48 protein-coding genes and 7 pseudogenes (1 of these 55 running past the window's edge) are annotated in these 57,671 nt (G+C 56.6%); 30 read left to right on the top strand and 25 right to left on the bottom strand.

Annotated features, from left to right (window positions below):
- The 4 genes in view from AC1DIH_RS25590 to AC1DIH_RS25575 are tightly spaced (at most 40 nt apart) and all read left to right on the top strand, a layout consistent with a single transcriptional unit that may run on beyond the window.
- Positions 1–786, top strand: the 3' portion of a protein-coding gene (locus AC1DIH_RS25590; RefSeq protein ID WP_477773744.1) for an extracellular solute-binding protein. It extends 342 nt beyond the left edge of the window; the window shows 786 of its 1,128 coding nt (coding positions 343–1,128); the start codon falls outside the window, past its left edge; it ends in the stop codon at positions 784–786.
- A 23-nt stretch (positions 787–809) separates the two neighbouring features.
- Complete coding sequence (locus AC1DIH_RS25585; RefSeq protein ID WP_477773743.1) at positions 810–1,739, top strand: ABC transporter permease; 930 nt, start codon at positions 810–812, stop codon at positions 1,737–1,739.
- Entirely contained in the window at positions 1,736–2,533 is a 798-nt protein-coding gene (locus AC1DIH_RS25580) for an ABC transporter permease (protein WP_477773742.1), read from the top strand. The genes AC1DIH_RS25585 and AC1DIH_RS25580 overlap by 4 nt, the downstream gene beginning before the upstream one ends.
- Before the next feature lie 40 nt (positions 2,534–2,573).
- Complete coding sequence (locus AC1DIH_RS25575) at positions 2,574–3,662, top strand: ABC transporter ATP-binding protein (protein ID WP_019690420.1); 1,089 nt, start codon at positions 2,574–2,576, stop codon at positions 3,660–3,662.
- Between the two features lie 152 nt (positions 3,663–3,814).
- Here AC1DIH_RS25575 and AC1DIH_RS25570 read toward each other — a convergent pair whose 3' ends face one another.
- Positions 3,815–5,233 carry a sodium:solute symporter family protein gene (locus AC1DIH_RS25570; RefSeq protein WP_477773741.1) on the bottom strand — a complete coding sequence of 473 codons (1,419 nt, stop codon included), beginning with the start codon at positions 5,231–5,233 and terminating at the stop codon, positions 3,815–3,817.
- Positions 5,234–5,482: 249 nt separating this feature from the next.
- On the opposite strand from AC1DIH_RS25570, the pseudogene AC1DIH_RS25565 reads away from it, so the two are divergent.
- The 7 genes and pseudogenes from AC1DIH_RS25565 to AC1DIH_RS25535 all read left to right on the top strand — a co-directional run.
- Positions 5,483–5,632 (top strand): annotated as a pseudogene (locus AC1DIH_RS25565) (LysR family transcriptional regulator); the annotation flags it as partial.
- 782 nt (positions 5,633–6,414) lie between these two features.
- Positions 6,415–7,068, top strand: coding sequence for a hypothetical protein (locus AC1DIH_RS25560; RefSeq protein ID WP_477773740.1), 654 nt, complete (start codon positions 6,415–6,417; stop codon positions 7,066–7,068).
- The gene (locus AC1DIH_RS25555) at positions 6,995–7,744 is read left to right on the top strand and encodes a LysR substrate-binding domain-containing protein (RefSeq protein WP_477773739.1); all 750 of its coding nucleotides are present in this window, start codon (positions 6,995–6,997) and stop codon (positions 7,742–7,744) included. Before AC1DIH_RS25560 ends, AC1DIH_RS25555 begins: the two co-directional genes overlap by 74 nt.
- A gap of 231 nt (positions 7,745–7,975) precedes the next feature.
- Positions 7,976–9,031: an ABC transporter substrate-binding protein gene (locus AC1DIH_RS25550; protein WP_477773738.1), complete on the top strand. Its 1,056-nt coding sequence runs from the start codon at positions 7,976–7,978 to the stop codon at positions 9,029–9,031.
- A 114-nt stretch (positions 9,032–9,145) separates the two neighbouring features.
- A pseudogene (locus tag AC1DIH_RS25545) lies at positions 9,146–10,229 on the top strand (ABC transporter ATP-binding protein).
- Positions 10,230–10,268: 39 nt separating this feature from the next.
- Positions 10,269–11,543, top strand: coding sequence for an ABC transporter permease (locus AC1DIH_RS25540; protein ID WP_477773737.1), 1,275 nt, complete (start codon positions 10,269–10,271; stop codon positions 11,541–11,543).
- Between the two features lie 5 nt (positions 11,544–11,548).
- The gene (locus AC1DIH_RS25535) at positions 11,549–12,397 is read left to right on the top strand and encodes an ABC transporter permease (protein ID WP_477773736.1); all 849 of its coding nucleotides are present in this window, start codon (positions 11,549–11,551) and stop codon (positions 12,395–12,397) included.
- Between the two features lie 154 nt (positions 12,398–12,551).
- Here the strand turns inward: AC1DIH_RS25535 and AC1DIH_RS25530 are convergent, their stop codons facing one another.
- Positions 12,552–12,983 carry a histone-like nucleoid-structuring protein, MvaT/MvaU family gene (locus AC1DIH_RS25530; RefSeq protein ID WP_477773735.1) on the bottom strand — a complete coding sequence of 144 codons (432 nt, stop codon included), beginning with the start codon at positions 12,981–12,983 and terminating at the stop codon, positions 12,552–12,554.
- A gap of 128 nt (positions 12,984–13,111) precedes the next feature.
- On the opposite strand from AC1DIH_RS25530, the pseudogene AC1DIH_RS25525 reads away from it, so the two are divergent.
- Positions 13,112–13,521: pseudogene (locus tag AC1DIH_RS25525) on the top strand (dihydrodipicolinate synthase family protein); the annotation flags it as partial.
- A gap of 126 nt (positions 13,522–13,647) precedes the next feature.
- On the opposite strand, the gene AC1DIH_RS25520 reads toward AC1DIH_RS25525, so the two are convergent.
- The 4 genes and pseudogenes from AC1DIH_RS25520 to AC1DIH_RS25505 form a co-directional block, all read right to left on the bottom strand.
- A complete protein-coding gene (locus tag AC1DIH_RS25520; protein WP_347926739.1) occupies positions 13,648–14,862 on the bottom strand; it encodes a sugar MFS transporter in 1,215 nt (404 codons plus the stop codon).
- A 569-nt stretch (positions 14,863–15,431) separates the two neighbouring features.
- Complete coding sequence (locus tag AC1DIH_RS25515) at positions 15,432–16,340, bottom strand: carbohydrate kinase family protein (RefSeq protein ID WP_477773734.1); 909 nt, start codon at positions 16,338–16,340, stop codon at positions 15,432–15,434.
- Between the two features lie 61 nt (positions 16,341–16,401).
- Positions 16,402–16,629, bottom strand: a pseudogene (locus tag AC1DIH_RS25510) (helix-turn-helix domain-containing protein); the annotation flags it as partial.
- A gap of 13 nt (positions 16,630–16,642) precedes the next feature.
- Positions 16,643–18,217: a carbohydrate porin gene (locus AC1DIH_RS25505; RefSeq protein WP_477773733.1), complete on the bottom strand. Its 1,575-nt coding sequence runs from the start codon at positions 18,215–18,217 to the stop codon at positions 16,643–16,645.
- A gap of 158 nt (positions 18,218–18,375) precedes the next feature.
- Here AC1DIH_RS25505 and AC1DIH_RS25500 point away from each other — a divergent pair, with 158 nt between their 5' ends.
- From AC1DIH_RS25500 to AC1DIH_RS25470, 7 genes are all read left to right on the top strand, one after another.
- Positions 18,376–19,650, top strand: coding sequence for an ABC transporter substrate-binding protein (locus AC1DIH_RS25500; RefSeq protein ID WP_477773732.1), 1,275 nt, complete (start codon positions 18,376–18,378; stop codon positions 19,648–19,650).
- A 21-nt stretch (positions 19,651–19,671) separates the two neighbouring features.
- Positions 19,672–20,634, top strand: a complete 963-nt coding sequence (locus AC1DIH_RS25495; protein ID WP_216743027.1) for a carbohydrate ABC transporter permease — start codon at positions 19,672–19,674, stop codon at positions 20,632–20,634.
- Positions 20,631–21,473: a carbohydrate ABC transporter permease gene (locus AC1DIH_RS25490; RefSeq protein ID WP_477773731.1), complete on the top strand. Its 843-nt coding sequence runs from the start codon at positions 20,631–20,633 to the stop codon at positions 21,471–21,473. The genes AC1DIH_RS25495 and AC1DIH_RS25490 overlap by 4 nt, the downstream gene beginning before the upstream one ends.
- A 27-nt stretch (positions 21,474–21,500) precedes the next feature.
- Positions 21,501–22,646, top strand: a complete 1,146-nt coding sequence (locus AC1DIH_RS25485; protein WP_477773730.1) for an ABC transporter ATP-binding protein — start codon at positions 21,501–21,503, stop codon at positions 22,644–22,646.
- Positions 22,643–24,145 carry a glycoside hydrolase family 32 protein gene (locus AC1DIH_RS25480; protein WP_477773729.1) on the top strand — a complete coding sequence of 501 codons (1,503 nt, stop codon included), beginning with the start codon at positions 22,643–22,645 and terminating at the stop codon, positions 24,143–24,145. Before AC1DIH_RS25485 ends, AC1DIH_RS25480 begins: the two co-directional genes overlap by 4 nt.
- A 75-nt stretch (positions 24,146–24,220) precedes the next feature.
- Positions 24,221–25,213: a LacI family DNA-binding transcriptional regulator gene (locus AC1DIH_RS25475; protein ID WP_477773728.1), complete on the top strand. Its 993-nt coding sequence runs from the start codon at positions 24,221–24,223 to the stop codon at positions 25,211–25,213.
- Positions 25,179–25,418, top strand: coding sequence for a hypothetical protein (locus AC1DIH_RS25470; RefSeq protein WP_477773759.1), 240 nt, complete (start codon positions 25,179–25,181; stop codon positions 25,416–25,418). Before AC1DIH_RS25475 ends, AC1DIH_RS25470 begins: the two co-directional genes overlap by 35 nt.
- Before the next feature lie 560 nt (positions 25,419–25,978).
- Here the strand turns inward: AC1DIH_RS25470 and AC1DIH_RS25465 are convergent.
- The 8 genes and pseudogenes from AC1DIH_RS25465 to AC1DIH_RS25430 all read right to left on the bottom strand — a co-directional run.
- Positions 25,979–26,178 (bottom strand): annotated as a pseudogene (locus AC1DIH_RS25465) (hypothetical protein); the annotation flags it as partial.
- Positions 26,179–26,401: 223 nt separating this feature from the next.
- Positions 26,402–26,758 (bottom strand): hypothetical protein, encoded by a 357-nt coding sequence (locus AC1DIH_RS25460; protein ID WP_477773727.1) that lies wholly within the window; start codon positions 26,756–26,758, stop codon positions 26,402–26,404.
- 133 nt (positions 26,759–26,891) lie between these two features.
- Positions 26,892–27,500, bottom strand: coding sequence for a dTMP kinase (locus AC1DIH_RS25455; RefSeq protein ID WP_477773726.1), 609 nt, complete (start codon positions 27,498–27,500; stop codon positions 26,892–26,894).
- Positions 27,501–27,687: 187 nt separating this feature from the next.
- Entirely contained in the window at positions 27,688–28,752 is a 1,065-nt protein-coding gene (locus AC1DIH_RS25450; RefSeq protein WP_477773758.1) for a 2,3-butanediol dehydrogenase, read from the bottom strand.
- Positions 28,753–28,842: 90 nt separating this feature from the next.
- Entirely contained in the window at positions 28,843–29,955 is a 1,113-nt protein-coding gene (locus tag AC1DIH_RS25445; RefSeq protein WP_477773725.1) for an acetoin dehydrogenase dihydrolipoyllysine-residue acetyltransferase subunit, read from the bottom strand.
- Positions 29,952–30,971: an alpha-ketoacid dehydrogenase subunit beta gene (locus tag AC1DIH_RS25440; protein ID WP_477773724.1), complete on the bottom strand. Its 1,020-nt coding sequence runs from the start codon at positions 30,969–30,971 to the stop codon at positions 29,952–29,954. Before AC1DIH_RS25440 ends, AC1DIH_RS25445 begins: the two co-directional genes overlap by 4 nt.
- Positions 30,972–31,004: 33 nt before the next feature.
- Positions 31,005–31,982 (bottom strand): thiamine pyrophosphate-dependent dehydrogenase E1 component subunit alpha, encoded by a 978-nt coding sequence (locus AC1DIH_RS25435; RefSeq protein WP_477773723.1) that lies wholly within the window; start codon positions 31,980–31,982, stop codon positions 31,005–31,007.
- Entirely contained in the window at positions 31,960–33,060 is a 1,101-nt protein-coding gene (locus tag AC1DIH_RS25430) for an ATP-NAD kinase family protein (RefSeq protein WP_477773722.1), read from the bottom strand. The genes AC1DIH_RS25435 and AC1DIH_RS25430 overlap by 23 nt, the downstream gene beginning before the upstream one ends.
- Before the next feature lie 343 nt (positions 33,061–33,403).
- Here AC1DIH_RS25430 and AC1DIH_RS25425 point away from each other — a divergent pair, with 343 nt between their 5' ends.
- Entirely contained in the window at positions 33,404–35,296 is a 1,893-nt protein-coding gene (locus tag AC1DIH_RS25425; RefSeq protein ID WP_477773721.1) for a sigma-54-dependent Fis family transcriptional regulator, read from the top strand.
- A 176-nt stretch (positions 35,297–35,472) separates the two neighbouring features.
- On the opposite strand, the pseudogene AC1DIH_RS25420 reads toward AC1DIH_RS25425, so the two are convergent.
- Positions 35,473–35,568: pseudogene (locus AC1DIH_RS25420) on the bottom strand (Lrp/AsnC family transcriptional regulator); the annotation flags it as partial.
- A 323-nt stretch (positions 35,569–35,891) separates the two neighbouring features.
- Between AC1DIH_RS25420 and wrbA the strand changes: the two are divergent.
- From wrbA to dsdC, 5 genes are all read left to right on the top strand, one after another.
- Positions 35,892–36,494, top strand: coding sequence for an NAD(P)H:quinone oxidoreductase (gene wrbA / locus AC1DIH_RS25415; RefSeq protein ID WP_477773720.1), 603 nt, complete (start codon positions 35,892–35,894; stop codon positions 36,492–36,494).
- 18 nt (positions 36,495–36,512) lie between these two features.
- Positions 36,513–37,091, top strand: coding sequence for an S-(hydroxymethyl)glutathione synthase (gene gfa / locus AC1DIH_RS25410; protein WP_427542462.1), 579 nt, complete (start codon positions 36,513–36,515; stop codon positions 37,089–37,091).
- 397 nt (positions 37,092–37,488) lie between these two features.
- Positions 37,489–38,832, top strand: a complete 1,344-nt coding sequence (locus AC1DIH_RS25405) for a GntT/GntP/DsdX family permease (RefSeq protein WP_477773719.1) — start codon at positions 37,489–37,491, stop codon at positions 38,830–38,832.
- 44 nt (positions 38,833–38,876) lie between these two features.
- Positions 38,877–40,229: a D-serine ammonia-lyase gene (locus AC1DIH_RS25400; RefSeq protein WP_477773718.1), complete on the top strand. Its 1,353-nt coding sequence runs from the start codon at positions 38,877–38,879 to the stop codon at positions 40,227–40,229.
- 49 nt (positions 40,230–40,278) lie between these two features.
- Positions 40,279–41,214 (top strand): DNA-binding transcriptional regulator DsdC, encoded by a 936-nt coding sequence (gene dsdC, locus AC1DIH_RS25395; RefSeq protein WP_477773717.1) that lies wholly within the window; start codon positions 40,279–40,281, stop codon positions 41,212–41,214.
- A gap of 163 nt (positions 41,215–41,377) precedes the next feature.
- On the opposite strand, the gene AC1DIH_RS25390 is transcribed toward dsdC, so the two are convergent.
- From AC1DIH_RS25390 to AC1DIH_RS25360, 7 genes are all read right to left on the bottom strand, one after another.
- Positions 41,378–42,796, bottom strand: coding sequence for an aldehyde dehydrogenase family protein (locus tag AC1DIH_RS25390; RefSeq protein WP_477773716.1), 1,419 nt, complete (start codon positions 42,794–42,796; stop codon positions 41,378–41,380).
- A gap of 12 nt (positions 42,797–42,808) precedes the next feature.
- On the bottom strand, positions 42,809–43,849 hold the full coding sequence (locus AC1DIH_RS25385) for a homoserine dehydrogenase (protein ID WP_477773715.1): 1,041 nt from the start codon (positions 43,847–43,849) through the stop codon (positions 42,809–42,811).
- A 114-nt stretch (positions 43,850–43,963) separates the two neighbouring features.
- Positions 43,964–44,401 carry an Lrp/AsnC family transcriptional regulator gene (locus AC1DIH_RS25380; RefSeq protein ID WP_427533144.1) on the bottom strand — a complete coding sequence of 146 codons (438 nt, stop codon included), beginning with the start codon at positions 44,399–44,401 and terminating at the stop codon, positions 43,964–43,966.
- Complete coding sequence (gene thrC / locus AC1DIH_RS25375) at positions 44,398–45,786, bottom strand: threonine synthase (protein WP_477773714.1); 1,389 nt, start codon at positions 45,784–45,786, stop codon at positions 44,398–44,400. Before thrC ends, AC1DIH_RS25380 begins: the two co-directional genes overlap by 4 nt.
- 18 nt (positions 45,787–45,804) lie before the next feature.
- Positions 45,805–46,695 (bottom strand): LysR substrate-binding domain-containing protein, encoded by an 891-nt coding sequence (locus tag AC1DIH_RS25370; protein WP_477773713.1) that lies wholly within the window; start codon positions 46,693–46,695, stop codon positions 45,805–45,807.
- Between the two features lie 51 nt (positions 46,696–46,746).
- Positions 46,747–48,183: an amino acid permease gene (locus AC1DIH_RS25365; protein WP_477773712.1), complete on the bottom strand. Its 1,437-nt coding sequence runs from the start codon at positions 48,181–48,183 to the stop codon at positions 46,747–46,749.
- A 138-nt stretch (positions 48,184–48,321) separates the two neighbouring features.
- The gene (locus tag AC1DIH_RS25360) at positions 48,322–49,590 is read right to left on the bottom strand and encodes a cystathionine gamma-synthase family protein (RefSeq protein ID WP_477773711.1); all 1,269 of its coding nucleotides are present in this window, start codon (positions 49,588–49,590) and stop codon (positions 48,322–48,324) included.
- A gap of 337 nt (positions 49,591–49,927) precedes the next feature.
- Between AC1DIH_RS25360 and AC1DIH_RS25355 the strand changes: the two genes are divergently transcribed.
- Together AC1DIH_RS25355 and AC1DIH_RS25350 are read left to right on the top strand one after the other, a co-directional pair.
- Complete coding sequence (locus tag AC1DIH_RS25355) at positions 49,928–50,170, top strand: hypothetical protein (protein WP_477773710.1); 243 nt, start codon at positions 49,928–49,930, stop codon at positions 50,168–50,170.
- Positions 50,171–50,264: 94 nt separating this feature from the next.
- Positions 50,265–50,957, top strand: a pseudogene (locus AC1DIH_RS25350) (OprD family outer membrane porin); the annotation flags it as partial.
- A 63-nt stretch (positions 50,958–51,020) separates the two neighbouring features.
- On the opposite strand, the gene AC1DIH_RS25345 reads toward AC1DIH_RS25350, so the two are convergent.
- Complete coding sequence (locus tag AC1DIH_RS25345) at positions 51,021–51,689, bottom strand: ATPase (protein WP_477773709.1); 669 nt, start codon at positions 51,687–51,689, stop codon at positions 51,021–51,023.
- Positions 51,690–52,053: 364 nt separating this feature from the next.
- Here AC1DIH_RS25345 and sorA point away from each other — a divergent pair, with 364 nt between their 5' ends.
- Together sorA and sorB are read left to right on the top strand one after the other, a co-directional pair.
- Positions 52,054–53,295 (top strand): SorA family sulfite dehydrogenase catalytic subunit, encoded by a 1,242-nt coding sequence (gene sorA, locus AC1DIH_RS25340; RefSeq protein ID WP_477773708.1) that lies wholly within the window; start codon positions 52,054–52,056, stop codon positions 53,293–53,295.
- 10 nt (positions 53,296–53,305) lie between these two features.
- Positions 53,306–53,944 (top strand): SorB family sulfite dehydrogenase c-type cytochrome subunit, encoded by a 639-nt coding sequence (gene sorB, locus AC1DIH_RS25335; RefSeq protein WP_477773707.1) that lies wholly within the window; start codon positions 53,306–53,308, stop codon positions 53,942–53,944.
- A gap of 67 nt (positions 53,945–54,011) precedes the next feature.
- Here the strand turns inward: sorB and AC1DIH_RS25330 are convergent, their stop codons facing one another.
- Together AC1DIH_RS25330 and AC1DIH_RS25325 are read right to left on the bottom strand one after the other, a co-directional pair.
- Positions 54,012–54,644, bottom strand: coding sequence for a response regulator (locus AC1DIH_RS25330; RefSeq protein ID WP_427534317.1), 633 nt, complete (start codon positions 54,642–54,644; stop codon positions 54,012–54,014).
- A 33-nt stretch (positions 54,645–54,677) separates the two neighbouring features.
- Positions 54,678–56,039: a cache domain-containing protein gene (locus tag AC1DIH_RS25325; protein WP_477773706.1), complete on the bottom strand. Its 1,362-nt coding sequence runs from the start codon at positions 56,037–56,039 to the stop codon at positions 54,678–54,680.
- 380 nt (positions 56,040–56,419) lie between these two features.
- Between AC1DIH_RS25325 and AC1DIH_RS25320 the strand changes: the two genes are divergently transcribed.
- Positions 56,420–57,671 (top strand): carbon starvation CstA family protein (locus AC1DIH_RS25320; protein ID WP_477773705.1); only part of this gene is annotated, 1,252 nt, incomplete at its 3' end.

Here is a 57,671-nt window from a genome sequence, read left to right as displayed (position 1 = left end):
GACTACCCCTTCGATGACTTCTACCCCGAGTTCCAGCATTTCCCCGGCCACTGGCAGGGGGGAAAGCTCTATTCGGTCCTGATTCGGTTTGGCTTTCTCGGCATCGCCTACAACACCCAACTTGTTCCCGAAGCCAAAGTGCGCAGCTACGACGTGTTCTGGGACAAAAGCCTCAAAGGCAAAGTTGGACACTTCGACTGGCACTTGCCGAACCTTGGGCAGATCAGTTTGATGAATGGCAATGCGCGTCCCTATGACATCGATACCGCGCACTGGCAGGTGGTCCAGCAGAAGATGATGAGCCTGCGCCCGCAGATCGGCGGCTTCTTCGATTACGGCGGAACCTTTTCTTCGCTGAAGAACGGTCAGATCCATGCGATGTGCGGTATCGGCGACTGGATCACCGGCGTCTTGCAGCGCGCCGGCGCACCGGTAAAAACCGTTCTGCCGGAGGAGGGTGGGTTGCAATGGACGGAGTCTTACTGCATCGCCAGAAAAGCTCACAGCCCGGAGCTGGCAAAGAAGTTCATCCAGTACATCACCTCACCAGAAGGCCAGGTCAAGTCGGCGAAGATGGCCGCCTATCCAGCCCTCATCCCCAACAAGCGAGGCTGGGACCTGCTGAACCGGACCGATCCTGTCGAAGCGAAGCGTCAAGGCATGGTGCTTGGTCAGCGCAACGTCATGGATGACATCCGTGATGGTCGCATCAAGTACCGCGAGCTCCCGATCCAGCAAAACCTGGAGGAGTGGAACGACTTCTGGTCGCAATACAAGGGTGCTTGACGGGACGCGTGGAGGTGGTCGCAATGATTTCAGACAATTTGAAGACTTCGCCGCCGGTGTGTGCCGGCAACGCTGCTGCTGAGACGCCGACGCGGCAGCGCGGCAACAAGAAGAGATTCCGCATGCCCTGGTACGGCCTCAGCTTCTCGATGCCTATCCTGATCTGGCAGTTGATCTTCTTCATATTCCCACTGGCGTTCCTGATGGCGATCAGTTTCTGGGTCGTGCGTAACTTCCGGATGGTGCCGACGTTCGAGTGGGTGAACTGGAGCTACATGCTTAGCCGCGGGTTCTTCTGGGACGCCTATGTCCACACCCTCGCAATGGCCGCGGGGGCAACGGTGCTGGTCAGCATGATGGCTTTCCCTTGTGCCTATGCGATCGCCTTCAAGTTCCGCGAGTCGGCTAAGCAGTTGCTAGTGCTGCTGCTAATCACACCGTTCTTCACCAGCTACCTGGTGCGTACCTATTCATGGCAGGTGTTCCTCAGCGATAACGGCATTGTCAACGCCGCGCTAGGCCAGATCGGGCTGCAGCCGTTGCCCATGCTCAACACCGCGTTCGGCACCTATGTCGGCTACTTCACGCTATGCCTGCCGCTGGTGGTGTTGCTGCAACTGTTCAGCCTGATGTACATCGACCGCTCGCTTATCGAGGCGGCGCACAACCTCGGCTGCGGACGGATGAAGACGGTCGTCCAGGTGGTGGTGCCGTCCGCGCGGATCGGCATCGTCGTCGCGGCGTTGTTCTGCTTCATCCTGACGTTCGGCGACTTTGTCAGTCCGCTCTACCTGGGCGGTGGCCAGCCGCCGACCTTGAGCACGCTGATCACCGATACCACCAAGTCCGGCCAGCAATGGCCACGCGCGGCGGTGATCGCAACGATGATGATCGTGACGCTACTGATCGCGGCCTTCGGTGCAGTCCGCTTCGCTTACCGGAGGCGCGCATGAACGAGCATCGCCTGGTTAACGTCTTGCTGCGCAGCTTTGTCGTATTGGTGTTCATCTTCATCTTTACGCCAATTGCCGGCAGCTTCGTGTTCTCATTCAACATCGACCGTTTTCCATCCTTGCCGCTGGGCGGCTTCAGCCTGCACTGGTACGAGATGATCGCCGCCGACCCGGCGGTTTGGCAGGCCTTCAGGAACAGTCTCGAGGTGGGTGTGGTGGTGTCGCTGGTATCGACCCTGCTCGGCTTCACTGCAGCCTATACAGACTTGCGCTACCAGTTCTTCGGCAAGTCGATATACATGGCGCTCGCGCTGCTGCCGCCCACCATTCCGGTGGTGATCATGGGGCTGGCAATGCTGGCTTTCCTGTCGCGGGTCGGGCTTTCCGGCGAGATATACGCCGTAATGATCAGTCATATCGTGATGTGTGCGCCGTTCGCGATGGCGGTGATCCGGATGCGCCTGGCGCAGATGGATCCGAGCATTGAGGCTGCAGCGTGGAACCTCGGCGCCAGTCAATGGAAGGGCATGCGCTATGTGATCCTGCCGTTCGCGGCGCCCAGCATTTTCGCCGCGCTGTTTGTGACCATGGCCGTTTCCTTCGACGAGTTCGCTGTCGCCTGGTTCGTGTCGGGGCTCAACGAAACGGTGCCGGTGCGCATCCTCAATACCTTGCAAGGGCAGGTGAGCCCGACCATCAATGCGATCGGGACGATCGTCTTCATTACGACCATGACCCTGGTGATCCTCGCACAGCTGCTGCTGATGCGGCGCAAGAAGCCGGCGAGCGCCTGAGGCGCCCCTGACAACCACCTGAACCCGAAGGAATTCAACCATGACTCAACCACTGGTGGTATTTGATAATGTGGTCAAGCATTTCGGCAGCTATCAGGCCGTCGAGCGTATGAACCTGGAAATTTACAAAGGCGAGTTCGTCGCGATCATGGGTTCGAGCGGCTGCGGCAAGACCACAACGCTACGCATGCTGGCTGGCCTCGACAAGCCGAGCGAAGGCGAAATTCGCCTGAACGGCGAGCGGATTAATGACCTCTATTCCTGGGAGCGGGAGACGCCTCTGGTCTGGCAAAACCTGGCGCTGTTTCCGTTCCTCAACGTGCTCGAGAACGTTGAGTTCGGTCTGCGGATGCGAGGCATGGCCAAGGCCGAGCGGCGCAAGAAGGCGCTGCATTGGCTTGAGCGGCTTGGGTTGGAGGAATTCGCCACGCGCGATATCAGCCTGCTCTCTGGTGGCCAGCGCCAACGTGTGGCGCTGGCACGTTCGTTGGTCACTGAACCGCCGATCCTGCTACTCGACGAGCCGCTGAGCGCGCTCGATGCTCATCTGAGCGTACGAATGCAGGGCGTGCTGACCGGGCTGCAAAAAGACCTTGGTATCACCTTTGTCTACGTCACCCATAGTCAATCCGAAGCTTTTGCGATGGCCGATCGCGTTGTGATCATGAGTCGGGGGCGGGTTGAACAGATTGGATCGCCGCAGGCGGTTTTCATCGAACCGCACAACCGCTTTGTCGCCGAGTTTGTTGGCGGCAAGAACATCCTTTGCGGCACTGTCGCCGGCTTCGATGATGGAGGGTTGGTCCGTATCGATTCGGAGCACGGCGAGTTCCAGGCGCGGCTGCCGGAGGGTAAGTCGGTTGTCCCCGCAGAGCGAGTCACTGTCTGCGTGAGTGCCGAGCATATCGACCTGACCGCGCAGCCTGCCCGGCGCAACCGGCTGGTTTGCACCGTGGTCGGTGAAGAGTTCATTGGTTCGATGGTAAACATCTACCTCGAAACCAGCAGTGGGCTCGAGCTGCAGGTGCAGAAACCGCATGCCGATTACAACCTGCTTGGCGTGCACTGCGGCCAAAAAATCTTCGCTGAGTGGGACGGTGCGTATGCGCTGATTCTACGCGGCGACTGAATATCGGGGCCGTCCAAGCTGTTTGGCAACCGCTACGCCAGGAAAATCCGCAACCCATACCAGGTTCCGGATTTTCCCGCTGTTCAAGGAGGAGTCACTAGTCCCTGAGCGGCATTGTCGATTTGAGCCGGGTGACTGCGTTAATAAGGTGGTCAGGCACCCTGTTGTTTCAGCTGTTCTACGGCTATCGGTTCGGGCGGTGCACCGCGTCGTGTAACGTGGCTGATGCTCATGATCACCAGCGGTGTGAAAAGAGCGATGTAGGCATTGTCGATGCCCCACGGATTGCCTGCCAGGAACCAGCCGACGGTAGCCACCAGGGAGACGATGATGCTCAGAAACGCAGCTGTCGCAGTGCCGAATTTCGGTGCGTAGAACACCATCAGTACCAGCACTGCCAGAGAGGCGCGTAGCGCCTTGCCGAGGAACGCAATCATCAGCACTTTGTCAGAAGTCAGGGCCAGCGCGATGGGCAGCAGGCCGACGGCGATGGTGGCCAGGCGGACAAAGCGCAGGGATTTCACGTCGCTTTTTTCCGGGTTGAACCATGGCTCGTAGAAGTCGCGCAGCAACAATGTGGCCGAGCCCATGCTGACCGCCGAGATGGTGCCGAACAGCGAACCTGCCAAACCTGCGACAACCAGGCCGGCCGTCAGTTGGTCCATGCTTGCGATCAGTCGCGGGAAGGCTTGCAGCGAATCGACCTGGGGGAATAACGCCGCGCTGCACATGCCGATCAATGCAGCTCCTATACCGAATGGGATCATCAGGATTGCGCAATAAAAGCACGCGCGCTGCGCCTTTCCTGCGTCGCTGACGGTATTCACGGCCTGAATTACATATTGGGTGGAGAAGATCGAGCCGATACCAGCAATCATCCAGGCGATGATTTGCCCCCAGCCGATGGCGGTCCAGTCGAACATGCTTTGCGGCAATTGAGTCTGCAGCGCGCTGATCCCGCCGACCTGTTTCAGGCCGAACCACAGCGCTAATCCGACGCCGAGGTATTTGAGGCTGGCGTGTACGAAGTTGGTGTAGATGACCGAGCGCATACCGCCGATGCTGACATACATTACTGACACAACACCCACAATGATGATCGCCAGAGTGCGATCCACTTGCAGCACACTGGCCAAAACCGCACCGCCGCTGGCATAGATCGAAACCGCAACGATCTCCAGGGCGAAGATAGTGATGATCGACGTGGCGAAGCGTGTTTTTTGCCCGTAGTTGCGCGCCAGTACACCGGAGATGGTGTTGTCGCCCAGCTCTTTGTATTTACGCGCCAGCAGCCACGCGAACAACACAAAGCCCAACGCCAGCGCGAAGAGGTTCCAGGCGGCAGAGATTCCGGTTTTGAAGCCAGTTTGAGCGGTACCGACACTGACAGCCGTGCCAATGAATTCCGACAGCATCAGAAAGCCGATCAAGAACGCAGGGAAGTGCCCGCCGCCGGTGGTGTAGTTAGTGGAGCTACGAGAATGCCGACGAACACCGAAGCTGATCAGCGCGAGGCTGAGCATGTAGAAACCGGTGATGGAAAGGACAATCCAGGAAGAGGAGGGCTGCATGTTCATCACCCAATCAATGCGTTGAAGGTTGAAGGGGGTACTGCTGGAACGTTTTCTCCGGCATGGCTCATGATTATGCTCTTTAGGTATTTTTGTAATTAATGGCAGTCTCCTCTCTATTGTTTAGGCGGTCTAATATCGAACAAGTATTACTTGATACTTTAAAGGTATTTTTTGCGGGGCATTCCATTCCCGAATCACACTCAAGATTATCGCTGCTACGTTGACGGCCGAGGGGACCCTGTTCCTTATCCGGAAATCGAACTGGATATCGATTTTTGCGATCGAATGGTCGACGTGATCGAGGAGGGGTTCGACGCGGTGATTCGGACTGGCGAGCAAACCGATTCTCGCTTGGCTGCCCACCGCCTGGGTTCCTGCGTATTGGTGTTGCCCGACACGATGATATCGAACACGATCGAACCTCTTGCCTTTATGCCTCACCCAAGTTGCGCGTGTTCATTGACTACATGAGTGCGCACTTACACATCTGATTGCTTACGCCTGCAATTTCAGGCGCACGCCGTCGCGGTTGGAGATTTCGATGACATCGATCGTGCGTAGGCGGCATAGCAACCCGAGCATTTGACCTAAGCAAATTTTGGAGCAGCTACCAAGGTGAATGTAACTCAGTCGACGTTGGTATTGCCGCGAATGGCAGCCCGTGAAATCCGTGCACCAACTCCATGCCGAAGTACAGATCATCAGTAGAGTTAAATTCTTTTTCCAGGCGGCAAAACGGCTATGCAAGGAATCTAGTTCTCGAATTGAAAAGAGATTACTTCCGAGAGCTTGTGAGCTTGCAATCTGATCACCCGAGTCCCCCACGTAAGAACACATAGAGGCGCATAATGTATATTATGTTAAATAATGTGTCTGAGCGGAACTTTCCTCCTTTGTTAGCGGCATCTGAAAACCAGAGATTCAGATTTAAAAACCGTTACGTGATAAATCAAGGTGTTGCGAGGTAAGGTTTTGCTGCTCCCTCTGGATGTACCCGTTAGAAGCTCCATTCCTTCAGACCTAAAAACCGGACTACTGGCTACGCTGACTTGGTGCGCTCACATCAATACTGCAATGACCCCGTAACTGATGTCGCCCTGCATTGATAATCGTGCCTGTTCCGCTCAACCTAGGCCATAATTTCTCCCATATAGTCTAGTACGGTTTGGAACAGCCCAATGTCTATTTTGCATCAGCCTGTCCCAATGCTGGCCCCGAGCGGCTGGGGAGCCAGCATTAACTCCGGATTACCTGCCAATGCGCATCTTAGGGCGAAGCTAGAATCCCTCGATGACACCTACAAAACGCTTGAGTGCTACAAAGCGGCCTCGATGTTTCTACTTCACAAAGTGGTTTCCTTCGACGGTGCGTCTGAAAGGCATCTTCGGAAATACTCGGTATCTCTGGAAAGGATTTTAAATTGGAGTTTCATTGTCGCCAAAAAATCGGTATTTGACTGGGATAAAGAGGATATACAACGGTACTTAGACTTCGTTGAAATCCCAGACTCTTCATGGGTGTGCTCCAGCAGTTTTGGTCGGTTTGTAAGCAATAAGGATGAGCCTTATGAGCAGTGGCGGATAAATGAACGTTGGAGGCCTTTCAAGCGTAAATTTTTAGATGGTGCGGTGATGCCGCCATATTGGGGGGGACTCGACAAAGAGAGGACGATTATCCTGGACTTTTTCCTTTACTTATCCCAAAGAACTTCATATCCCCTCGCCTACCTCGATGCTAATATTGTGGAAAAGCTACGTCGTGAAATTCCTACCAAACGGCCTCCTCGAAGTTTACGAGGAGCCTGGCTTAGCCTTTCTACCCGTTGTCCATGAATCGGTGGAGCGTCTGGCAGCAGCGACCGATGAAATATTCGGTCAAGGGCACCGGAAGGTACTCACAGTGCGCAGTAGTCTGGTTTTCTTTACTCACTGGCTGGCGGGTCGTCTGCCGCGATTTCGTGAGCACCATCCAGATGTCAATTTGCGCATCACCAGCAACATCTGGATGGGCGAAACCGATCTCGAATCCGATCTGGAAATTCGCTATGGCAGTGGAAAATGGACTGGTCTGAAGAGTGAACGTCTGACTTGGGATTTGTTGTTCCCTGTGTGCGCCCCTGATTTGCCCACAATGCAAAAACCTTTGAAGACCCCAAAAGACCTTCGTCGTCACGAACTTCTGCATGTCTTGGGTTATGAGGAGGGATGGGGCTATTGGTTGAAAAAGGCCAAGGCCGAGGACATTGACTCATCCCAAGGACTGCAGTTCGACACGCTTATTTCCGCACTGAAAATGGCAGAGCTGGGTCAAGGCGTTGCCTTGGCGCGATCATCGCTCGTCGAGCAGTATCTTGAATCAGGACAACTCATCGCCCCTTTGACCGCAAAATTCAAAACCTCAGAAGCGTTTTACTTAGTGTATTCCCCGCACAAAATCGTCAATCCCCAAGCGGCAGCTTTCGCAAGTTGGCTGATGGAAGAAGCGTCCGCCGCGCGTAGCGAAGAATGAGGAAGTGATTTTGAATCCCTGAATGCCTGAACGCCCTTCACTTTACCCATCAATAGATAATTTTTGTGCACCCATAAAAAAAATCGCCCCATTGGGCTTTTTTTTATTGCTTTTACCTTCGGATTTTTTTGCCGAGAGTAAAGCCCTGATCGTCTCTTCGGTTGCTCACGCACCCCCGTGCAAAGAGCTCGTGACGGTTTCCCACAAAAATAAAAACGAGGGGTCTCACGCATGAAAAGCGCAACGTTTCTTTTGCTATCCGGCATCGTGTCCTGCAGCGCTTACGCAGAAAACACTCTCACGGTTGTGTCCTACGGCGGCAACCTGACTAATGCCCAGATCCAAGCCGCACACAAACCCTTCACTGCCGCCACAGGTACCCGGGTGATTTCGGAGGACTATTCCGGGGGCATCGCGCAAATCAAGACTCAGGTAGACAGCAAAAAGGTCACTTGGGACGTAGTCGATGCTGAAATACCGAACGTCATTCGTGCCTGTAACAACGGCCTGCTCGAACGAATTGACCCCGCCACCCTGGCTCCTGCACCGGATGGAACACCTGCTGCAAAAGATTTTCTGCCAGGGGCCCTGACGGAATGCGGCGTGGCGAGCTATGTCTGGTCGACAGTCATGGCCTACAACACCAAAGCCTTCAAGGGCGAGCAGCCCCATACCCTGAAAGACTTTTTCGATACCAAGCGCTTCCCAGGCAAACGAGCACTGCGTAAAGCACCTCAAGTCAATCTTGAATGGGCGCTCATGGCCGACGGCGTGCCCCGTGAAAAGGTGTACGAAATGCTGGGGACTGAAGATGGCCTGGATCGAGCTTTTGCCAAGCTCGACACAATCAAAAAGGACACCATCTGGTGGGAAGCCGGGGCACAAGCGCCGCAACTGCTAGCCGATGGCGAGGTCAGCATGATCTCAGCTTATAGCGGGCGTATCGTGATTGCGCAGCAGAAAGAGCAGCAGCCGTTCAAAATCGTGTGGGATGGTCAGATGTATGACATGGAGGCTTGGGTAGTCCCTGCCGGCAATCCGAAAAAAGATCAGGCGATGGATTTTTTGAAGTTTGCCACTCAAAGCTCGGTACTGGCTGACCAAAGTAACTATATCGCCTATGGCCCTACACGACTCTCCGCGCAAGCCTTGGTAGACCCAAAGGTCAAACCCAACTTGCCTACTAGCCCTGAAAACTTTGCCAGCGCACTCCAGGTGGACTCCCATTGGTGGGGAGACCATGCAGACGAATTGAATGAGCGCTTCAACGCTTGGCTGTCCAAGTAACCAAAAACTCAACCACAACCTTGCCGCAGCACACCTGACACACCCCCTTTGGCGGGCCCGGGCGACTTTTCGTGCCCGGCTCCTCTACAGCACCAATAACAAGAGATATCTCCCATGCGTACTGAATCATTCGTTAGCTTTCGAAATGTGCAGAAGAGTTATGACGGCGAACATCTGGTCGTCGAAAAACTTCAACCTCGAAATCGAACAGGGTGAGTTCGTCACCATGCTTGGCCCTTCGGGTTCCGGCAAGACGACATGTTTGATGATGTTGGCGGGGTTCGAGACCGTGACTCATGGGCAAATTTGCATTGATGAAAAGCCGGTAAATGATATAGCTCCGCAAAAGCGCGGTATCGGCATGGTGTTTCAGAACTATGCCCTTTTCCCTCACATGACCATTGAAGAAAACCTCGCCTTCCCACTGAGAGTGCGCAAATTGTCCCGGCAAGACATCGAAGACCGGGTGCGTCTATCACTTGACCTGGTGGCCTTGGGACAATTCGCAAAGCGAATGCCAGCTCAGCTGTCTGGCGGTCAGAAACAGCGTGTTGCACTGGCCCGCGCATTAATCTTCGAGCCACGTTTGGTGCTGATGGATGAACCGCTTGGAGCGCTGGACAAACAGCTTCGTGAACAGATGCAATATGAAATAAAGCGTCTGTCAAAACAGCTCGGCATCACAGTTGTGTACGTTACTCACGATCAGACTGAAGCCCTTACGATGTCGGATCGCATCGCAGTCTTTAACGATGGAATTGTCCAGCAACTGGCCAATCCGTCCGACCTTTACGAAAAACCGCAGACCGCATTTGTCGCGAGTTTCATCGGCGAGAACAACCGGCTGATGGGGCAGATTATCGAGCGCCAGGAACGTTACTGCCAGGTGCGTGTTGGTGAGCACCTCGTCAAGGCGCTGGCCGTCAATATCCACCCTGTAAGCTCGACCACCACACTGTCGATTCGTCCTGAGCGCGTGCAGATTGGCGCACGTCCAGGTGAGTACGACAACCATATGCCGGCCCGCATTGAGGAGATCATTTACCACGGTGATCATTTGCGAGCGCGCTTGAAACTGGCAGGCAACGACGAGTTCATCGTCAAGATGGTCAACACTGCAGGACACGCTGCTCCCCAAGCCGGTACTTGCATTGATGTGGGTTGGTCAGCCGACGACTGTCGGGCGCTTGACGCCTGAGGCCCTACAACGACTTTACTGTTTTGCCGGAGCACCCAGATGAGCAACTCATATACCGTCAGCCCCATGCTAGAGACAGTCAGCGAAACCCTACCTCAAGAAGATCTGAAGTCCAGCCTTGACCGGGCAGAACGTCTAAACAAGACCAAATCACTGCTATTGGTCGTCCCATTGCTGGCATTCATTACGGTATTTTTCTTGCTGCCTATCGGCGCGATGTTGCTGCGCAGCATTCAAAACCCGACCCTTTCCACGGCGATGCCACAGACCGCAGCCGCATTAGCCAACTGGGAGGGCACAGCCTTGCCAGACGAGCAGTTGTTCGCCACCGTGGGTCATGAAATCCTCGCCCTGCAAGAGGCCCGACAATTGGACAGTGTCGGCTCCGATCTCAATAGGGTGATGGGTGACGCCAAGAGCCTGATGGCCCGCACTGCACGTGGCCTAGCCAGCAAGGTCGTCGTGCCAGGTGCGTTTAACACCACAATGACCGGCATCGACAAGCGCTGGGGGCAGATCGGCACCTGGACGCAGTTGAAGAAAATGGCGCCAGCCTACTCCGCAACTAACTATCTCGCGGCCTTGGACTTACGTTATGACGACCAAGGTAAGGTCGTTCAACAACCTGAGAGCCGACGCATCTACGTCAGCATTCTGATCAAGACCTTGATGGTTGCACTGGGTATCACGGCGCTGTGCATGATCCTGGGTTACCCGCTGGCCTACATGCTCGCCACCCTTCCAGCAAAAACCAGCAACCTGTTGATGGTCATGGTGCTGTTGCCGTTCTGGACATCACTTCTGGTACGCACCAGCGCCTGGATGGTGATCTTGCAATCCAACGGTGTGCTGAACAGCACGTTGAACAGCATGGGATTGATCAACCAGCCACTCGAACTCATGTACAACATGTTCGGAACGGTCATTGCTATGACCCACATTCTTCTGCCTTTCATGGTGCTGCCGATGTTCAGCGTCATGAAAAGCATCGACACAACCTATACCCGTGCAGCGCACTCCATGGGCGCCAGTTCGTTCCGCACTTTTGTGCAGATCTATTTTCCCTTGTCTCTGCCTGGATTGAGCGCTGGAGGCATCCTGGTGTTCATTCTGGCGACGGGGTACTACATCACTCCGGCGTTGGTGGGTGGGCGTACCGGACAAGTCATCAGCAATTTCATTGCTTACCACATGCAGACCTCCCTGAACTGGGGACTGGCCGCCGCCATCGCGTCCATCCTCCTGATGATTGTCCTGGTGCTGTACTGGATTTATGACCGGGTCGTGGGCATCAACAATATGAAACTGGGGTAATCGAAATGAGTCTTCCAAGCTATACCAGCCCGATGGGCAGAATCTGGTTCTTCAGCGTTCGAAGCTTTGCGGTATTGGTGCTGTTGTTTCTGATTTTGCCAATTTTGGTAGTGGTGCCTTTGTCATTTAACGTCGAGCCCTACTTCAGCTTTACCAGCGGCATGCTCAGCCTTGATCCAGCGGCCTTTTCAATGCGCTGGTACCACATGCTTCTCGAGGATCCACTGTGGGTGCTGTCGTTCAAAAACAGTCTACTGATCGCCTTCTGCGCAACGGTGATTTCAACGGCACTCGGGACGTTGGCAGCACTCGGCTTGTGCCGCGCTAATTTGCCGTTCAAGGGACTGCTGATGGGCACCCTGATTTCGCCGATGATCGTACCGGTGATCATCTCTTCTGCCGGCATGTATTTTTTCTATAGCGCACTGGGCATCGGGCAAAACCACCTTGGCATCATTCTGGGCCATGCGGTACTCGGTACGCCATTCGTCATCATCACAGTGACGGCGACATTAGTTGGTTTCGACCATTCGCTGACCAGAGCAGCGACAAGCCTCGGAGCTTCTTCCACATATACATTTTTCCGCGTGACCTTCCCAATTATTCGTCCAGGGATCATGTCAGGCGCGCTCTTTGCGATGGTGACCTCATTCGATGAGGCGGTGCTGGTGCAATTTCTTGGCGGGGTTGAGCAACGCACCATACCGCGCCAGATGTGGTCAGGCATGCGCGAACAGATCAGCCCAACCATCCTGGCTGCGGCCACGTTACTGATTCTCGGCTCGGTGGCATTGCTGGTCGCTGTTGAACTCATGCGTCGACGCTCGTTGCGCTTACGAGGCATAAAAGAATGAATACCCCTAAGTCCTGAGGCACGAGACACTCCGATCACGAGTAAGGTAAGTGGATGCAACACTCAGGCTTAAACCGCAACATTGATCGACGAAGAACTTCGACGACGCATCCCATAAAAAGGCCCTCACGGGCCTTTTTGTACTCAAACCAAAATCACTCGGTTAGCCAGGACTCAACGGTCGCGGAGCCGTGTTCCGCTTTCCATTCCTTCAGCGTTTTGTGATTGCCGCCTTTGGTCTCAACGACTTCGCCGGTGTGCGGTTTTTTGTAGACCTTCACTTCGCGTGGCTTACGGCTGCCGACTTTGGACTCAACGGCTGGAGCACGGCGACCGGCTTGTGGATCAAGCAGTTTGATCACATCTTTCAGGCTGTAGCCGTACTCACCAAGCAAATGGCGCAGTTTGCTCTCAAACTCCATTTCCTTCTTAAGTCCGGAATCACTTTTCATCGACTCAAGCTCTGCGAGCTGGGCGGCCAGTTGTTGTTTGTAGTGGTCTAATGATTCCGGACACCCATTTGGCTTGATTGCCAAGGCGCAAGGTTGCGTTGCACACGCCCTCAAATCGAAGAAACAGTCGCTCATGTGAACGGGGCGCGCTGTCCCGTCAGATGAGCTGACAGGACATTGAGCGCGACGGGCACCCTCCCCCTGCTTACCTCCTTCTACGCTTCTGACGGTGACTACATCGGTCAACTTTCAGGAGTAAGTGTATGTCCTCGTTTCAAGGTATCCGGGTTCCACTCGTTCCGCCCCTTCAGAACGGCGCCATCGATTTCGTCGGGTTGCGGCGGCTGGTCGGCCATCTGCTGGAAAAAGGCGTCGACGGATGGTCATGGGCCTGGCCGGCAACAATCTGGCCGAGCTGCTGCAGTTCCAGAATGAAATCCTCAAACGTACCGTAGCGGGCTTGCTGGTGCCGCCGTATTACATCCGCCCTTCCCTGGCCGGCCTTGAAGCGTTTTTCAAAACTGTTGCTGATGCCTCCAGCGTCCCGATCATTCTTTACGACATCCCGTACCGCACCGGCGTGGCTTTCGAACAGGCGACCCTGCTCAACATCGTCGCCCATGAGCGCGTCGTCGCGATCAAGGACTGCGGCGGCAACCAATCCAATACCCTTTTGAGGGTTTGCCGCCATAGACGGCAAACCACCAGACGAAATCCACCAAGACGTATCAGATTTCCCGGCACCGCGTGGTAATTGAAGTAACCCGTGACCACCCGGGTAGCCGCGCGCCAGGGAATGCTAGTGCTTCGGAACACGGGCATACCAACCGTAAATTGCGATGCAGGCATAACAGGTCGCTGGCACGCTCAATGCCATCGCGAGTGTCGAGAGGTCGGCCGCATACCCTGTCAATGGCGGAATAAATGCCCCGCCAACAATGGCGCAACAAAACAGGCCCGAACCTTCTGCCGCGCGATGACCGAGCCCTGCGGTCGCAAGGGTAAAGATCGTCGGAAACATGATGGAGTTGAACAGCCCGACGGCCAGCAGCGACCATCCGGCAACAACCCCTTGTGTGGTGGCAGAGATCGTCAACAGCACAATGACTGCCGTGGCGGCAAAGGCCAGCAGTTTCCCTGGTGCGAAAGTGCGCATCAGCGCCGAGCCGATAAAGCGGCCAACCAGGGCGCCACCCCAATAGAAGGCAACATGCTTGCCCGCGGCCTCGGCGGGAAGGGCCAGGGTTGTCGGCAGCATGAGGTAGTCGGTAATGAGGCTGCCAATCGTGACTTCGGCGCCAACATAGAGAAATATGGAAGCGGTGCCGAGTGCAAAGCGCGGCTGCTTTAGAAGGTTGAGCGCAGCGAGTGGATTGAGACGCTCAGGTCTTGTTGACGGTTGCAGCTCATTTCTTTTCAGCCAGACGATCAAGGCGACCATGCAGATGAAGAGCGTAATGCTTGCATAGGTGTTGCTGATCACGCTGGCTTCCTGCGACAGGAAGGACGTCAGTTCTGCTGGCGACAATGCGGAGGTATCTACCGCATTGAGGGAGCCCAGGATCAGTATGGCACCCAGGTACGGCGCGACAGTGGTTCCCAGCGAATTGAACGCATGGCCGAGGGTGAGGCGGCTAGGGGCCGTTGCGGCGGTTCCGAGCAGCGAAAGCAGCGGGTTCGCAACGACCTGAACGGTTGTCACGCCAATCGCAAGCACAAAGAGGGCGCCGAGGAAGGCTGGAAACAATGCGGACTGGGTGGCGGGAATGAAGAGCAGGCATCCACCAGCCATCAGCAGCAACCCGAGGACGGCCGCTCTCATGTAGCCGATTCGCGAAATGAGCAGGCCTGCGGGTATGGCGAAAATGAAATAGGCAAAAAAGAATGACGACTGCACAAGCATGGCCTCGGTATAGCTGAGGCTGAAGAGGTGCTTGAGTTTTGGCACCAGGACATCGTTAAGGCTGGTGATGCTGCCGAGGATGAAAAACAGCGCGAACACGTAGGTGCTCATCCGTTGGGCGTGGGGTGTTGCCGAACTGTTGGAGACAGTTGCGCTAGCACTAGCGTTCGTCATCACGGGCTTCCTCTTTCTTGTGATTGTCACTTTCAAGGAAAGCTCTATCGAGCCTCAGTCACCTTGACAGTGAGACAGCGCTATCTTTTTGCGGTGAAGTACTCGCCAAAGGAGGGTGCGCTGCCATCTAATTTTTTGTCTGTAGCCGTTACCACTCACCCAAAGTCCGGGGCCAGTCGTTAGGGGGCGCTACCTTAGTGTCTGACTTTTCGTTTGGCAAGCCGCTGGATCTTTTGGGGGTTATGCCGAGATGAGGGGTAAACTTGCTCATTTGGTCTGCAGGCAACTATTTGTCGGGATTGAAAATTCCGGGGACAACGCAATAGGCGTCCGCGGATTGGCCGAGGTGGCCAGCCATTTAGGAGGAATTGAGGTGGTTTGCACGCAAGCCTTTATAGAACAACGCTTGCGACGCGAATGTCCAGATTTTTGCCTTATCACGGCATGCTCTTTGCTCCCCTCAATTCAAAGCCAATACTGAAGTAGCACTCAACGATCAAGCTATGTCAGGTATCTATTAGCAGCTTCAGCAAACCTTCCACATCAGCTAGCGCAGGAGCATGGGCTCCGGCATGGCGGCAAGATATGGATGCGCAAGCCGCTGAAAATCGCAGGCGCTCTCTCAAGCCTGCGATCCCCAGCAACTCCGCAGCCAGCCAACCAGCCATACAAGCGTCTCCTGCTCCAACCGTGTCCTCCACGTTCACGGCAATAGCCGGCTGATCGAGTTGGCTGTCCGGGGTGTGGAGAATCATCCCGTGTTCCCCTCGGGTAAAAAGGATCTGCGCCTGAGGATTAAGAGCGCGAAGCTCATCCATCGCCTGATGTTCGGTCAGCCCTGGATAAATTTGCCGAAGGTCTTCGTCGGAAAGCTTAATCATGTCAGCAAGGGTGGTCATCGTAGGGAAGGTCTGCTCTCGATAATGGCTATCCATTAAATTGCGCCAGTTCGGATCATAGCTAATCCGTTTACCGGCTTCTTTGGCCTGCTGAGCAATTTTAACCAGCCTGTCTGCGAGTGGCTGTCGAGCCAAACTGATGCAGCTGAAATGACACAGCTCTGCTTGGTTGATCCATCCTTCGGGCATCAGATCTGGATCAAAAAACAGATCGGCATCTCCAGCAAAAAAGTATCTTGGAGGACGGCTCGATGGAACGATGGCGACCAAAGGATCTCGGTCTACCCGTTGGATAAACCTCATATCTAACGCTGCCGCTTCCGACTTCGAAACTATCTCGTCACCCAGTGAATCTTTGCTCACCGATCCAGCAAAAGCGCTGCTAACACCCAAGCGACTTAGCGCTCGTGCAACGTTCCAGGGAGCACCACCTGGGTAGCCCTTCCACTGCCCAGGAGTGCCTAGGACAAGGTCGGTCAGAGCTTCGCCAAATACTACTGCGCGAGGCAATACCATCGTCACTTCCTCATTTTTTTGTCGTAGGGATAACTGCTGGTTGATCCGCTTCGACCGGTAATCACTTACTCAATACGCTTTGGTAAGGCAGGGATTGATAAGCACCGTTTCGATTGAATAACGTCGTCGCTGTTCCGCGACGATAATCGCTCGGTGTCTGTTCCATTTCGACGCGAAAGTGTCTGTTAAAGTTAGATAGGTTTTCATAGCCAACCTCAAAACAGATGTCTGCCACCGACATCTCTGTTTGCAAGAACAGCCGGCAGGCGCGCTGAAGGCGTGTTGGCCGGCGCGTTCAAATATTAAAACCAGGTTTCCATCTGTATGCCGTATTGCCATACACCTCCGGCGTGGAAGTCAGTCATGCCAAAGGAGTCTGTGGTACTGAATCTGTCCAGATCCGAAGACCAGTTCATGAAGCTTGCGAACACTCGCAATTCGGGACGTGTGAGAAGATCTCCAACGTCAAGTTTGAATGTCGGGGCGACCGTGAATTTCCAAAAGTTACCGTCGACCGCATTACGTTGTAGATAGCCCTTGGGGTCGAGGTTCATGGTTTGCCAGCTCATTTCGTAGGCCATCTCGAAGTTGCTATTGATTTTGTTAGCCAATCGCACGTTCAGGGTCAGCCAGCGGTAGTCGTCACCCTTGACGTATCTATCCTTGCTCTGTTCGGCCAGCAAGCTGGGCCCGATGCGCCAGTCAGGCGCAAGGGGTGTTTCACCGTAAAGTGCCAGACGCAGAGCGCGGGCATCCTCAATCAGTTCACCATCCGAGCCGACGTTCTTGACCTCTGCCCCCAGACCTTGCCCATAGAGCAGCGCCGTTTTGAAGAAGCCTTCTCTGCCGAAAAAGTTTTTCTGGTGATTGGCCAGCATGGTGTGCAAGCCGGAATTCGCAGGCGTCAAACCCGCTTTATTGGTGCGGGTACCGAAATCGTTTTTCTTTGCGCCGATGTCATTGAACATCCACTGCCACTGACCATCGTCGAAGAACTGGTTGGAGGTCAGGATGTAGCTTGCCACATCGGCATTAATACCTCCTTGACTGAAATCCCCGTAGCTACGCCCAATCAAGGAGTAATTCGAGCGCCAATTCTTGTTCATCTGCATATCGTAGATTCCACCGCCGGTGCCGGCCAGGTAGACGACGTCCGAGTCCAGCCAGTGGATATCAAAATTATCTCTATCGAATCGCTTGCCTGCCCACAGGGTGGCGTTCTCGAACACTGAGTTGCCCTTGAATGCAGCGACATGGTCGAGCGCTGTGAATACCTGGCGCACGTTCAGTTTGCTTTCGTCGGCCGTCCAGTCATTGGAACTTTCCACACCGTCGGCGATGGAGACCGTGAATTTGGAACGGGTGCCGTTTTGCGCATAGATTTCTTTCGACAGGTCTATACGCATGTAGGTGTCGTCTTCGTTACCGAGTCGCCCGACTGCACCACCAACCGAGCCGGCGGGAGTTGTATAAGGGCCGCCACGACCACCACCAAGCCCCTCGTCGATCAGCAATCCAGAGCGGGCATAGCCATTGAAGCTGAACCCATCAGCGAGATTTGAAGTGCTGGCCTGTTTTTCCATGCTTTCCTGGCGGGCTTCGAGTTTTGCCAGTCGGGTGTCCAGAACCGGATTCGTTGCCTCGGATGCAGCGGATGCGGTGGACGTAGCGGGCTGCAAAGCGGGAGTGGCGAGTTTGATCTGCTGCAATTCCTTCGCGAGTGCCTGAGTTTGCTGTTCGGCTGCGGCCGCGCGCTTTTCCGCCGCGCTTGCACGGGCTTCAAACGCGGCCATGCGCTCTTCCAGAGTAGCGGCCTGAGAGGTTGCCGCCGATGTGCTGAGCACGCCTGCGAGTAGCCAGCTTGATGCTTTCTGCATTTGGATTTCCTGTTTTGTTCTTATTGTTTTGGCTGACCTTTTTTCGTGAGTCGTGAATCGTCCGAATCAAGAAAAAAAAAGATGCCTCATTTTGGATACGCTGCTACATTGACGATGTTAACGTTATCTTTTCTAAAAACAAAAATAAAGAGGGCTTTATGAAACAGCTGAAATCTCTCCTTCCAGCAGCGCTACTCACCCTCTGTGCCGGACTTCCATCCGTCTCGAGCGCAGCCGATTTGACGATCTCGTGCGGTGCGGTGGGTGCAGAGTTACAACTCTGCAAGGAGGCTGTCGAGGCGTGGTCGAAACAGACCGGCAACAACGTCGAGGTGGTTTCCACGCCTAACTCGGCGACCGAGAGGTTGTCGTTCTACCAACAGATCCTCAGTGCGCAGTCCACCGACATCGACATCATTCAAATCGATATGGTGTGGCCGGGGATGCTGGCCAAACATCTGATGGATCTGCGCGAGGTGCTTCCAGCCAACGCTACCCAAGGCTACTTCCAGGCACAGGTAGATAACGCCACGGTAAACGGACGGCTGGTGACGATGCCGTGGTTCACCGACTCGGGCCTGCTGTATTACCGCAAGGACTTGCTCGACAAGTACAACAAGCAGGTTCCCCAGACCTGGGAGGAAATGACCGCTACCGCCAGGGATGTTCAACAGGCCGAACGCAACGCCGGTAACCCCAATGTGTGGGGTTACATATTTCAGGGACGCGCCTACGAGGGCCTGACGTGTAATGCGTTGGAATGGATCAGCAGCCAACCGGAAGGCGGACTGGTCAATCCACGAGGAGACATCGTGGTTAACAGTCAGGCCTCAAGAACTGCTTTGACCCTGGCGAAAAGCTGGGTAGGAGACATCTCCCCGCGTGGCGTGCTCAATTACACCGAGGAAGAAGGACGTGGCGTATTCCAGTCGGGAAATGCGCTGTTCATGCGTAACTGGCCTTATGTCTGGGCCCTGGTACAAAGCCAGGACAGTGCCGTAAAAGACAAGGTTGGGGTCGCTCCCCTGCCCCGGGGCGGCGAGACCGGCAACCATGCATCCACCCTCGGTGGGTGGGGCCTGGCGGTATCGCGTTACAGCGCCCATCCAAAACTTGCCGCAGAGCTGGTGAGCTACCTGACCAGTGCCCAACAGCAAAAACATCGTGCTCTGATAGGCGCCTATAACCCGGTTATCGAGTCGCTGTATCAAGATCCCGAGCTGCTCGCGGCAATGCCTTATTACGCTCAGCTCCACAGCATTCTCAACGACGGGGTCATGCGCCCCGCTTCAATAACCGCCGATCGCTATCCACGGGTCTCCAATGCGTTCTTCGATCGAGTGCATGGTGTGCTGGCGGGTGAGTTGCCTGTCGATCAGGCGCTGGCCGAACTGGAAAGCGAACTCACGCGCATCAAACGCCGGAACTGGTAAGCCACAAGGAAGGAAATCACCATGTCTGTCTCTACTACCCATGCCTCCTGTGACGAGCTCCTGCTCACCAGGGAAACGCCCATACAGCGTCGCCGAGTACGCGCCGCCTGGCTGTTTCTGACACCGATGTTGCTGTGTCTGGCCCTGGTGGCGGCCTGGCCGCTACTGCGGACATTCTGGTTCAGCCTGACCGACGCCAGTCTGGCGGACACCAGTGGCGGCTCCTTCGTAGGCTTGAGCAATTATCTGTTCCACGACGGTTCCACCTGGTCGGGCATCCTGGTCGATCCACAATGGTGGAACGCTGTGCGCAACACGTTGCATTTCACCGTGGTGTCGGTGGGACTGGAAGTCGTCCTGGGGCTGCTGGTGGCGTTGCTGCTGAACATCAAGTTCACCGGCCGTTCCCTGGTGCGTGCGTTGATTCTGATTCCCTGGGCGATTCCTACCATTGTCTCAGCGAAGATCTGGTCATGGATGCTTAACGACCAGTTCGGCATCATCAATCACCTGATGCTGAGCCTCGGCCTGATTGACGCGCCCCTGGCCTGGACGGCAGATGCGGATCTGTCGATGTGGGCGGTCATCATCGTCGACGTCTGGAAGACCGTACCTTTTGTCACGCTGCTGATGCTGGCTGCCTTGCAGATGTTGCCGAGCGATTGCTACGAAGCCGCCAGGGTCGATGGAATTCATCCGCTGAAAGTGTTCTGGCGTGTCACGCTTCCACTGTTGATGCCTGCATTGCTGGTGGCGGCGATCTTTCGCATCCTCGATTCCCTGCGGGTATTCGACGTCATCTATGTGCTGACCTCGAACTCTTCGAGCACCATGAGTATGTCGGTCTATGCCCGCCAGCACCTGGTGGAGTTCCAGGATGTCGGCTATGGCAGCGCGGCCTCGACTCTGCTGTTTCTGGTCGTTGCGGTGATCGCCATGCTTTATCTCTACCTCGGACGTCGCCAACTGGAGGTTCGCTCATGAGCCAGCGTCTACTCAAAAAAGCGCTGTTGCGCCTCGGGTTCTGGTGTCTGATCGGGATTTTGCTGCTGTATGCGGTCTTCCCTTTCTACTACGCCATCGTGACTTCGCTGAAGCCGTCCAGCGCCTTGTTCGAGGTGAGTTATTGGATCAATAGCCCCGACTTCTCCAATTACGCGGCGGTACTCCACCAATCCTCATTCCTGCGGGCTATCGGTAACTCGCTGGTGGTTGCGCTTTGCGTGGTGACGCTGGCGCTGTTCCTCAGCCTGACCGCCGCCTATGCCTTGGGCAGGGTGAAGTTCCGTGGGCGTGGCACGGTATTGATGATGGTTCTTGGCGTCTCGATGTTTCCCCAGGTCGCTGTACTGTCGGGGCTGTTCGAAGTGATCCGCGCCCTGGGTCTGTACAACACGTCCTGGGCGTTGATCCTGAGCTACACGATTTTCACCCTGCCCTTCACCGTGTGGGTGCTGACCACGTTCATGGGGCAACTGCCCCATGAACTGGAAGAAGCGGCAATCATGGATGGTGCGTCCCCATGGGTCACGCTTACTCGTGTGCTGTTGCCGCTGCTCTGGCCCGCACTGGTCACCACTGGCTTATTGGCCTTTATCGCAGCGTGGAACGAGTTCCTGTTTGCCCTGACCTTCACCCTCACAGACACGCAACGCACGGTACCGGTCGCCATCGCCTTGATTTCCGGCGGGAGTCCCCATGAGCTGCCTTGGGGGCTGTTGATGGCCGCATCGGTACTGGTCACCGTCCCACTGGTGATTCTGGTGCTGATCTTCCAGCGCCGAATCGTTTCCGGTCTCACTGCCGGCGCGTTAAAGGGTTGATGCCCAACAAATACAAGGAACAGCATCATGATCAAATTGAAGCTAGACAACGTGAACAAACAATTGGGCGGCGTACGGATTCTTCGCGACGTCAGCCTGGAGATCGCTGCGGGTGAATTCGTAGTGTTCGTTGGCCCTTCGGGCTGCGGAAAGTCGACCCTGCTGCGACTGATCGCCGGACTGGATTCGATCTGCGCCGGCGACCTGCTGATCGACGGGCGACGGGTCAACGACATGGAACCGCGCGAGCGTGGCGTCGGCATGGTGTTTCAGTCTTATGCGCTGTACCCGCACATGAGCGTCTACGACAACATCAGCTTTGGTCTCAAACTGGCCAAGACTGAAAAGAGCAGCTTGCGCGAGCGGGTGCTGAAAACTGCGCAGATCCTGCAATTGGACAAACTGCTGCAACGCAAGCCAAAGGAACTGTCTGGAGGCCAGCGTCAGCGTGTGGCCATGGGCAGAGCCATGGCGCGGGAACCGGACATTTTGTTGTTCGATGAGCCGCTCTCCAACCTGGATGCATCCTTGCGAGTGCAGATGCGCAACGAAATCGCCCGTCTGCATGCTCGACTGGGCTCGACCATGATCTACGTCACCCACGATCAGGTGGAAGCGATGACCCTGGCCGACAAAATTGTCGTGCTCAATGGCGGTCGCGTAGAGCAGGTCGGTTCACCGCGCGAACTCTATGAACGTCCGGCCAGCCGCTTTGTTGCCGGCTTTCTGGGCTCGCCCAGAATGAACTTCCTGTTGGCGCGCTTGCAGGCGCCAGGCGAAACCAGTCTTGTCGACAGCCTCGTTTTGGGTATGACATCCCTGCCCTTCGACAGCTCGAATCTGGCGGCGGGCACGCTGCTGAGCCTGGGGATTCGCCCGGAGCACGTATCGCTCAAAGCGGCGGAAGAAGCCGTCGGCATCGTCGTGACTGGGGTCGAATACCTGGGCAGCGAAACGTATGTGCACCTCGAAACAGGTCAGGACGAGCCACTGATTTGTCGATGTGAGGTCAACGCCGGATGGCAGGCAGGCGATCGGGTCGAACTGCAACTGGACATCGACAACCTGCACCTGTTCGACGCCGACGGCACGGCCTTGAAGCGCCACCCACAAGCCATTGAAAACCTGCCGAATGACGTCCCTCTGCGCTCAGTCCGAGCACGCGCCCTATGACCTTGTCTTTGAATACCATGAGCGACCCAATGTCTTCTTCCCTTGACCTTGCGCAGCGTGCACTGAGTGACGGCGTGTCTCGCGTCATCCACGATTATCGACCTGGCTATCATATTGCTCCACCGGCAGGCTGGATGAACGACCCTAACGGGGTAGTGTACTTTCGTGGCGAATATCACGTTTTCTATCAACATTACCCCTTCGAAGCGAAATGGGGCCCTATGTATTGGGGGCACGCCAAGAGTGCCGATCTGGTTCATTGGCAGCACCTGCCCATTGCCCTGGCACCCGGCGATGACTTCGACCGTGACGGTTGTTTTTCCGGTAGCGCGGTGGTGTGTGGAGATACCCTGGCACTGATCTACACCGGGCACACCTGGCTTGGGGAAGTGGGTGACGAACGCTCTATCCGTCAAGTCCAGTGCCTGGCCACCAGTATCGACGGCATCCTCTTCGTCAAGCATGGCGCAGTCATCGAGACTGCGCCGCAAGACACGATCATGCACTTTCGTGACCCCAAGGTATGGCAGGAGGATGACTGTTGGTACCTGATTGCCGGCGCACGTCTGGGCGATATTCCGCTGCTCCCGTTGTACCGTTCCAGGGATCTGCACGTCTGGGAGTTCCTTGACTACGTGTCCAGCGGCAGCGAGGGCGATGGCTATATGTGGGAATGCCCGGATCTGTTTCGACTGAACGGACGCGATGTACTGCTGTACTCCCCCCAAGGCATGCAACCCCAAGGTTACGAACGGCTCAACAAGTACCAGACTGGTTATCGAGTGGGCCGACTCGATAGCGAATGGCACTTCACTGGCGGGCCTTTTATCGAGCTGGATAACGGCCACGATTTCTATGCAGCGCAAACGCTACTGGCCGCCGATGGTCGGCGACTTTTGTGGGCGTGGCTCGACATGTGGGAAAGCCCGATGCCGAGCAAGGCCCATCACTGGTGCGGCATGCTCGGTTTGCCGCGCGAACTTGAACTGCGCGCAGATCGCCTTTGCGTGTATCCGGCACGGGAGCTCACCGCTCTACGCAAGGCGCCATTGCCGGGCACGCCCTGGTGGGATGAGTCGGGAACCCGGTGGGTGCCGGAAGTGAAAGGCGACATGCTCGAAATCCATGTGGATCTGGATTTGCTCGGCTGCACCGACGGCCACCTGGGAATCGCCTTGCGCTGCAGCGACGATGGCCATGAAGAAACCCTGCTCTACTACGATGCGTCGCTACAGCGTCTGGTGCTTGACCGTAGCCGCTCGGGTGCGCAAGCCCCTGGTCAGCGCAGCGTGTCGATAGACCCGACACAAGAGCGACTCGAACTGCGCGTGTTCCTCGATCGCTCGTCCATCGAGGTGTTCGACGAAAACGGGCGCTTCAGCCTCAGCAGTCGCCTCTATCCGCAGCCCGGCAGTCTGGGCGTGAAGCTCCTTGCAAGCGGGAGTGGCGGGCGTGTCTCCATTCCAAGGGCGTGGCCACTCGCCTCGGGATGGCTATGAGCAGCATCATTCGAGTCGCGAGAAGCGCAGGCCATGTGTCATGATTCTGCCTCAACCTGACCGGTTTCGCCTCGCATGACTTCAGTGAAAGACGTTGCACAGCTAGCCGGCGTGTCCCTGATGACGGTTTCTCGAGCGCTCAACAATCCGGAAAAATTGAGCCCCGAAACCTATCAACGGGTGCGTCGCGCCATTGACGAATTGCAATTCGTGCCGAGCCTATCGGCGCGAAGGATTCGCGGCGACAACCTCCAGACTCGAACCATCGGCGTGTTCGCGTTGGACACCGCGACAACACCGTTCGCCGTCGAGCTGCTGCTGTCCATCGAACAGACCGCGCAGCAAGCAGGCTGGAATGTATTTATCCTCAACCTGTTAAGCAACCCGCCCACCGACCAGAACATCGACCTGATGTTATCGCACCGTCCCGACGGGTTGATCTTCAGCGCCATGGGGTTGCGCAAGGTGTGCATTCCCGAGCGATTGAAGAGCAACCCGCTGGTACTTGCCAATTGCCTGACGGATGACAGTCGCCTAGTCAGTTATGTGCCCGACGACGAAATGGGGCAGTATCGAGCCGTACATCACGCATTGAGTCAAGGCTATCGGCGCCCTCTGTTTATCAATCTTCCAAAACAGAGCGTGGCCTGGGGTCTGCGACAAAGAGGCATACAGCGTGCCTGTCAGGAGTTCGGGCTGTTGCCTGACGCACTCCTGCAATATGACCTATCCGATCATGACGCCTATGGTGAAACCGCAGCCATCATCGACCGGCACATCATTGATAGTCGTCCCCAATTCGACATTCTGATCTGTGGCAACGACCGTATTGCTTTTTGTGCCTATCAGGTGTTGTTGGGCCGCGGGCTGAAAATCCCCAATGATGTCGCCGTGCTCGGCTATGACAATATGATCGGTATCGCTGAACTGTTCATCCCACCGCTGACAACGGTACAACTGCCGTATTACGAGATCGGTCGCAAGGCTGCCCGGCATCTGATCGAAGCCCTCGACGTATCAGGAGCCCAGCCAGTTGATTGTCCATTGGTTACCAGGGCATCGCTATAAAGGATTAGTTAATTCGGGGAAAGCCGCGATCAATTTTCCAGCCACCGAAAGCACTACAGATGGTTGGCATTTTCTGTCGTATTTTGATCAAGAATCAGGTTTGGCCAAGGTATCGTTAGCCGATGTACATCACCCGGACACCACGCAATTTTTTGGTGACGTGGGGATCTTCGATATCACTGACCAGTTGGCTCGGCGTGGCTGACGTTTGTTGGGTCGGACTTTGTTCATGGCAGATCACTACAGGGCCGCAGCGGACATGGTCGTGAGGTGGGCCCTAAGCGAGTCCCAGCACTGCAATGTTGAGATCAACGAGGGTTCCCTGCAGAAATTAACAGGCAACGTTCGCTCGACATCCTAGCCAATGGGAGGCCTATGCTTTGCGTTTTGAGCACGCTGGAAAAGTTAGACGCTTGGCTCCGCTTACAGTCTCTCAGCTAAGAGTTTGTAAAGCCCCGCGAGTAGTCTGGCATCAAGAAGCGCATGGTGGGGTAGCTCGGGCAACACCACATCAGCAATGTCATCCTCATCCAAATGCCTGAACAGCTGGATCAGGTTCGTAGGTTGATTCGCAACAAGGCTTGGCCATCGCTGATTTACATCGGCTAGCTGGCAGAAAAACCCCCAATCCCATTCGGGAGCATCCGAACACACCTCCAGCGGATCGTCGAAGCCGTTGAAAAATTTTCGAAGCCCGCAGCAGCCGCTGACGAAAAAAGGCTCTAAGTGTAGTGGTCAACTAATCCCGGACACGACGTTAAGTTTTTACTCGGCCTGAGCTGGCGCCAGCCCACCGTTGAATTGATGGGGCAGAATCCCATCAGGTTATGGCTGATGTCTCGGTGCGCTTCTTGAGCCGTCATGTAGCCCACCCGAGTGAGCCATTGCCCTTGAAGCCGGATGGGTTCATGACGAGACGAATCGGGGCAGCAACGCGGCACGCCAAAACTTCGGCCCCTACGGGATGTAAAGCAGTCTGATATTGCTGTTACGGCGCGTTCTGGAGGAGCTGGGATCTGGACTGAGCGGGAATGATGAGCTGTTGCTGGCGCGATGTAGAGTTGCCATTAATGCGATGAGGCCTGCAATTTGTTGGCGTGCTGGCGACTCAATCACGACGTGGCGAGGAGATTGGGCGCGTCCAGTGAGGCCGCTTTGAACACAACGTTGCTACCTCACTTCGATGGATTACAACCCGATGTCTTCGCTGAAGAGTTCGCCACGAAGTTGTAAGTCCAGATTGCAGCCCGGGGTAGCCTCCGCGGCCCTGCAGATATCCTGATTATCGCTTCCCGACAGGTACATGTTTGCCAGCGTAAATGTAGCATCTGCCTTCAGAAGCTTTGCCAGCCGTCTCAGTTCGTAATCGTGGCCAGACTCAATACCGTACCGGAATGGAATCAATTTCTCGCGAATGGCCTTCCCGTTCAACGGGCTGCCCAGGCAGGCTTGCTCGAATTCATCGCCGAACTGGAGCGCTGCGTGTAGCGAATCGCGCGCCATCTCAGGCGAGTCCAGTCGGCTTTCGATGAGGTTGGCAATCATATTGTTTACAGCGAAGTCCATCTTTCCAATGTGCGGCCCGTGATACTACCGGACAAAGGGAGCCAACTCATCTCCGCGCAACGGCTATCTCAACCGCATCAAGGCCGGTGCAGCGAACTTCGTCTGCGGGGCATCAAAGGACTCTATAGATCTCAGAAATCACCTGCATCGTTGCGTCTTCGATCATTCCTTCATTACGGCATAAAGCCCAGCCGTGATCTGCAATCGCTCGCTCGAACGCCTTGGTACAAGCGACATGTTCTTCCAGCTTATGGATCACCGTACTGCTCAGCCCACGCGATCGGGCCGCTGCCCTCGCCCATGAAATATCAGGGGCGGTGACAACCCCGACATGCAGGTCTGGCACTCGCACGTTTCGATCAATGTTCAACTGTAGAATCTCTGCGAACGGAATTATCCGGCGAAACGCGGCATCAGACGGGTACCAGCGATCGATCAGGATGATGCTGTCTGGTGGCTGTTTAGCCAATACGTGCTGGGAAATCCAGGTACGGCTATCAGCAAAGCGCTCACAAACCCTCAACTCCAAATCCCGGGTGGGATTTCTGACGAGTTCGTTAACGAGGGTCATTATTTCCCCCCTATAGGGATCGCTTTTTTTCTCGCAAAGTCGGATAACCTTTTTGTTGTCTGCCCTCAGTACTTTCGTGACGGCTTCCAACAGTGTGGTTTTACCGGTTCCCTTGGGCCCATCTAGAGAAACAAACAGCGAACGATTCATTCTTCACATAACGATTGATATACGTTTTTTTTGCCCGATTCGTTCGCTGTAATCGCTTGGCGCGACTACGCGAATCGAGTGGAGGGCCCTTATGAACAGATATTGATGAACACTCTAACCCGGTTTCTGGCTAACGGGCCTCAAAAACCGGGGTTACAGCTGCTTATGACCATCGGCCTCAGCCGCTTCAGACTCGAGCGGGCGACACGATGATTTTGACATTGTGCTCCTTGTTGTTGACCAACTCCTCGAAGCCCTGCCCCACGATCTGCTCCAACTGAATGCGCCCAGTCACCAGCGGAGTGATGTCCAGCCGACCATCAGCGATAAAAGCGATCACGTCCGCAAACTCACCGTTATAGGCCAGCGCACCCAACACCTGTTTTTCGGTAGCCACCAACTCGAAAAAGTTGAACTCGCTGGGCTCCTCAAAGATCCCCACCAGTACGCATTTGCCGGCCTTGCGGATCAGATCGATCGCGAGCTTGGCGGTGTGTTTGTTACCGATGCATTCGAAGCTGACATCTGCCCCGAGCCCACCCGTCAGGCGCCGTACCTCAGCCAAGACATCGCATTCATTGGGATCGAGCACATGGCTCGCCCCTACTTCCAGGGCCTTGGCCTTGCGCGCTCCAGACATTTCCAGAGTGATCACCTGAGCCGCACCGGCAGCCTTGGCGCACATGATGGTGCATAAGCCTATGGTGCCTGCACCCACTACTACAACGTTCTGCCCGAGCAGGTTCCCGGCTTTTTTCACCGCGTGCATGCCCACCGCCAGCGGCTCGATCAGTGCCCCGGCTTCAGCAGGAAAGTTCGCCGGTAACTTGTACAACAGGTTGGCCGGCACGTTGACCAGTTCAGCGAAGGCACCATTATTCATCAGCCCGGTGAACGCCAGGTTCTCGCAGATGTTGTACAGCCCGTGGGTGCAGTAGTAGCAGCTGCCGCAATGTTGGCAGGCATCGGCCGCCACCGATTCGCCGACGCTGAAACCCTGAACACCGGCACCGAGCTCGACGATTTCGCCACAAAACTCATGACCGAGAATGCACTGGCCCTTGATCCCGGTCAGTGGGTGCGGCGCGTCAACCGGTATGAACACCGGCCCAGCCACGTACTCATGCAGATCGGACCCACAAATGCCGCACCACAGCACGCGGATCTGCACCCAGCCGGCAGGTGGCGCTATTGGCAGCGGAACGTCTTCGACACGGATATCGTGGCGGCCGTGCCAGACAGCGGCACGCATACTGCGTTGCGGATTGATTGAAATGCTCATAGCGAAATCTCCTTGAAATAGTTTGTCCTGGCACCCCACGAGTGGCTGCCAGGTGGGGTGTCAGTGCTGCTGCACAAAGTCCAGAATCAATCGGTTGACGTGCTCGGCCGCTTCCATCTGCACCATGTGCGCCTGACCTGGCAGGACCTCGACCTGGGCCTTCAGCCCGGCACTATGGTTCGCCGGAATAATCGCGTCGTCACTGCCCCAGATCAGCAACACTGGCTGCTGGCCGTCCTGCACCACGCCGCGCAGATCGAGCTGTTGCGATCCTTCTTTGAACAAGCCTGATACCAGCAGGCGCAAGGCCGCGCCCACTCCTTCCAGACGCTTGTACTTAAGCATGTCTTCGAGCATCTGCCGGTTGACCAGATCGGGATTGGAGAACAGTTTCACCAACTGTGGCTTGAGGGCATTGCGGTTGGCAGCCTCGACAAAACCTTCCAGGTAATCGCCGTTGATGCCCTCCCCCAGACCAGCGCTGCCGATCAAGATCAAGGACCGTACCCGCTGCGGTTCCAGACGCGCAATGTTCAGCGACACCGCTCCGCCCATGGAATGCCCCACCAGATGCGCGGCGGGAATGTCCAGGTGATCAAGCAGTGCCAGCACTACGCCGCTCAGCTCATCCAGGTCTCCGCGCTCAAGCTGCTTGGTAGACTCGCCATGGCCCGGCAGGTCCAGGGCAACCACCCGGCGCCCGGCGGCCAATGCTTCATGATTGAACATCCAGTTATTCAGGTCACCGCCAAAGCCGTGCACCAGCACCAACGGGACCCCGCCTTCGCCGCGCTCGAAGTAACGGATCAACCGCCCGTCCAGCTCGACCTTTTGCGGCTTCGGCCCGCGGTCCTCCTCGGCGCCGTCCCCGGGCACGAACGTGGCCTGAAACTGCTCGACGACTGCATCGATCTCGACCTCGCTGGCCTCGCCGTCGACCACGATGCCGAGCAACGCACCCACCGCGAGGGTTTCATCCTGGCGGGCGATCTGCCGACGAAGCACCCCGGAAAAAGGCGCCTCGACACTGCTGGAGATTTTGTCGGTTTCGACATCCAGCACTTCGTCACCCTTGGCGATGACCTGGCCTTCCTCCTTGAGCCAGGCATCGACCCGGCCCTCGGTCATGGACAGGCCCCACTTGGGCATGGTCAAGGTATGGATCTGGCTCATGAACGCTTGCTCCACTCGATCAGTTTGAGCACGGCGCTCTCGATCTTCGCCGCGTCGGGAATGTAGAGGTCTTCCAGGGCATCGGAGAACGGCACCGGCGTGTGCGGCGCGGTCACCATCTCGATCGGCGCCTTGAGCGAGGCGAATGCTTTTTGCGCCACCAAAGCTGAAATATCAGTAGCCATGGAGCAACGCGGGTTGGCTTCGTCGATGACTACCAGGCGTCCGGTCTTCTCCACACTTTCCAAAATACTGTCTTCGTCCAGCGGGCTGGTGGTGCGCAGGTCGATCACCTCGCAGTCGATACCGCGCGCGGCCAAATTGCGCGCGGCGTCCATCGCGGTGTTGACCGTGCGGCCATAGGAGACCAGCGTCACATCCTTGCCATCACGCAGGAAGTTGGCTTCGCCGAAGGGAATGGTATAGAGCTCTTCCGGTACTTCACCCTGCATGCTGTAGAGCATTTTGTGTTCACAAAAGATCACCGGGTCGTTGTCGCGGATCGCCTGGATAAGCAAACCCTTGGCGTCATAAGGTGACGACGGGCAGACCACTTTCAGCCCCGGAATGTGGGTCCACAACGAGGTCAGCATTTGCGAGTGCTGGGCAGCGGCCCGCAACCCGGCGCCGACCATCGTGCGGATCACCAGTGGCGTGGAGGCCTTGCCGCCGAACATGTAGCGAAACTTGGCCGCCTGATTGAGGATCTGGTCCAGGCAGCAACCGGCGAAGTCGACGAACATCAATTCACATACCGGGCGCACGCCACAGGTCGCGGCGCCCACCGCAGCACCGACATAGCCCAACTCCGACAATGGCGTGTCCAGCACTCGTCCAGGGAACTGGTGATAGAGGCCCTTGGTCACGCCCAGCACCCCGCCCCAGGCGTCGTTTTCACCGGGGGCACCGGCACCGCCGGCGACGTCCTCACCCATAATGAACACGCTGGGATCGCGGCGCATTTCCTGAGCCAGAGCTTCGGTGATTGCCTGCTGATAACTGATTTTTCTCGCCATGATGAAGGTCTCGATTCTTGTTATAGGGGGCGTTCAGGGATAGGAAACGTAGACGTCGGAGAGCAGATCGGCCGCGCTCGGCTTGGGGGCAGACTTGGCCTTGAGCACGGCGTTCTCAATCAGCAGGTCCACCTCGCTGTCGATCTGGTCCAACTGGCTGGCCTGCGCCCGCCCGGCGCGGATGATGCGTTCACGGAACTGCATCAAGCAGTCGTTGTGCTCGCGAAAATGCTTGACCTCGTCCGGCGCCCGATAGGTCTGGGCGTCGCCTTCAAAGTGACCGTAATAGCGCGTCAGCTTGACCTCGATCAGCGACGGCCCCTCCCCGGCCCTGGCCCGCTCCACTGCGGCACCGGCGGCTTCGTGAACGGCGAAGAAGTCGAAGCCGTCCACCGTGACCCCGGGCATACCGAAACCGGCAGCGCGGTCGGCAATGTGATCGCAGGCCACCGACCAGTTGGAGGCCGTGGCTTCTGCGTAACCGTTGTTCTCGGCAATGAACAGGCACGGCAGATTCCACACCGAGGCCATGTTCATCGCTTCGAATACCGCCCCTTCGTTGGAGCCGCCGTCACCAAAGAACACCACCGCAACACTGTCGGTTCCCTTGAGTTTGGCGGCCAGGGCCGCGCCCACGACCAGCGGCGCACCGGCCCCCACAATGCCATTGGCACCGAGCATGCCCTTCTCGAAATCGGCGATGTGCATGGAGCCACCTTTGCCTTGGCAAACCCCGGTTTTCTTGCCGTAGATCTCGGCCATCATCCCGTACACATCGACGCCTTTGGCAATGCAGTGGCCATGACCACGGTGGTTGGAGGCAATGCAATCGTCATCCCTCAAATGGGCCATGACCCCGGCGGCCGAGGCCTCTTCGCCGGCATACAGATGGACAAAACCGGGAATCTCACCGGTGGCGAATTCCACGTGCAGGCGCTCTTCAAAGACGCGGATGGTGCGCATCACCTGATAGGCATGCAGCAATTGATCAGCGGTTAGCTGTGTCGACATTTTTATTCTCCAGGGTGTCTTGAGACGAGAGGTTCAGAGGGTGCTGCGGGTGTTCACGGCCGATGGCCAGAAGTCGCTGTTGCGCTGCATAGTCCAGGACCGCATTGACATCGATGCTTAGCGGACCGCTGGAATCGAGGGTGACGGTGGGCCGGTCATTGGCGTTGAATTCGATCTCCCGCTCGCCATCCAGAGCGAGGGTTCCGCTGGCCAGGCACAGACGATGGGCGACACCGGGTTCAAGGCTTCCCGCAGCGAGTACGCCGCAACCTTGCAGCAGGCCGGGAGCCAGAGGCACCAGCAGCGCTTTCGGAGATTGCGCATCGAGGCGCATCCAGCCCCCACCCGGAGCCTGACGCGATACGGGAAACCACAAGCCGCAAAGGGCCGAGATGCCAATGGACTGAGGTTCGGCGAAGGTCACAAACACCTCGGCCAGATCGCCCCCGCGACTGATGGCCCGTGCGCCGACGAAGGGCAACGAGGACACCGCCACGTCCACCAGGGCCATCTCGCACAGGCCACGACTCGGCTCGCGCACCAACAAGCGTTTATTGCGGCGCAAAGCGATCTCGAGCGGGATCCGCCCACTGACAAACAGCCCGCCGGCCAACCCGGCGCTGGTGGCTTCACGCAGTTCCGGAAAGGCGTTGTTGGTGCCGGTGGACAGCGTCAGCAGCGGAATGTCGCCGACTTCAGCGGCCACCGCCTTGTGAGTACCGTCGCCGCCCAGCACGGCGATCAGCGCAACGCCGCGTTCGACCATCCAGCGGGCCGCGTGACGGGTATCCTCGACACTTTGGCGCAGGGTCAGGTCGAGGAACTCAAGGGCTGGCCAGTGACTGCTGCGAGCCTGGCGGCCGTGGCTGTTTTTCAGCACGGCGGCGGCGATGCCGGTCATATCTGTAGGCATCAGCACCCGTTCGACACCCGTGGCGCCAAAGGCTGCCAGCAAGCGCTGGATCACCGAGACCTTGTCGGTGCTGCAAAACAACCCGGCGTTGGCGGTCAGGCGTCGCACGTCCCGGCCGGATGCCGGATTGGCAATGATCCCTACGGTCAGCGGCGCACGACTCATGACGCCACCACGGGCAGAACAGGGAAAGGATTTCGGCAGGACATCGGGCACCTCTTTTTATTATTGGGTTGCCAGTCAGGCTGGTTGCCAGAGCTAGAGCAAGGCCAGTGCCAGATCCGCAAAAACACCTGCATAACCCCGTCGTAGAGCGGTCCGATGGGACCTCGAGGGTGGCCGGAATCAAGCCCGAATGAAACGCGTGATGTCAGGCTGCACGAGGTGGCGGCGAGACCGTGAGACATCGCGTCTCACCGCCAGCCCCGGTTGACCCGACGCTTGTCTGCGGTCAATGAACGGCGCTTAATAGCCACACAACTAAAAGAAAATGGACCCGGAGGCCTTAATGCTTTCCGCACACTCAAAGGCGCATGTGGATTGCGTCAGCCGTGTTTTGAAGAATGCCGGGCACCTGCCGCAGCTGCCTGTGTCGGACTTGATTCTCGACTCCTGGCGCCGCTCCATGGAGCAACACCACCTGGACCCCGGTTCGCTACAAGGACCGCGGATCCTCTCACAGAACGTGCTGCAGGAATGCCGCGAGCGCTCCGAGTTATTCTTGCGCATCGCCAGTGAAGAAGTCGCCCGCCTCCACGGTCGGGTCCGCGATGCCGACTACTGCGTCCTGCTCACAGACGCTCAGGGCCAGACCATCGACTACCGCGTCGAAACCTCCATCCGCAACGACTGCCGCAAGGCCGGTCTTTATCTGGGCACTTGCTGGTCGGAAGGTGAGGAAGGTACGTGTGGCGTGGCGGCGGTACTGACCGCGCGAACGCCGGTCACTGTTCACAAACGCGATCATTTTCGCGCCGCGTTTATCGGTCTCACCTGCTCAGCGGCGCCGGTCTTCGACCCCAAGGGCGAACTGCTCGGGGTGCTCGACGTTTCGGCGGTGCGCTCACCCGATGACCGCCGCTCCCAACACCTGATCCGGCAGATGGTGGTGCAGAGCGCGCGTGAAATCGAACAGGCATTTTTCATGAGCAGCGCCCAGGGTTACTGGGTGCTGCGAGCCCACAGCAGCCCGGGCTATGTCGACAGCCAACCCGATTACTTGCTCGCCTGGGACAACGACGGCTGCTTGCAGGCGCTGAACCCGGCTGCGCGGCAATGGTTGTTGCACAGTTTTGGTCAACTGCCGGAACATATTGGCCAAGTGTTTGATCAGCAGTTGCTGCATCGGATCAGTGACGAGTCGCTATGTCTGTTGCACAGCCAGGGTGGCCACACGCAATTGCATGGTCGCCTCAGCGTGCCACGGCAGGTGAAGCGCAACGCTTCGCGACTGGCACTGACACCCGCCGAACTCGACCCGCGACTGGAAGAAAGCCTGCGCCTTGCAGTGCGGGTTAAAGACCGCAACCTGCCGGTGCTGATCCAGGGCGAGACCGGCTCCGGCAAGGAAGTCTTCGCCCGTCAGCTGCACCAAGCCAGCCAGCGCCGCGAGCGGCCGTTCGTCGCGGTAAACTGCGCGGCGATCCCCGAGAACCTGATCGAAAGCGAATTATTTGGCTATGTCGCTGGCGCCTTCACGGGTGCCTCGAGCAAGGGCATGCAAGGTCTGCTGGAACAGGCCGATGGCGGCACTCTGTTTCTCGATGAAATCGGTGACATGCCCCTGCCCTTGCAAACTCGGCTGCTGCGGGTTCTGGCCGAGGGTGAAGTGGCGCCTCTGGGCGCCTCACGGCGCAAAGCGATCGATCTTCAGGTCGTCTGCGCCAGCCACCGCGATCTGGAAGGACTGGTCGCCGCGGGCGAGTTTCGCGAAGACCTCTACTTTCGTTTGAATGGAGCGCGCTTCCAGTTGCCGCCGCTGCGCGAACGCAGTGACCGGCTGGCGCTGATCAACCGGATTCTCGATGAGGAATCGACGCTTTGCGCAGAACCTATGCACCTCGGAGGTGCAGCTCTGGAATGCCTGCTTGGCTACCGCTGGCCAGGTAATGTTCGCCAGTTACGGCACGTGCTGCGTTATGCCTGTGCGGTGTGCGATTCAAACCTGATTCAGGTCAGCCATTTGCCCGAGCAACTGCAAGCTCACCGACTTGATGGCCCAAGCTCTGGCGACACCATTGATTGCTGCGCGAGCCCGGAGCGCCAGGCACTGCTCGATGCCTTGGTACGTCACCGCTGGAAACCCACCGCCGCCGCCAAGTCTTTGGGTATCTCCCGGGCAACCCTGTATCGGCGGGTGCATCAGCACGGCATCGACATGCCTGGCAGAAGCCAGGTGTAACGCCTGGCGCCCCTGGCAAGCCGCTGTAATGAGCACGCGTATCGACCCGTTCAACAGAAATGCACTCGTCACTGCGGCATCAGGGTGCGGCTAAAACCTTGGCATGGAACACACGTCCGGCACGTCTGCCGGCGCTACCTCGGCCCATGAGTGCTCACCTGACGCCATTTGCCCGTTCAGTCCTTGATCGATTTGGGTATCGCAATACGGCTACTGGTCTTAACCTCGCGCAAAGCCAGACTGGACTGAATGGATGCAATACCTACCTGCTGGTTCGGCCAATCAGTACAGCTGATGTTCACCTGCTGCCTTTAGGTGCCGACGCAGTAAGCTTGAGCGCAATGCGGGATTTGCTGCGCGCCCTTCCCCTCTATCTCGACGCGGCGGGGCAATAAAAGCTCTCTGCCTGCCCAGCAGGCAGCATACGGAACTGCTAGTGTTAATCCGCATGCCGTCAAAGTCCCTGCAGTCGGGTGGGTGTGAGCCGCAGTTTTGTTCGTGACCACGTGCTACGCCTGCCGCTGCTGTTCGTTGGCAGTGGTGTACCCAAGATTTTCTTAATCCATCGAATGGAGCTTAATCCAGGAGAAAAATCATGGCGAAGGTACTGGTTCTCTATTACTCAATGTACGGTCACCTCGAAACGATGGCTGGCGCAGTAGCCGAAGGCGCGCGATCTGTACCCGGCACCGACGTAACGCTCAAGCGTGTCGCTGAAACCATTCCGGCCGAACAGGCAGCAGCCATTGGCGTCAAACTTGACCAGAAGGCACCGGTGGCGACACCTGACGAGTTGGGCAATTACGATGCAATCATCTTTGGCACACCGACGCGCTTCGGCAATATGGCGGGACAGATGCGCACATTTCTCGATCAGACCGGCGGACTGTGGATGAGCGGCGCGCTGGTCGGAAAAATCGGCAGTGTCTTTGCATCGACCGGCACCCAGCACGGTGGCCAGGAAACCACTATTACATCGTTTCACAGCACACTCCTGCATCAGGGGATGGTCATCGTGGGTGTGCCTTACACCTGCGCAGGGCTGACCAACATGAGCGAGATTACCGGCGGCACGCCCTATGGCGCGACCACCCTGGCAGGCACTGACGGTAAACGGCAACCGTCACAAAATGAACTGGATATTGCGCGTTTCCAGGGTAAACACGTCGCTGAGCTTGCACTAAAGATCGCGGGTTAACGAAACGGAGAAGCCAACGTGAGCACCTTGAAACTTCACCCTGCACTGGACAATGGTATCCAACCCGCCGCCGCGAATTTCACAGGTGGCACCCTGCAGTGCCTGTGTGCGACCGACAAGGTCGAGATCAAGATCGACGCACAAACCCTGCATAACCACGCGTGTGGCTGCAGCAAATGCTGGAAACCTCAAAATGCAATATTCGCCGTCATTGCCGTAGTACCTCGGGATAAGGTCAGCGTCATTGCCCACGGTGAAAAACTGTCAATCGTCGACGAAAACGCCACCATTCAGCGGCACGCCTGCAAGCAGTGCCACGCCCATCTCTTCGGGCGCATCGAGAACAAGGACCATGCGTTTTATGGTCTGGACTTCGTCCACACCGAGCTCTCTCCCCAGAGCGGATGGGCTGCGCCGAGCTTCGCAGCGTTCGTGTCCTCCATCATCGAAACCGGCACACCGCCAGCGCAAATGAAGGCCATCCGTGAACGCCTGCGCTCGATCGGCCTGGAGCCCTATGACTGCCTGTCCCCGGACTTGATGGACGCAATGGCGACTCATGTCGCCAAACAGAAAGGCCTGCTCCCCGCCGCCTGAGTGATCGGCCGCCGCGGTTTCTTCGTCGGGCCGCGGCCCCGACATCCCAAACAACGCGTCTGAGCGGATCGTACCCACAGGTTCGAGCCGTGGCCTTCGGCCCAAGCATTGGCTGCCGGACGACATCGGTATGTGCGTCGGCGTCTACACCCACCCCGCTCCTGATGCAACCTACCAAAAAATACGAGCGCAGCAATCGCGATGCAGAGATCCGATTACGCCTATGCACTGTCATGCCTCTTCTTAGGAGGTGATGTGTAAAAACGATAAGTGACGGAGCGTCATCTACAGCCTGAGGAATCATCGTTTGTACCAGCTATAGCCCTGAAATCTAATCCATCGCAAACAACTAACAATAACTCGCAAGGATGTGAACTGCGATGGAGCAGATCCAAACATGACCCCTACGTATTCCCTACCGACCCTGGGAGCGTCAATCCTGCTGATCGTAGTCCTGATCGGTAAATTCCGTGTCCATCCGTTCCTCTCCCTCATCGCAGCAAGCCTGCTAGTGGGGATCGGGACAGGAATGGCCCCAACGGCAATCGTCTCGGCTTTTGAGAAAGGCATGGGCAGCACGCTAGGTTTTCTTGCCGGCATCATCGGTTTAGGCAGCATTCTCGGCAAGCTGCTTGAGGAGTCTGGCGGCGCCAAACGTATTGCGACCACACTCTTGAGGGTGCTGGGTGAGAAGAATGCCTCTTGGGCAATGATGCTGGTCGGCTTCATTGCAGGTATTCCAGTTTTCTTCGAGGTCGGATTTGTCCTCCTGATTCCCCTGATCTATGTCGTCGCCCGTCAGACCAGGATCAACGTGTTGTACCTGGGAGTACCGTTGGCCATCTCACTGATGGTTGTCCACTGCATTCTCCCTCCGCACCCAGCCGCCACTGCCATTACAGGCATGCTGAATGCCGACATCGGTAAGGTGATTCTGTACGGCCTTATCGTCGGCTTGCCAACGGCGGTTATTGCCGGGCCTATCTGGGTGAAGCTGACCTGCACTCGGGAGGCCCCTGAGGGCCAAGCTCAGTTTCTGGCTGCCCGTAGCGAAGCGGTCATAGACGACAGCAAGGCACCAAGCTTCGGTATTGCGATGGTGACGGTGCTTCTGCCGTTGGCTCTGATGGTCGGCAAGACACTTGCTGCACCTTTGCTAACGAAAGGCTCAATGACGCTTGAGTGGGTCTCGTTCATTGGCAACCCGCTGATTGCTCTCGCGCTGTCGATTTGCTTCGCGTACTGGTCGCTAGGCCTGCGACGTGGGCTTGGCATGGGCGCCCTGCTCAGTCTGACCAACCGCTGCTTCCCGCCACTGGCTGGCATTCTCTTGATTATCGGAGCCGGCGGCGCGTTCAACGACATGTTGGTAGGCAGCGGTATTGGGAAGGCGCTGGCGGACGTGCTGGGGCAGTCCCAAATCAACCCGATCATTTTGGCATGGCTGATCGCTGGGTTAATGCACTTCGCTGTTGGCTCCGCCACGGTCGCCATGATTAGCACCGCAGGCATGGTTCTACCTATCTTGGGTCAGCACCCTGAATACAGCCCTGAAATCCTTGTTATCGCCATCGGTGCAGGTGCAATCGGCTGGACGCATGTCACTGACTCAGCGTTCTGGGTCGTAAAAGAATACCTGGGTATTCCCTTGTCTGAGGCCATCAAGAAATTCACTGGCGCCACTGTACTCGCCTCCTCTGCGGCGCTGGTATTCACGCTAATACTTTCCAGATTTGTGTGATGAACCTTCCCTCTTCACCTACGACTTATCGAAAGGTAGTTCCTATGATTCAAGGTAAAACACTAGATGCCTGGTATGACAGCCATCCCATTATCAAGGAACTGGTTTCACTTCAGGAAATCACCTGGTTCAATCCAGCTATTGCATCGGTGTCCATCGCACTGGGCGATGTAGGCCTGAACCATAACGACGTCAAAGATGCCAGTGAACGCCTCCGCCGCTTTGCACCCTACATCGCCAAGGTGTTTCCGGAAACGGCAGCGGCGGACGGGATCATCGAGTCCGGTATCCAGCCACTGAAAAAATTCCAGCAAAGGCTTCTGAGTGAAGCCGGCCTTCCTGGCGTCGGTTCGCTGTGGCTCAAGAAAGACAGCGATTTGCCTATCTCTGGCTCGATCAAGGCGAGAGGGGGTATCCATGAAGTGCTCAAACACGCTGAAGACCTCGCCCTGCAAGCAGGCTTGATCAAGCTGGACGATAACTACGAGACATTGGCCAGCGACTCCGCGCTTGAGTTCTTCAGCCGCTACAAGATTGCGGTCGGCTCCACGGGCAATCTTGGACTATCCATCGGCATCATGAGCGCCAAGCTGGGCTTTCAGGCAACTGTCCACATGTCGTCGGATGCCCGCCAGTGGAAGAAGGATAAGCTACGGGCCAGTGGCGTGACGGTGGTCGAGTACGAGTCCGACTACAGCGTCGCGGTCGAAAACGGGCGTCTGCAAGCCGAAAAAGATCCTGCCTGCTACTTCATAGACGATGAGAACTCGCCACATCTGTTCCTGGGCTATGCGGTTGCAGCCGAGCGCCTGGCTCGACAGTTCGAATTGGCGGGTGTGCGAGTGGACGCCGATCATCCTCTCTTCGTTTATCTGCCCTGCGGTGTCGGCGGAGGCCCTGGAGGCGTTGCGTTTGGGTTGAAACTTGCCTTTGGCGACGCGGTGCACTGTGTTTTCGCAGAACCGACCCACTCCCCCTGCATGATGCTCGGGGTCTACACCGGCCTGCATGATGAGGTGAGTGTCCAGGAGTTCGGCATCGACAACATCACCGCAGCTGACGGATTGGCTGTTGGCCGCCCCTCCGGCTTCGTAGGAAAGGCGATGCAGCGACTTATCGATGGTTACTATACCGTCACGGATGAAGAGCTTTATCGCCTGATGTTCCTGGTCCATGAGCTTGAGAATGTAAAACTGGAACCCTCGGCCTTGGCAGGTGCGCCAGGAATTGTGCGGGTACTCAATAATGAAAAGTATCTGGAGCGCATCGGCGTCTCTACGGCTAAGTTAGCCAACGCAACGCACTTGATTTGGGGAACAGGCGGAAGCATGGTGCCTGCCGCAGAGTTCGCTACCTACCTTGATAAGGGCCGTGCTCTGCAACATCCTGCGCAGTAATGACAACGCATGGTTCGTCGACGGCGGTTGACTGGAAGGGGGTACAGCAATGCCAGAACTTGGTCTTACGAAAGCTCCGAAGCTTAACGGAGTCCATCTGTCCAACCTGCATACTTTTCTCGTCGCCGCCCGCCATCTCAGTTTCGCCCGCGCAGCGGAGGAACTGTGCCTGACCGCCAGCGCAGTAAGTCACCGGATAGCTCGTCTGGAGGAGGAGCTATCGCTCAAGCTTTTCCACCGCTTACCTAGAAAGGTCGAGCTGACCGATGATGGTGAGCGGATTTTCAAGGTGATGCAGCAGACCATGGATAAGCTGTCCGAGGCTGTGCAGGAGCGTTCGCACGCTCGGATCGAAGGGCAACTGTGCTTCTATGCAAGACCTTCGGTAGCCCAGTGCTGGCTGGTTCCGAGGCTATCCGATTTCACTGCACGTTATCCCGGGATTCAACTGGATGTTCGGGTTGGCAATGAACCGATCGACTATCGAACCCGACGTATTGACCTGGTGCTTTGCTATTCGAATGGTGAGCACCCTGGCCTTGAAAGCGTTCGACTGATGCCAGAGCGAATTGCGCCAGTGTGCAGCCCGCAATACGCCGAGGCACATGGTCTGGTGGGACATCCGGAGCGCCTGTCGCAATGCACTGCGCTGCATGATGTCGCGGCGTGGGACAACATTTCGTTCGATGCGGAATGGCGTCTTTGGCTTGACGCGGTTGGCGAGCCCACCGAGCTTCCCAGTCGTTTCATGACGTTTGACCGATCGGACTTGAGCACCCTGGCCGCAATCAATCATGCAGGTGTGGCGATTGGCCGGGAGCAACTGGTTCGCAAGCGAATTCAGGATGGCGAACTCGTACTTCCGTTCGGTGGATTTAGAGAAGCGGTGAACTATGGCTACTACCTGGTTCATCCTGCTCACGAAACGATGCCCAGAAGGCTTCAGGTGCTGATCGATTGGCTCATCGAGCAAGCGGATAATTGAAACGTCGAGACTGCGTGTAGCTCAACAAACGCCCCGAACAAGTCGGGGCGTTTGTTGAGCTAACCTTCAGTGCGTTTTCACACCTTTCTAACACAGGGGGACATCGGGCGTCGGATAAAAGCCTCCACCCGATGTAAGTCGATGACGAATTCACTTCGCAGGTTTAATCCACCTCGCTGATGCAGACCACTTTAGGCTGCGTCATGTCCTCATACGCAAATCGAACACCTTCGCGCCCCAAACTTCCGTACTTAAAACCACCGAAAGGCATGGCATCGAAACGATAATCGGAAGAATCATTGATCATCACACCACCCGCTTCAATCTGACGCGCCAGTTTCAAAGCCGTGGAAATATCACGTGTGAAAAGGCCGGCGTGCAAGCTGTATTCTGTTGCATTGGCCATAGCAATAGCGTCTTCCAGATGGTCAAAAGGCTCCAGGATAACCACCGGCGCGAAGACTTCCTGCATCCAGATCGCACTGCTATGCCTCACATGCTCAAGCACGGTCGGCGCATAGCTTCCCCCTTGGCGATGGTGCCCACACAGAAGAACGGCCCCCTCAGCCAGTGCATCGCTTACCAATTGTTCGGTACGACGGGCCGCCTGTTCCGTAATCATCGGGCCTACATCCGTTGCCCGCTGGTCAGGATCACCCACTACTAAGGCACGCGTTTGGCTGACAAAACGCTCACGGAAGTCCTCATAAATTGAACTATGTATAAGGATGCGTTGAGTGCCGATGCAATTCTGCCCTGCTGCCCAAAAGGCACCAGACACACAGGACTCCACGGTCGGTTCGATATCACAATCTTCAAGCACAAGTACCGGGGCATTTCCTCCCAGATCCATTGCCAGCTTCTTCAACCCTGCACTACGAGCAATGGCCTCACCCGTGGCAAAACCACCCGTAAAGGAAATCATCCGAACTTCGCGAACCTCTACCAATGCTTTACCCAAGTCGACGCCACCCGTCGCCGGGGTAATCACAGAGGGTGGAAGCCCCGCTTTCACCAAGCACTCAACGAGCTTGAGTGCAGACAACGGCGCGAGTTCCGAGGGTTTCAAAATCACGGCATTGCCACCAGCGATTGCCGGGCCGAGTTTATGAGCGACCAGATTCAGTGGATCGTTGTAGGGAGTGATCGCGACGATAAGCCCCAACGGTTCCCGCGTGAACCAACCTTGACGCGACTCCGATCCTTCATAAGCCCCAAATGGAATCACTTCCCCGGCGTTACGACGAGCCTCTTGCGCCGATAGCTTCAGCGTGTTCACACAACGCTTCACTTCCTTCTCTGCTTGTCGCAGCGTCTTCCCCGCCTCTGCAACAATGAGTTTGGCAAACGCTTCAGCCTCAAGCTCTACACGCCGGGCCGCCTCCTCAAGAATGCGCGCACGCAGGTGACGAGGCATTGCCGCACTCTCGCGCACGCCGATTCGCGCGCGTTCCAGCAAGCCAGGAACTGCGGCTGCATCGAGGCAAGGGACGCTCCCTACCAAGCGACCATCGAATGGGCTGAACACATCAATCTGTTTGGCTTCAACAAGCTGGATACTGGCCATGCTGGATACGCTCATGACTATCTCCTGTTATTTGCCGTGGGCGGTGTGGATGGCGACGATGTCCGACAGCAATGCGAAGGCCGTCTCGATACGCCCTGCCCCTGGCCCCGACACTGTGACAGCTCCCAGCAATTGGGTATTGAATGACACTGCATTCGTAGCACCGCAGATTCCGGCAAGAGGATGTGAGTTCAACAGTAACCGAGCTTCCACACTCGCTCGAACCGAGCCATCTGCTTCACGATTGGCGGAGCCGATCAGTTTCCAGCTCGCACCATTGGCACTTGCCAGGGCAATATCTTGCGCGCTGATCTTGCTGATACCCGAGCACGCTACATCGCTGACATTCAGTCGTGCATTGAGCAGTTCGTTGGCCAGGATCACCACCTTGAGGCGTACGTCAAACCCTTCCACATCGGCGGTTGGATCTGCCTCGGCGTAGCCGAGCTGTTGCGCTTGTACGACGGCATCGTTGAACGCCAGGCCGTCTTTCATCTGGGTGAGCACATAGTTGGAAGTGCCGTTCAGGATGCCTTCGAAGCCTTGCACGTTGGCGCCCGCCAAGGCCTGCTTCGCTAGACGAATCACCGGGGTGCCACTCATCACCGCCCCCTCGTATTCGAAAGCGACCTGGTTGCGACGGGCCAACGCTTTGAGCTCGGCACCGTGCAGCGCAATGGGCCCCTTATTAGTGGTCACTACATGAATGCCGCTTTCCAAGGCCCAGCGGCAAAAGGTAGTTGCAGGCTCGCCATCCACCGGATTGGTGAAAGTCGCCTCAGCGATGATGTCTGCACCGGAATGCTTGATCACGGTTTCGTTGAAGGCCTCAGCATTACCGCCAGGCAGTTGAGCGAGTGCGCCTTTCTCAATCGGTAGAGCGACCAACCGCTTTGCATCCAGACCGTCTTTAGCAACGATGGAGCCGAGGAACAGATCGGTGACACCGACAATTTTAATCGTGAAGCCCAGGGCCTCTTTCCACTCGGCATTATGATCGGCGACCAATTGGGCGAAGCCACGGTTCACGCCACCAAACCCTACCAAGGCAATTTTGTACTCAGTCATAAACGATGTTCCTTATTGATGTTGTTCGATAGGAACATCCTAAGAGCCGGGCTTTGGCAGTTGAATATGGCAGAGTGCTGTATTAGTTGGGCGTTTTGCCCAAGCACGATTTTGTCAAAACACCGCAGAAAGGACGAACGATGTCACGGTGTTTTCCACCCCTGGCATGGCCGCGATTTCCTTCCACACGAGATGGACACGTTCCGGTGTGGCTGCATTCACACGCAGCATTAAATCGAACTCACCACTGAGTACTTCACATTGCACGACTTCGGGAATGGAGCGCAGTGCAGTCAGTACTTCTTCGCCACGCATGCGGTCGTAGCGGTAGACAAAGATCACCGCGCTGATAAGCGACGCAGGCCGCCGCGACTCACCGAGCAGTACCGTATAGCCCTGGATCGCACCGTCGCGCTCAAGACGCTCGATGCGCTGGCGCACCGCATTGCGCGACAGGTTGATCTTGGCACCCAATTCAATATGGGCTATTCGCCCATTGGCGGTAAGTTCGGCCAGTATGCGTTCGTCCAACGGATCCAGAATGCGCTTCATGCAGGCCTCTGCTGTGCCAGACGAAGAGCCCGGCACAGACCGTCCAGATCGCCCTTGGCCAGGTACGGTGGTTGCGCGCGCACCTCGACAGAGCTCGGAACGCTTGCTTGCCAGACGCCCAATTCGGCCAGCAGCGCCGCTGACTTGGCCGGCTCAATTTGCCCGAAGGTGACCATCGGCGCGCCTAGGCTGCGTCGATGAAGCCTGCCGGCCAGTACACCGACAGCGGTGTGAGGATCGATGGCCGAGCCTGTCTCTCGGAACAGCTCGACTACTTCATCGCGTACCTGAGATTCGTCTACCGCATAGGAATCGAAGAGTACTCGGGCACGCAGCCATTGCTGGTTGCCGATGCTCATTTCTCCGCAACTTTCAAAATGCTCCATCAGCGCTTTTGTTGAGCAGCTATCGTGCTCGTAAATCTCCCAGATAAACCGCTCCACGTTGGAAAACAACGAGAAGTCCATCGCCGGCGACACTGTTCGATTAGTCATCCGGGTGGAGTAGCGATTGCAATGAAAAAACTGGTGCAGGGCATCATTGCTGTTGGTGGAAATGATCACCTGATTGATGGGTAGTCCCATTTTCTGCGCAATGTAACCGGCGTAGATCTCGGCCGAGCTGGCAGCTGGAACACTAAAGCCAACGGGACGAGAGCCACCGCCCAGTTGCAAGGCCGCGTGAAAGTAAAAAACGATCTGGGCCAGGACGCCGATCCAATTGGTCGAGTTGAAACAGACCGGCAACACTCCATCCAACGGCCACTCGCGCAAGAGTCGGGAGACCAGCGTCTGGCAATCATCGAAATTACCGTCAACCGGAAACAGCTGGACCCGCTGCGGGTCGGCTGCCTGCAAGGCATTGAGTTGCTCAGGTGCAAGCCCGTCGCGCGGATACAGTATCGCCATGCGGGCGGCTGGGCAGTCAGCAAAGGCTTCAAGCGCTGCGACGCCGGTATCACCGTTAGTTGCACCGACGACCAAGGCTTCTTTACCGACCTCCTCCAGAAAATGCTCGACCAGACGCGACTGCAATTGCGCAGCGAAATCCTTGGAAGAGCCGGTCGGGCCATGAAACAGCTGGAGTATCCACTCGTTGTGCCCGATTTGCTCAAGCGGCGTAATAGCGCGGTGCTTGAATTGTTGATAGCTGTCACTGAGCAAGGCACGCAGGGTGCTTTCGTCTATGGAAGAGCCAACAAAAGGTGAAATCACTCGCCAAACCAACTCATCAAACGGCAGCCACGACCAGCTAGCAATCTGTTTCTCGGTGAAGACAGGCAAACTGGCTGGGACATAGAGACCACCATTTTCGGCGAGCCCCGACAGAACCACACTGCGAAAATCAGCACGCATGTCGCCGCCGCGAGTGCTTACATAATGCATGACAACTCCAAATCAGTTTTACAAAAGGCGATGGGCTTGAGCCACCAGCCAAGTTGAAAAATTCGCGGCATCAGGCGATAGCACTTCGTTCTGTTCGTGCACCAGATAAAAGGATTCGCTTGCCTCGATTCGATGATTGAATGGCGCAACCAATTGCCCACTCTTAAGCAGATCCTCGACCACGGAAGACCGTGCCAGCGCAACGCCCTGCCCCAATTCGGCCATGCGGATCGTGGAGATCAGCGTGTCAAACTGAAGGCCACGGGAGTAGTCGACGTCGTCTGCTCCAACTCGCTTCAACCAGTAACCCCAACCTTCTTCGTACCCCAACACATGAAGCAGTGAATGGTTCATCAAGTCGCGAGGCTCATGTATGGGTGAGCTGGCCATGAGCGTTGGGGAGCAAACAGGCTGAAGGATGTCCCAAGTCAATCGCTGGGCGTGCAAGCCCGACCACTCACCGCATCCCCAGCGAATCTCCAGGTCATCCTCGCCGTCCGGTTCTTTCACCCAAATATTGCTGATATATCGAATATCAATCTGGGGATACTCCCGACAAAAATCTGCGAGTCGGGGGGCCAACCAATAGTGAAGAAAGGAAAGGCTGCCGCGCACCTTCAAATGTCTTCGATTGTGCTGGCCGAAAATCTCGTTCGTGCCGACGGCAAGCCGACTGATCGCGTCTTGTACGACAGGCAGGTACGACTGCCCTTCCTCGGTCAAGCCAAGCCCTCGAGGTAAGCGCTTGAACAGTGCCACGCCGAAGTGACTCTCTAACTGACGGATCTGCTGACTCACAGCCCCTTGAGTCAAATGGAGTTCTTGCGCCGCGTGGGTAAAGTTTAAACAACGCGCCGATACTTCGAATGCCCTCAACCAGTTCAAGGGTGGTAGTGACTTTTGACTCATCGGCGCAACCTCATCAGGACTTTATCTATGCTCAATCATTGCCTGAGAAATTCACGCGGTGCCAGAGGAATGAGCCGCTGTGGCTAAAGCCAACCGCTCTGCTCTCTTGTTCCGAGTGACCCAGTAGACGAAATAACACCACGCGATAAAGGGCAGTCCGAAGTAAAGCGCCACTCGCTGCTCAGGATCAAAAGCGATACCCACACAGGCCAGCAGGCAACACAACAGCGCACCGATAGGCACCCATGGATAGCCGCGTACACGGAAATGCAGGTCTTCAACTCGTCCGCCATTAGCAACGTATTGACGACGGAACGCGATCTGGCTGGCAGCAATGCTCATCCACACGACTACGACCGCCAGACCGGAGATGGACACCAAGGCCAAGTAAACCGTATCAGGGGCAAACACACTGCTGAGCAGTGAAGCCACTGCACCCGCCATACTAAGAACGATGGCGTTCACCGGGGTCCCCCGACTGGAGAGCCTGGCGTAGCGCTTAGGCATATGTCCTTGATCGCTCAATGTCCACAGCATGCGCGATGCGGCATACAGCCCCGAGTTAGCGGCGGAAATCAGTGCCGTGAGAATGACGAAGTTCATAATGTCGGCAGAGTACGGAATGCCAATCAGCTCAAACACCATGACAAACGGACTTTCTACGAGCCCCGCTTGTTCTCGTGGCAGTAACGTCGCAAGGACGAAAATGGTCCCCACGAAGAATAGCGCCAAACGTACCACTGTCGTGCGGATTGCCTTGGGCACGCTAGTGTGTGGATCTTGCGCTTCACCTGCTGCAATTCCGATCAGCTCAGTTCCGGAAAATGCGAAGGAAACAGCCAGGAGGGTCATAGCAATGGGTAGAAACCCAGTGGGGAAAAGCCCTTCACGTGTGAAGTTGGAAAGTCCCGCCCCCTGCAAATTATGTACTTGCAAAAGACCGAAAATTGCCGCTCCGCCGATCACAATGAACGTGATAACGGTCAGAACCTTAATCAGCGAAAGCCAAAATTCAGTCTCCGCAAACAACCGAACAGAGACAACATTGCTTAAGAAAACTGCAATGGCAAATAGCGCGCTCCAAATCCAGACCGGTGTATCAGGAAACCACCGAACCATCAGTATGCCCGCTGCTGTAAACTCTGAGCCGATAGCTACTGCCCAAGTGAGCCAGTAAAGCCAGGCCACTGTATAGCCTGTGCCTGGGCCCAGGTATCGCGTCGCGTAGCTACTGAAAGATCCGGTTTCTGGCATCTGTACAGCCAGCTCACCGAGACAGACCATGACTAAATACACCATCACTGCACCGATGATGTAGGCGATCACGGCGCCGAGTGGCCCTGCCTGATTAACCGTGTAACCGGAAGTAAGGAATAACCCCGTACCGATCACTCCGCCCAGTGCCAACATCACGATGTGGCGTGTTTGCATTTCCTTTTTGAAAAGCGAGTTTGGACCGGGCTGATTATCTTCGATATGCGTGGACATAGTTTTTATTCTCATGAAATGTGCGGACAAGCGTCCTTGTAACTGGCTGTTGGGCAGTACAATTTAGTTGTCGCTGGATTTTATTATTTTCATTCTTCATGAAGGGCTTAAGATGAATATCGAAAGTCCTGCCCGTACTCAGGCTCCGACCTCAAGTGAGCGTTGGGCACTGTCAGCGTGAAGGCTTGCATCACCGTGTTTACTTCGTACTAAAGCGAAAGCTTGTTTTAGGTCAGCCAATAAATCTGCTGAATCTTCAATACCTACGGACACTCGAACCAAACCTTCGGAAATTCCAAGTGCCTGACGTTCTTCCAAGGTATTTTCCACATGACTGGTCGTCCGAGCCGGCCCATAGATGGTCTCGACAGCGCCCAAATTACCCGCCCGATGCGCATATCTGAGCAGCGGGAGCAAACGAGTCACGGTGTCCATGCCCCCTTTCAGCACGAAACTGACGATGGCTCCGAATCCGTTCATTTGCGAACGAGCGATGTCATGACCTGGATGTTGAGGCAACCCTGGATAGTTCACAGACTCGACCAACGGTTCGGTACAGAGGTACTCGGCCAAAAGCTTCGCGCTCGCCTGTTGCTGGCGAAGACGCAGAGCCAGAGTCTTGATGCCTCGGATGATCAGATACGCCGAAAAAGGATCCAGCGAGGCACCATTGATTTCGCGGTAATGACGAACTTGAGACATCAAATGCTCGGCACCGCAAACCACACCGCCGAGTACATCACCATGACCGGACAGGAATTTGGTCGCGCTGTGCACAACCACATCAACGCCTAAAGCGAGCGGATTCTGATTCAGAGGCGTCGCGAATGTATTGTCCGCAACAACCAAAGCGCCCACTCGCTTCGCCGCTGCCACAAGACGCCGAATATCGACGATTTTCAGCGTTGGGTTCGTGGGTGTTTCCAGGTACAGGACGCTGCAGCCTTTAGCGATCTCCTGCTCAAGCGCCACAGTGTCGAGCGTATCGCAAAGGGTTACCTCCACGCCCATGCGTGGAAGAAACTCCTCGAAAATCTTGTTCGTACCGCCGTAGCTGTCACGTGTAGATATCACACGCTGAGCATTGGATAGGAAGGTGTGCAGTACACCGCTGATTGCGGCCATCCCCGTACTGAAAGCTACAGCCGACTCTGCGTTTTCGAGCTCGCAGAGTTTATCTTCCAAGACAGAGACAGTGGGATTGCTCATCCGGCTGTAAATGAAGCCCGGCTCCTTTCCCAATGCCACGTCATACCACTTATCGATATCGTCATAGCCATAGGCGGCACTGACCACGATGGGTGTCTGGGTCGCATTGTAGGGATGTTGAACCTGCTCTCCTCCCCATACGACTCGAGTCCCCATCCCGACCTCTGAAGCCTGGACGGCGCGCTTCTTACTTTCCATAAAATTGTCTCGCATCAAGGGAAACACAACCGTGTTCCAAGTGGGCTTGGGAGGACTATATGGAAAGCTCATGCTTGTGAAAAATCATGATATCCGGGAGTTAGGGGTGCTTTTTTTAATGGCCGGATGCGAGTTCCCATCATAGGCCTGCCGGCTGCCCATTACCGGCGCTATGATTATGAACAAGAGGTTGTGTCGTTCGATGAGGTCATGCAGGGCCGCACCAGGGTTTTGTACGTAACATTGCATAAGCCATGCGGTGGCCGGAATAATCCGGGACGCGACCGTATTATCGTGATCAAGGCGGTGAGTAATACAACATATCGGGAGTCCCATCATGAGCCATGACAAGAACAAAGCGCAGGCCCTGGATGACCTGGAGGAAGCGACAGATGACATACGCCGAACTGACAATCATGCCGAGCGCCTGGAAGCGTTGTACAAGGCTCAAGGCATGCTGTACATGCTATGGCGCATTGATTGGGTGAGCAGCGAAGACTTCGAAAAACTGAAACTCAAGCTTCTCCAAGCTGATGCGCAGGCAGTGCGGCAGCTAGAGGAGAAAGTGAAGCCCGCGTGAGCGCGAACAACGAATAGAAAGGTGTCCCGCCCGGCAATAGTCGCCACGCTGCCTACAGCCGACGACATAGCGGTGCTACGCCTGAACATCTAGGATCAGCATCATCGGCGTGGATCTGTTCAGCGACAGTCCGCTGGGTGGCGCGCTGTACGCCTCCGACCTCAGTGAAACCTGGCACCAGTACTATGCCAATCTGCACTTCAAACAGTCCGGCGTATTGCTCGACGCCAACCTCTATCACACCCGGGATTCCGGTCAGGCACTGGCCGGAAAAATCGATAACACCGCTTTCAGTCTCTCAGGCAAATACACCTTCGGTCCGCATGCGGTGATGCTTGGCTGGCAACGGATCAACGGCGACACGCCGTTCGATTTCGTCGACGGTGACYCGATCTATCTGGCCAACTCGATCAAATACGCTGACTTCAACGGCGCCCACGAGCGCTCATGGCAAGCCCGTTATGATCTGGATCTCGGTGCGTTCGGCATTCCCGGTCTGAATTTCATGACCCGCTACGTTTCCGGCAGCCACATTGACGGCACCCACGCGCCCAAGGGTGGCGCCTATAACCCGTTCGACGCGGGCAGCGGCGAGTACCAGCCACAACAAGGCGCCGGCTGCCGTCACTGGGAACGCGATATCGACCTGCGCTACATCGTCCAGTCCGGTGCGGCCAAGGATCTTTCGGTGCAACTGTCCCACGTCTCGCACCGGGCCAACAGCGCTCAGGCGGGCAATGACATTGACTGGATCTACGTGGTGATTCAGTACCCGCTGAAGTTTTGAATGCAGAAATCTGGCGGAAGGCAGCCGTTCACGAGTCTTGACCGGGGAAATGAATCGCCCCGATCAATTGGTTGCAAGCCGAGCCACATCCCCGGATGAAACGAGCGCCTTCAGCGATACATCAAACTGCTTCAGCGCATTCAATTGCAGCTCGGTTTGCTTGTCGATCTGCGCAGCAATCTCTGGCGCTGCTTTGCCATGAACCCAGACCGAAGGCATTTGTTGTTCACGCGAGCCTTCGGCCTGGCCGATGTATTGCAGGTTCGAGTCGTAGAACTTGGCCATGAATCGCGCTTCAACCTGGTTGTTGCGCTTGGACACCAGACGGCTGTAGGTGTCCAGCATCACGACCACGTCAGGATGGGCTTGTACCAGTGCATCGAGGTTGTCGTAGACGGTCACCGAGGCGAACTCTTTCTGTAGCGAACCCATGAGCCAGTTGATCGCGAGTTTCGGATCGGAGCTGTTGACGAACGCGTTGCTGATGCGCGAGTCGAGCGCAGGGTTCTTCGCGCCGTTCAGCGCTACCGAATGGTACTGCTCCAGGTATTCGAGGGTGTTGAGGGTGTTTTCGCTGTAGAGCACACCCACCGATTGAGCGTGCTGCAGGCCGATGGTGCTGTCGACCACGGGTAAAAAGTGGCAGGACTGTTCCGCCGCGTAGGTCGGTGCTGTGGCGGCTACACTGCCGGTCAAAACGGCGACAAGTGCCAGCAAGGTAGAAATTCTCATCGCACAGTTCCTTCAGAAGCGGCTTCGGTATGGCGCCATCTTCCTCCTTTGCCGGAAAAACAGAACTTGCATTCCTTGATGACAACTATCGACTGAACGAATGGTAGGAAGCCTATGAGCTACAGTTGTGATGACCGTGGCCAGGCYATACCTCACCTGTCGGTATCGTTTGTCATCAAATGCCAAGTCGCTGACGCTCAATGAAAAGCCGTCGTTTTGCGCGTGACGATACTGGCTTGCTGGTCGAAGTCGGTCAGTTAATGGAAAAACCACTACGCATTACATCGGATACCTCTCCTCCCCCATCGCTGCATCTGGGGGTGCTGTCAGATACATCTCAGTAAAAAAACAAAGAGAGAACAGCATGAAGTTCAGTCTTGTTGATAACGGCAACCCGAGTCGCCGGCGCGTTTTACGCGATGCCTTCGCCCTGGCTTTGGCAGCTTCGCCATTGGCTAACCTTGCCAAGGCAGCCGACGAAACACCGGAAGAAGTGACCTTTGCTGCCGGGCCGCGACCGCTGGTGCAATACCCGCAAAAACGTCCGTTGACCCTGGTAACCACCCGCCCGCCGCACCTTGAGACGCCATTCCCCGTCTTCAACGAAGGGCCCATCACACCGAATGACGCGTTTTTTGTGCGCTACCATCTGGCCAATATCCCGACCAGCATCGATTCGGACAGTTACCGCCTGACGATCAAGGGTTCGGTCAACACACCGCTGTCGCTTTCCCTTGCAGAACTCAAGGCTCTGGCCGAACCGGTAGAAGTGGTGGCCGTCAATCAATGTTCGGGTAACAGCCGCGGCTTCTCGATGCCACGTGTGTTCGGCGCTCAGTTGGGCAATGGCTCAATGGGTAATGCCCGCTGGGTGGGAATACCGCTCAAGGTGGTATTGGAAAAGGCCGGGGTGAAAGCCGACGCCAGGCAAGTGACATTCCGTGGGCTCGACAAGCCAGTGCTCCCGAGCACGCCGGAGTACATCAAAGCCCTGGACATCAGCCATGCCATGGACGGCGAGCCCATGATCGCCTGGTCGATGAACGGTGCCGACCTGCCATTCCTAAATGGTTACCCGATACGTCTGGTGGTGCCAGGCTATTTCGGTACGTACTGGGTCAAGCACCTGAGTGAGATCGAAGTCGTCGACCATACCTACGACGGTTTCTTCATGGCTAAAGGTTACCGGGTTCCGGATAACGATTGTTTCTGCATCGCCCCCGGCACCACTGCGGCGCAAACGGCGCCAATTTCCAGGTTGCCGGTACGCAGCTTCATCACCAGCGTCAAACACGGCGATGTGTTGCCACTGAAAAAAAGCGTGGTGCTCAAGGGCATTGCGTTCGACGGTGGCGTTGGGGTCAACAAGGTGGAAGTGTCGATCGACGGCGGAAAAAGTTGGCGTGAAGCCAAGCTTGGGCAGGACCTTGGCCGTTTCTCCTTCCGTGAGTGGACACTGCCGATCACCTTTACCAGCAAGGGCGCCACACAATTGATGGTGCGAGCCAGCAACAGTGCGGGCGAGACGCAGCCGTTGCGAGCCGACTGGAACCCCGGTGGCTACCGCCGCCACGTCGTAGAAACCAGCCACGTGACTGTCGCCTGAGGGGCCCCGCATGAAACGCATGACCACCTTGCTCTGCGCAGTTCAGGTTTGTTTAGCGACCCTGGCTAACGCAGCGCCACTGTCGATCACCTTGCCGCCCGAAACGGCGGTGTTCAAACCCAGTGCCCTGCCCGGCTACCCATTGGCTCAACAGAAGTGCTCCACCTGCCATTCTGCCGACTACATCAACTTCCAGCCTCCCGGCATGAGCCTGGCCCAGTGGACTGGGGAAGCGAGCAAGATGCAGCACGTGTATGGTGCTCCGATCAGCGATCAGGATGTGAGCATCATCGGCGCCTACCTTGCGGTGACCTACGGCAGTGCCCATGCAAGCGATGCCGATGTGCAGGCAGCCTCGAACCTATCGGCAGGCCAGACCCCGGTGGCGCCTGCAGCCAAAGTCGACGCCATGGCCTTGCTGCAGAGCAACTCCTGTCTGAGCTGCCACGCGACCGATCATAAGGTTGTAGGCCCGGCCTATCACGATGTAGCCGCAAAGTATGCCAATGACCCGCAGGCACTGGCCAAGGTAACGTCCAGCATTCAGCAAGGCGGTACCGGCAAATGGGGGAATATCCCGATGCCGCCATTCACGCAGTTAAGCCCGGACGATCTGCACACCCTGGCGACTTTCGTACTGCGTCAGTGAGCTCACTTCCAACTCGGTGAGGTATCAGCGACTGATTAGCCTCACCAAACGATCGGGCCAGACGGGCCTAATGCGAAATGATCCCGTGGTCCATCGCGTACTTGACCAAGGCCGCGGGCTTGTCGATGTTGAGTTTGCGACGAATGCTCAAACGATGGGTTTCCACCGTCCGAACGCTGATGTCCAGCTCGCGGGCCATTTCCTTGTTGTTCATTCCCTGAACCATCTTGCGCAGCACTTGACTCTCGCGCGGCGTCAGCTCGTTCTCGGTGTTCTTGTCGGCGATGAGCCTCTGTGCGATCTCTGCACTGTAAAACGTTCCGCCGCTGGCAATCGCTTCAATGGCCGCAATGATTTCCCGTGAAGGTGCGTTCTTCAGCACATAGCCGCTGGCGCCAGAACGAACAGACTCGCTCACGTACTCATAGTTGTCGTACATGCTGAGTACCAGAATCTTGAGCAACGGATATTGCTTGCTCAACACCCGGGTCAGCTCAAGTCCGTTCATGTCCTTCAGACTGATGTCGACGAGTAACAGGTCCGGCTGACAGAGCCTCACCATCTCGATCGCTTCGGCACCACTCTCGGCTTCCCCCACCACTTCCAGGGGAGACATGACCGCCAGCAGCGCCTTGATCCCGTCACGGACCAGGGAATGATCGTCGACCAGGGCGACGCGGATCGGGTAGGACAGGTTCATCAGGGGCATTCACTCTTGTTGTTATTGGCTGAGTCAGTGTTTAGGACCGGGCATTTTCATGGGCAGCAGAACGTCCAGCACACTTCTTCCCGGCGTCGATGCAAGCTCGAATCGCCCACCAAAATGCTCGACCCGTTCGCGGATGTTCCGCAGCCCTATACCGGAGTGGCGGCGTTCGACTTGAGCGACGTTGAAACCGACACCGTCATCGACCACCGTCAGCCGTATGGACTCTTCGGACCCGTGCAGGGTAACGGATACGTTTTGCGCCTGGGCATGTCGTTCGATGTTAGTCAGGCCTTCTTGCACAATGCGAAACAACGAGACCGCTGCCCCATCGACCAGATGACACTCGAATTCATTGTTGATGTAGGTCACCACCAATCCGCTACGTTGCTCGAACTCCGTGGCGAGTTGACCGATTGCTGCTGACAGCCCCAGCGTGTCGAGCAGCGACGAGCGCAGGTCGTGAGAAAGGCTGCGAACCTCGCCAATCGCGTCTCCCAGGCGCTCCGTGGCTTCCCTTAAAATGCTCAAGCCCCTGTCTTGTCCACTCTCCAGCACATGGCTGGCCAGTTCGAACTGAAACTTGATGGACACCAGTACCTGGCTGATACCGTCGTGCAGTTCACGGGAAACCCGTGATCGCTCTTCTTCTTGCAAACTGACGATACGCTGGGTCAACCGCTGGAGTTTTTTGTCGGCCAGACGATGTTCGCTGACGTTCAGCGTCATGCCGCTGGCGAAGACCAACAGCACTGCCACGAGGGCTACGATGGCAATGGCGAGCATCGTTTTGCGGATGCCCTGAGCCACCTCGTCACGCGCCTGCTGTGTGGCGCGCTCAACGTCCTCGAGGTAGATGCCGGTACCGAGCATCCAGCCCCAACGATCCAGCATCACGACATAGGCGAGTTTATCGGTCACTTGGCCGGACGAGGGTTTGTTCCAGGCGTAGCGTTGAAAGCCCTCCCCTGACTCCGCACTTTTCAGCAACGCCTGGATCACCGGCAGACCGTGCGGGTCCTTCATGTCCCACAGGTATTTGCCCACCAGTTCCGACTGTCGCGAGTGCATCAGGCTACGGCCCTGGCGGTCGTAGACGAAGAAGTAGCCATTGATACCGAAGCTGAGCTTGCGCAGCTCTTCCAGCACTTGTTGCTGTGCGCGCGCGTCACCCTTGCCGTTGTCGTATAGCGGCGCGATCAGGCTTTGCGCCATTTCGACGTAGTTTTTCAGTTCTGCACGCTTGCTGGCCAGAATGCTGTCTTCGATCAGTTGCGCCTGCTGGTCCCCAAGCTGTCGGTTCAGGGAAATCACCAGCGCGCAGATGACGGCAATCGCCAACACCAGCGGCAGAATCCCGAGCGCGACGATTTTATGTTTGAGCTGCATCTCTGCTCCTGACCGGACCGAGGGAAAGCGAAGGCCCGGCATCATATGCCAAAGATACGCGCGTCCAGTAGCGGCGCTGGACGGAATGACCTGCGGCTCAGTAAATGCAAAACCTGTGGGAGCGAGCCTGCTCCGGGCGGCGTTCCGACGATGACTGAATAACATTCAACATTGATGTTGGCTGTCGTACCGCTATCGCGAGCAGGCTCGCACCCACAAGGAGATCAGCGTCATCTACGTAGAACTACGCAGACGCTGCGTACGTAGTAACGCGGATTTATTTGTAGACGGCATGCGTGGATATTGGGCCAGCTCCGCATAGCGGACACAATTATAAAAATTACCGCCGCAGTCTACTGGCTGTCGGCAGGAGACACGCAATGACCCGTCTGGCTAAACACCTCGCCTGGTTTGCCGTGGCTGTCCTGGGAGCTTTTGCGCTGAGTGTCGTGGCCCTGCGCCGCGGCGAAGCCATCAACGCCCTCTGGATCGTAGTCGCAGCAGTCGCTATCTATCTTGTCGCTTACCGTTATTACAGCCTGTTTATCGCCAATAAGGTGATGCAGCTCGATCCCGGTCGGGCCACCCCCGCCGTCGTCAACAACGACGGTCTGGACTACGTGCCCACCAACAAACACATTCTTTTCGGTCACCACTTCGCGGCCATCGCGGGTGCTGGTCCGCTGGTCGGTCCAGTGTTGGCGGCGCAAATGGGTTACCTGCCCGGTACGCTCTGGCTGATCGCCGGCGTGGTATTGGCCGGTGCCGTTCAAGACTTCATGGTCCTGTTCATGTCGACCCGCCGCAACGGTCGCTCCCTGGGCGACATGGTCCGTGAAGAAATGGGCCGCATCCCCGGGACCATCGCGCTGTTCGGCTGCTTCCTGATCATGATCATCATCCTCGCGGTGCTGGCGCTGATCGTGGTCAAGGCCCTGGCTGATAGCCCGTGGGGCATGTTTACGGTGATGGCGACCATCCCGATCGCGATGTTCATGGGCGTGTACATGCGCTACATCCGTCCGGGCCGCATCGGTGAGATTTCCATCGTCGGCGTGCTGCTGTTGCTCGGCTCGATCTGGCTGGGCGGGCAGATTGCTGCGGATCCGGTCTGGGCCAAAGCCTTTACCTTCACCGGGGTGCAGATCACCTGGATGCTGATCGGCTACGGTTTCGTTGCGGCGGTACTGCCAGTCTGGCTGATCCTGGCGCCGCGCGACTACCTGTCGACCTTCCTCAAGATCGGCACCATCATGGCCCTGGCGATCGGCATCCTGATCACCATGCCCGTGCTGAAAATGCCGGCACTGACCCAGTTCATCGATGGCACCGGACCAGTCTGGAAAGGCGGGTTGTTTCCGTTCCTGTTCATCACCATCGCTTGCGGTGCAGTCTCGGGTTTCCATGCGCTGATTGCTTCCGGGACCACCCCGAAACTGTTGGCCAGTGAAGGTCATGCCCGTTACATCGGTTACGGCGGCATGCTGATGGAGTCCTTCGTGGCCATCATGGCGATGGTGGCGGCGTCGGTGATCGAACCGGGCGTCTACTTCGCGATGAACAGCCCGGCGGCGATCGTCGGCGGTGAAGTGATGCAAGTCGCGCAAACCGTCAGCAGTTGGGGCTTTGCGA

This window comes from Pseudomonas sp. 05N36 (assembly GCF_056397385.1).
The sequence above is the reverse complement of the archived record's forward strand: the minus strand, read 5'-3'. Positions and strand labels throughout refer to the sequence as shown.

Bases quoted from the DNA above. Each gene is read 5' to 3' on its own strand.
- AC1DIH_RS25570 (WP_477773741.1), bottom strand. From the start codon at position 5,233: ATGCAGCCCTCCTCTTCCTGGATTGTCCTTTCCATCACCGGTTTCTAC.
- AC1DIH_RS25430 (WP_477773722.1), bottom strand. From the start codon at position 33,060: ATGAGTCGTGCGCCGCTGACCGTAGGGATCATTGCCAATCCGGCATCC.
- AC1DIH_RS25425 (WP_477773721.1), top strand. From the start codon at position 33,404: ATGCTTTCCGCACACTCAAAGGCGCATGTGGATTGCGTCAGCCGTGTT.
- AC1DIH_RS25485 (WP_477773730.1), top strand. From the start codon at position 21,501: ATGATCAAATTGAAGCTAGACAACGTGAACAAACAATTGGGCGGCGTA.
- AC1DIH_RS25535 (WP_477773736.1), top strand. From the start codon at position 11,549: ATGAGTCTTCCAAGCTATACCAGCCCGATGGGCAGAATCTGGTTCTTC.
- AC1DIH_RS25390 (WP_477773716.1), bottom strand. From the start codon at position 42,796: ATGAGCGTATCCAGCATGGCCAGTATCCAGCTTGTTGAAGCCAAACAG.
- AC1DIH_RS25580 (WP_477773742.1), top strand. From the start codon at position 1,736: ATGAACGAGCATCGCCTGGTTAACGTCTTGCTGCGCAGCTTTGTCGTA.
- AC1DIH_RS25370 (WP_477773713.1), bottom strand. From the start codon at position 46,695: ATGAGTCAAAAGTCACTACCACCCTTGAACTGGTTGAGGGCATTCGAA.
- AC1DIH_RS25435 (WP_477773723.1), bottom strand. From the start codon at position 31,982: ATGTCGACACAGCTAACCGCTGATCAATTGCTGCATGCCTATCAGGTG.
- AC1DIH_RS25495 (WP_216743027.1), top strand. From the start codon at position 19,672: ATGTCTGTCTCTACTACCCATGCCTCCTGTGACGAGCTCCTGCTCACC.
- AC1DIH_RS25360 (WP_477773711.1), bottom strand. From the start codon at position 49,590: ATGGAAAGTAAGAAGCGCGCCGTCCAGGCTTCAGAGGTCGGGATGGGG.
- AC1DIH_RS25355 (WP_477773710.1), top strand. From the start codon at position 49,928: ATGAGCCATGACAAGAACAAAGCGCAGGCCCTGGATGACCTGGAGGAA.
- AC1DIH_RS25330 (WP_427534317.1), bottom strand. From the start codon at position 54,644: ATGAACCTGTCCTACCCGATCCGCGTCGCCCTGGTCGACGATCATTCC.
- AC1DIH_RS25345 (WP_477773709.1), bottom strand. From the start codon at position 51,689: ATGAGAATTTCTACCTTGCTGGCACTTGTCGCCGTTTTGACCGGCAGT.
- AC1DIH_RS25505 (WP_477773733.1), bottom strand. From the start codon at position 18,217: ATGCAGAAAGCATCAAGCTGGCTACTCGCAGGCGTGCTCAGCACATCG.
- AC1DIH_RS25440 (WP_477773724.1), bottom strand. From the start codon at position 30,971: ATGGCGAGAAAAATCAGTTATCAGCAGGCAATCACCGAAGCTCTGGCT.
- AC1DIH_RS25550 (WP_477773738.1), top strand. From the start codon at position 7,976: ATGAAAAGCGCAACGTTTCTTTTGCTATCCGGCATCGTGTCCTGCAGC.
- AC1DIH_RS25585 (WP_477773743.1), top strand. From the start codon at position 810: ATGATTTCAGACAATTTGAAGACTTCGCCGCCGGTGTGTGCCGGCAAC.
- AC1DIH_RS25575 (WP_019690420.1), top strand. From the start codon at position 2,574: ATGACTCAACCACTGGTGGTATTTGATAATGTGGTCAAGCATTTCGGC.
- dsdC (WP_477773717.1), top strand. From the start codon at position 40,279: ATGCCAGAACTTGGTCTTACGAAAGCTCCGAAGCTTAACGGAGTCCAT.
- AC1DIH_RS25445 (WP_477773725.1), bottom strand. From the start codon at position 29,955: ATGAGCCAGATCCATACCTTGACCATGCCCAAGTGGGGCCTGTCCATG.
- AC1DIH_RS25560 (WP_477773740.1), top strand. From the start codon at position 6,415: ATGTCTATTTTGCATCAGCCTGTCCCAATGCTGGCCCCGAGCGGCTGG.
- AC1DIH_RS25400 (WP_477773718.1), top strand. From the start codon at position 38,877: ATGATTCAAGGTAAAACACTAGATGCCTGGTATGACAGCCATCCCATT.
- AC1DIH_RS25450 (WP_477773758.1), bottom strand. From the start codon at position 28,752: ATGCGTGCCGCTGTCTGGCACGGCCGCCACGATATCCGTGTCGAAGAC.
- wrbA (WP_477773720.1), top strand. From the start codon at position 35,892: ATGGCGAAGGTACTGGTTCTCTATTACTCAATGTACGGTCACCTCGAA.
- AC1DIH_RS25325 (WP_477773706.1), bottom strand. From the start codon at position 56,039: ATGCAGCTCAAACATAAAATCGTCGCGCTCGGGATTCTGCCGCTGGTG.
- AC1DIH_RS25380 (WP_427533144.1), bottom strand. From the start codon at position 44,401: ATGAAGCGCATTCTGGATCCGTTGGACGAACGCATACTGGCCGAACTT.
- AC1DIH_RS25455 (WP_477773726.1), bottom strand. From the start codon at position 27,500: ATGAATCGTTCGCTGTTTGTTTCTCTAGATGGGCCCAAGGGAACCGGT.
- AC1DIH_RS25480 (WP_477773729.1), top strand. From the start codon at position 22,643: ATGACCTTGTCTTTGAATACCATGAGCGACCCAATGTCTTCTTCCCTT.
- AC1DIH_RS25530 (WP_477773735.1), bottom strand. From the start codon at position 12,983: ATGAGCGACTGTTTCTTCGATTTGAGGGCGTGTGCAACGCAACCTTGC.
- sorB (WP_477773707.1), top strand. From the start codon at position 53,306: ATGAAACGCATGACCACCTTGCTCTGCGCAGTTCAGGTTTGTTTAGCG.
- AC1DIH_RS25540 (WP_477773737.1), top strand. From the start codon at position 10,269: ATGAGCAACTCATATACCGTCAGCCCCATGCTAGAGACAGTCAGCGAA.
- AC1DIH_RS25490 (WP_477773731.1), top strand. From the start codon at position 20,631: ATGAGCCAGCGTCTACTCAAAAAAGCGCTGTTGCGCCTCGGGTTCTGG.
- AC1DIH_RS25500 (WP_477773732.1), top strand. From the start codon at position 18,376: ATGAAACAGCTGAAATCTCTCCTTCCAGCAGCGCTACTCACCCTCTGT.
- AC1DIH_RS25405 (WP_477773719.1), top strand. From the start codon at position 37,489: ATGACCCCTACGTATTCCCTACCGACCCTGGGAGCGTCAATCCTGCTG.
- AC1DIH_RS25475 (WP_477773728.1), top strand. From the start codon at position 24,221: ATGACTTCAGTGAAAGACGTTGCACAGCTAGCCGGCGTGTCCCTGATG.
- AC1DIH_RS25385 (WP_477773715.1), bottom strand. From the start codon at position 43,849: ATGACTGAGTACAAAATTGCCTTGGTAGGGTTTGGTGGCGTGAACCGT.
- AC1DIH_RS25460 (WP_477773727.1), bottom strand. From the start codon at position 26,758: ATGATTGCCAACCTCATCGAAAGCCGACTGGACTCGCCTGAGATGGCG.
- AC1DIH_RS25515 (WP_477773734.1), bottom strand. From the start codon at position 16,340: ATGGTATTGCCTCGCGCAGTAGTATTTGGCGAAGCTCTGACCGACCTT.
- sorA (WP_477773708.1), top strand. From the start codon at position 52,054: ATGAAGTTCAGTCTTGTTGATAACGGCAACCCGAGTCGCCGGCGCGTT.
- AC1DIH_RS25520 (WP_347926739.1), bottom strand. From the start codon at position 14,862: ATGAGCACCTACGTGTTCGCGCTGTTTTTCATCCTCGGCAGCATCACC.
- thrC (WP_477773714.1), bottom strand. From the start codon at position 45,786: ATGCATTATGTAAGCACTCGCGGCGGCGACATGCGTGCTGATTTTCGC.
- AC1DIH_RS25365 (WP_477773712.1), bottom strand. From the start codon at position 48,183: ATGTCCACGCATATCGAAGATAATCAGCCCGGTCCAAACTCGCTTTTC.